The organism is Actinomycetota bacterium (assembly GCA_030650795.1).
In the GTDB taxonomy this organism is placed as follows: domain Bacteria; phylum Actinomycetota; class Actinomycetes; order S36-B12; family S36-B12; genus UBA11398.
This window is the reverse complement of sequence record JAUSDJ010000005.1, coordinates 1-55,671: the sequence shown is the minus strand read 5'-3', so window position 1 is coordinate 55,671 and position 55,671 is coordinate 1. Positions and strand designations below refer to the sequence as shown.

At 59.5% G+C, this 55,671-nt stretch carries 55 protein-coding genes, 3 tRNA genes, 1 other RNA gene and 2 pseudogenes (1 of these 61 only partly in view); 34 read left to right on the top strand and 27 right to left on the bottom strand.

What is annotated here, in order from left to right:
• The 3 genes in view from Q7L55_02300 to Q7L55_02290 are tightly spaced (at most 22 nt apart) and all read left to right on the top strand, a layout consistent with a single transcriptional unit that may run on beyond the window.
• Window positions 1-1,069 carry the 3' portion of an ABC-F family ATP-binding cassette domain-containing protein gene (locus Q7L55_02300; protein MDO8731390.1) on the top strand. The gene continues 701 nt to the left of window position 1, outside the view, so the window shows 1,069 of its 1,770 coding nt (coding positions 702-1,770); its start codon lies beyond the left edge, outside the window; its stop codon occupies window positions 1,067-1,069.
• Window positions 1,070-1,091: 22 nt separating this feature from the next.
• Complete coding sequence (locus tag Q7L55_02295; protein MDO8731389.1) at window positions 1,092-1,988, top strand: aldo/keto reductase; 897 nt, start codon at window positions 1,092-1,094, stop codon at window positions 1,986-1,988.
• Entirely contained in the window at window positions 1,988-3,250 is a 1,263-nt protein-coding gene (locus Q7L55_02290; GenBank protein ID MDO8731388.1) for an NAD(P)/FAD-dependent oxidoreductase, read from the top strand. Before Q7L55_02295 ends, Q7L55_02290 begins: the two co-directional genes overlap by 1 nt.
• A gap of 9 nt (window positions 3,251-3,259) precedes the next feature.
• Here Q7L55_02290 and Q7L55_02285 read toward each other — a convergent pair whose 3' ends face one another.
• The 3 genes from Q7L55_02285 to Q7L55_02275 are packed head-to-tail and all read right to left on the bottom strand — an operon-like array spanning window position 3,260 to window position 6,665.
• A complete protein-coding gene (locus Q7L55_02285; GenBank protein ID MDO8731387.1) occupies window positions 3,260-4,144 on the bottom strand; it encodes a transglutaminase family protein in 885 nt (294 codons plus the stop codon).
• Window positions 4,144-5,049 (bottom strand): alpha-E domain-containing protein, encoded by a 906-nt coding sequence (locus Q7L55_02280; protein ID MDO8731386.1) that lies wholly within the window; start codon window positions 5,047-5,049, stop codon window positions 4,144-4,146. Before Q7L55_02280 ends, Q7L55_02285 begins: the two co-directional genes overlap by 1 nt.
• Entirely contained in the window at window positions 5,043-6,665 is a 1,623-nt protein-coding gene (locus Q7L55_02275; protein ID MDO8731385.1) for a circularly permuted type 2 ATP-grasp protein, read from the bottom strand. Before Q7L55_02275 ends, Q7L55_02280 begins: the two co-directional genes overlap by 7 nt.
• Before the next feature lie 148 nt (window positions 6,666-6,813).
• On the opposite strand from Q7L55_02275, the gene Q7L55_02270 reads away from it, so the two are divergent.
• Window positions 6,814-7,260: a nucleoside deaminase gene (locus tag Q7L55_02270; GenBank protein ID MDO8731384.1), complete on the top strand. Its 447-nt coding sequence runs from the start codon at window positions 6,814-6,816 to the stop codon at window positions 7,258-7,260.
• A complete protein-coding gene (locus Q7L55_02265; GenBank protein MDO8731383.1) occupies window positions 7,257-7,868 on the top strand; it encodes a LytR C-terminal domain-containing protein in 612 nt (203 codons plus the stop codon). Before Q7L55_02270 ends, Q7L55_02265 begins: the two co-directional genes overlap by 4 nt.
• Here the strand turns inward: Q7L55_02265 and Q7L55_02260 are convergent.
• The 4 genes from Q7L55_02260 to Q7L55_02245 all read right to left on the bottom strand — a co-directional run bounded on the left by Q7L55_02260 (window position 7,861) and on the right by Q7L55_02245 (window position 9,805).
• A complete protein-coding gene (locus Q7L55_02260; GenBank protein ID MDO8731382.1) occupies window positions 7,861-8,574 on the bottom strand; it encodes a cupredoxin domain-containing protein in 714 nt (237 codons plus the stop codon). The genes Q7L55_02265 and Q7L55_02260 overlap by 8 nt on opposite strands.
• A 49-nt stretch (window positions 8,575-8,623) precedes the next feature.
• Complete coding sequence (efeU, locus tag Q7L55_02255) at window positions 8,624-9,475, bottom strand: iron uptake transporter permease EfeU (protein MDO8731381.1); 852 nt, start codon at window positions 9,473-9,475, stop codon at window positions 8,624-8,626.
• 99 nt (window positions 9,476-9,574) lie between these two features.
• Window positions 9,575-9,664, bottom strand: a tRNA-Ser gene (locus tag Q7L55_02250).
• 56 nt (window positions 9,665-9,720) lie between these two features.
• Window positions 9,721-9,805 (bottom strand) — tRNA-Ser (locus Q7L55_02245).
• A 58-nt stretch (window positions 9,806-9,863) separates the two neighbouring features.
• On the opposite strand from Q7L55_02245, the gene ffs reads away from it, so the two are divergent.
• The 3 genes from ffs (at window position 9,864) to recR (ending at window position 12,465) form a co-directional block, all read left to right on the top strand.
• Window positions 9,864-9,960: signal recognition particle sRNA small type (gene ffs / locus Q7L55_02240), an RNA gene on the top strand.
• A 28-nt stretch (window positions 9,961-9,988) separates the two neighbouring features.
• A complete protein-coding gene (locus Q7L55_02235) occupies window positions 9,989-11,872 on the top strand; it encodes a DNA polymerase III subunit gamma and tau (protein MDO8731380.1) in 1,884 nt (627 codons plus the stop codon).
• Window positions 11,872-12,465 (top strand): recombination mediator RecR, encoded by a 594-nt coding sequence (gene recR / locus Q7L55_02230; GenBank protein ID MDO8731379.1) that lies wholly within the window; start codon window positions 11,872-11,874, stop codon window positions 12,463-12,465. Before Q7L55_02235 ends, recR begins: the two co-directional genes overlap by 1 nt.
• 12 nt (window positions 12,466-12,477) lie before the next feature.
• Here recR and Q7L55_02225 read toward each other — a convergent pair whose 3' ends face one another.
• The gene (locus Q7L55_02225; GenBank protein ID MDO8731378.1) at window positions 12,478-13,944 is read right to left on the bottom strand and encodes a serine protease; all 1,467 of its coding nucleotides are present in this window, start codon (window positions 13,942-13,944) and stop codon (window positions 12,478-12,480) included.
• Between the two features lie 30 nt (window positions 13,945-13,974).
• On the opposite strand from Q7L55_02225, the pseudogene Q7L55_02220 reads away from it, so the two are divergent.
• The 3 genes and pseudogenes from Q7L55_02220 to Q7L55_02210 all read left to right on the top strand — a co-directional run bounded on the left by Q7L55_02220 (window position 13,975) and on the right by Q7L55_02210 (window position 16,739).
• Window positions 13,975-14,181, top strand: a pseudogene (locus tag Q7L55_02220) (MerR family transcriptional regulator).
• Window positions 14,182-14,412: 231 nt separating this feature from the next.
• Window positions 14,413-15,699 (top strand): aspartate kinase, encoded by a 1,287-nt coding sequence (locus Q7L55_02215; protein MDO8731377.1) that lies wholly within the window; start codon window positions 14,413-14,415, stop codon window positions 15,697-15,699.
• The gene (locus tag Q7L55_02210; GenBank protein ID MDO8731376.1) at window positions 15,696-16,739 is read left to right on the top strand and encodes an aspartate-semialdehyde dehydrogenase; all 1,044 of its coding nucleotides are present in this window, start codon (window positions 15,696-15,698) and stop codon (window positions 16,737-16,739) included. The genes Q7L55_02215 and Q7L55_02210 overlap by 4 nt, the downstream gene beginning before the upstream one ends.
• Window positions 16,740-16,757: 18 nt before the next feature.
• Here Q7L55_02210 and Q7L55_02205 read toward each other — a convergent pair whose 3' ends face one another.
• The 6 genes from Q7L55_02205 to Q7L55_02180 form a co-directional block, all read right to left on the bottom strand.
• Window positions 16,758-17,210, bottom strand: a complete 453-nt coding sequence (locus Q7L55_02205) for a YdeI/OmpD-associated family protein (GenBank protein MDO8731375.1) — start codon at window positions 17,208-17,210, stop codon at window positions 16,758-16,760.
• 123 nt (window positions 17,211-17,333) lie between these two features.
• The gene (locus Q7L55_02200; protein ID MDO8731374.1) at window positions 17,334-17,483 is read right to left on the bottom strand and encodes a hypothetical protein; all 150 of its coding nucleotides are present in this window, start codon (window positions 17,481-17,483) and stop codon (window positions 17,334-17,336) included.
• A 21-nt stretch (window positions 17,484-17,504) separates the two neighbouring features.
• Window positions 17,505-18,191 (bottom strand): DNA alkylation repair protein, encoded by a 687-nt coding sequence (locus tag Q7L55_02195; GenBank protein ID MDO8731373.1) that lies wholly within the window; start codon window positions 18,189-18,191, stop codon window positions 17,505-17,507.
• Window positions 18,169-18,948, bottom strand: coding sequence for a sulfotransferase family protein (locus tag Q7L55_02190; GenBank protein MDO8731372.1), 780 nt, complete (start codon window positions 18,946-18,948; stop codon window positions 18,169-18,171). The genes Q7L55_02195 and Q7L55_02190 overlap by 23 nt, the downstream gene beginning before the upstream one ends.
• Before the next feature lie 58 nt (window positions 18,949-19,006).
• Window positions 19,007-19,080, bottom strand: a tRNA-Pro gene (locus Q7L55_02185).
• 15 nt (window positions 19,081-19,095) lie between these two features.
• Entirely contained in the window at window positions 19,096-20,019 is a 924-nt protein-coding gene (locus tag Q7L55_02180) for a metallophosphoesterase (GenBank protein ID MDO8731371.1), read from the bottom strand.
• A 61-nt stretch (window positions 20,020-20,080) separates the two neighbouring features.
• On the opposite strand from Q7L55_02180, the gene Q7L55_02175 reads away from it, so the two are divergent.
• Window positions 20,081-20,548, top strand: coding sequence for a GatB/YqeY domain-containing protein (locus tag Q7L55_02175; GenBank protein MDO8731370.1), 468 nt, complete (start codon window positions 20,081-20,083; stop codon window positions 20,546-20,548).
• Between the two features lie 167 nt (window positions 20,549-20,715).
• Window positions 20,716-21,021 (top strand): WhiB family transcriptional regulator, encoded by a 306-nt coding sequence (locus tag Q7L55_02170; GenBank protein ID MDO8731369.1) that lies wholly within the window; start codon window positions 20,716-20,718, stop codon window positions 21,019-21,021.
• On the opposite strand, the gene Q7L55_02165 is transcribed toward Q7L55_02170, so the two are convergent.
• On the bottom strand, window positions 21,018-22,178 hold the full coding sequence (locus tag Q7L55_02165; protein MDO8731368.1) for an ArsA-related P-loop ATPase: 1,161 nt from the start codon (window positions 22,176-22,178) through the stop codon (window positions 21,018-21,020). The genes Q7L55_02170 and Q7L55_02165 overlap by 4 nt on opposite strands.
• Window positions 22,175-23,158 carry an ArsA-related P-loop ATPase gene (locus Q7L55_02160; protein ID MDO8731367.1) on the bottom strand — a complete coding sequence of 328 codons (984 nt, stop codon included), beginning with the start codon at window positions 23,156-23,158 and terminating at the stop codon, window positions 22,175-22,177. The genes Q7L55_02165 and Q7L55_02160 overlap by 4 nt, the downstream gene beginning before the upstream one ends.
• Before the next feature lie 61 nt (window positions 23,159-23,219).
• Here Q7L55_02160 and Q7L55_02155 point away from each other — a divergent pair, with 61 nt between their 5' ends.
• The 4 genes from Q7L55_02155 to Q7L55_02140 are packed head-to-tail and all read left to right on the top strand — an operon-like array spanning window position 23,220 to window position 25,495.
• On the top strand, window positions 23,220-23,381 hold the full coding sequence (locus Q7L55_02155; protein ID MDO8731366.1) for a hypothetical protein: 162 nt from the start codon (window positions 23,220-23,222) through the stop codon (window positions 23,379-23,381).
• 1 nt (window position 23,382) lies between these two features.
• Entirely contained in the window at window positions 23,383-23,847 is a 465-nt protein-coding gene (locus tag Q7L55_02150) for a RidA family protein (protein MDO8731365.1), read from the top strand.
• Complete coding sequence (locus Q7L55_02145; GenBank protein MDO8731364.1) at window positions 23,844-24,614, top strand: NUDIX hydrolase; 771 nt, start codon at window positions 23,844-23,846, stop codon at window positions 24,612-24,614. Before Q7L55_02150 ends, Q7L55_02145 begins: the two co-directional genes overlap by 4 nt.
• A complete protein-coding gene (locus Q7L55_02140) occupies window positions 24,611-25,495 on the top strand; it encodes an MBL fold metallo-hydrolase (protein MDO8731363.1) in 885 nt (294 codons plus the stop codon). Before Q7L55_02145 ends, Q7L55_02140 begins: the two co-directional genes overlap by 4 nt.
• Here Q7L55_02140 and Q7L55_02135 read toward each other — a convergent pair.
• Window positions 25,454-26,113, bottom strand: a complete 660-nt coding sequence (locus Q7L55_02135; protein ID MDO8731362.1) for a Crp/Fnr family transcriptional regulator — start codon at window positions 26,111-26,113, stop codon at window positions 25,454-25,456. The two genes, Q7L55_02140 and Q7L55_02135, sit on opposite strands and share 42 nt — an antisense overlap.
• An 87-nt stretch (window positions 26,114-26,200) precedes the next feature.
• Between Q7L55_02135 and nth the strand changes: the two genes are divergently transcribed.
• Window positions 26,201-26,896, top strand: coding sequence for an endonuclease III (gene nth, locus Q7L55_02130; GenBank protein ID MDO8731361.1), 696 nt, complete (start codon window positions 26,201-26,203; stop codon window positions 26,894-26,896).
• Window positions 26,896-28,086, top strand: coding sequence for a MarP family serine protease (locus tag Q7L55_02125; GenBank protein ID MDO8731360.1), 1,191 nt, complete (start codon window positions 26,896-26,898; stop codon window positions 28,084-28,086). The genes nth and Q7L55_02125 overlap by 1 nt, the downstream gene beginning before the upstream one ends.
• A gap of 3 nt (window positions 28,087-28,089) precedes the next feature.
• Here the strand turns inward: Q7L55_02125 and Q7L55_02120 are convergent, their stop codons facing one another.
• Both Q7L55_02120 and Q7L55_02115 read right to left on the bottom strand, forming a co-directional pair.
• Window positions 28,090-29,013: an alpha/beta hydrolase gene (locus tag Q7L55_02120; protein ID MDO8731359.1), complete on the bottom strand. Its 924-nt coding sequence runs from the start codon at window positions 29,011-29,013 to the stop codon at window positions 28,090-28,092.
• A 2-nt stretch (window positions 29,014-29,015) separates the two neighbouring features.
• Window positions 29,016-29,411, bottom strand: coding sequence for a phage holin family protein (locus Q7L55_02115; GenBank protein MDO8731358.1), 396 nt, complete (start codon window positions 29,409-29,411; stop codon window positions 29,016-29,018).
• 222 nt (window positions 29,412-29,633) lie between these two features.
• On the opposite strand from Q7L55_02115, the gene Q7L55_02110 reads away from it, so the two are divergent.
• Window positions 29,634-31,103: a cation:proton antiporter gene (locus Q7L55_02110; protein ID MDO8731357.1), complete on the top strand. Its 1,470-nt coding sequence runs from the start codon at window positions 29,634-29,636 to the stop codon at window positions 31,101-31,103.
• Window positions 31,104-31,122: 19 nt separating this feature from the next.
• Here the strand turns inward: Q7L55_02110 and acs are convergent, their stop codons facing one another.
• Genes acs through Q7L55_02095 form a run of 3 tightly spaced genes read right to left on the bottom strand, consistent with a single transcriptional unit; the run spans window position 31,123 to window position 34,703 of the window.
• Entirely contained in the window at window positions 31,123-33,075 is a 1,953-nt protein-coding gene (gene acs / locus Q7L55_02105; protein ID MDO8731356.1) for an acetate--CoA ligase, read from the bottom strand.
• A gap of 44 nt (window positions 33,076-33,119) precedes the next feature.
• Window positions 33,120-33,890 carry an oxidoreductase gene (locus Q7L55_02100; protein ID MDO8731355.1) on the bottom strand — a complete coding sequence of 257 codons (771 nt, stop codon included), beginning with the start codon at window positions 33,888-33,890 and terminating at the stop codon, window positions 33,120-33,122.
• Window positions 33,891-33,914: 24 nt separating this feature from the next.
• On the bottom strand, window positions 33,915-34,703 hold the full coding sequence (locus tag Q7L55_02095; protein MDO8731354.1) for an HAD-IB family hydrolase: 789 nt from the start codon (window positions 34,701-34,703) through the stop codon (window positions 33,915-33,917).
• A gap of 106 nt (window positions 34,704-34,809) precedes the next feature.
• Here Q7L55_02095 and Q7L55_02090 point away from each other — a divergent pair, with 106 nt between their 5' ends.
• The 7 genes from Q7L55_02090 (at window position 34,810) to Q7L55_02060 (ending at window position 39,513) form a co-directional block, all read left to right on the top strand.
• A complete protein-coding gene (locus tag Q7L55_02090; GenBank protein MDO8731353.1) occupies window positions 34,810-35,862 on the top strand; it encodes a hypothetical protein in 1,053 nt (350 codons plus the stop codon).
• Window positions 35,859-37,034, top strand: a complete 1,176-nt coding sequence (locus Q7L55_02085) for a TadA family conjugal transfer-associated ATPase (GenBank protein ID MDO8731352.1) — start codon at window positions 35,859-35,861, stop codon at window positions 37,032-37,034. Before Q7L55_02090 ends, Q7L55_02085 begins: the two co-directional genes overlap by 4 nt.
• Window positions 37,022-37,711: a type II secretion system F family protein gene (locus tag Q7L55_02080; GenBank protein MDO8731351.1), complete on the top strand. Its 690-nt coding sequence runs from the start codon at window positions 37,022-37,024 to the stop codon at window positions 37,709-37,711. The genes Q7L55_02085 and Q7L55_02080 overlap by 13 nt, the downstream gene beginning before the upstream one ends.
• Before the next feature lie 119 nt (window positions 37,712-37,830).
• The gene (locus Q7L55_02075; protein ID MDO8731350.1) at window positions 37,831-38,421 is read left to right on the top strand and encodes a type II secretion system F family protein; all 591 of its coding nucleotides are present in this window, start codon (window positions 37,831-37,833) and stop codon (window positions 38,419-38,421) included.
• 130 nt (window positions 38,422-38,551) lie between these two features.
• Window positions 38,552-38,731 carry a DUF4244 domain-containing protein gene (locus Q7L55_02070; GenBank protein ID MDO8731349.1) on the top strand — a complete coding sequence of 60 codons (180 nt, stop codon included), beginning with the start codon at window positions 38,552-38,554 and terminating at the stop codon, window positions 38,729-38,731.
• Complete coding sequence (locus Q7L55_02065; protein MDO8731348.1) at window positions 38,732-39,118, top strand: TadE family type IV pilus minor pilin; 387 nt, start codon at window positions 38,732-38,734, stop codon at window positions 39,116-39,118. It abuts the gene before it with no gap.
• Window positions 39,115-39,513 (top strand): flp pilus-assembly TadE/G-like family protein, encoded by a 399-nt coding sequence (locus Q7L55_02060; protein MDO8731347.1) that lies wholly within the window; start codon window positions 39,115-39,117, stop codon window positions 39,511-39,513. Before Q7L55_02065 ends, Q7L55_02060 begins: the two co-directional genes overlap by 4 nt.
• Here the strand turns inward: Q7L55_02060 and Q7L55_02055 are convergent.
• Window positions 39,475-41,133, bottom strand: coding sequence for a hypothetical protein (locus Q7L55_02055; protein ID MDO8731346.1), 1,659 nt, complete (start codon window positions 41,131-41,133; stop codon window positions 39,475-39,477). The genes Q7L55_02060 and Q7L55_02055 overlap by 39 nt on opposite strands.
• A 66-nt stretch (window positions 41,134-41,199) precedes the next feature.
• Window positions 41,200-43,597 (bottom strand): annotated as a pseudogene (locus Q7L55_02050) (DEAD/DEAH box helicase).
• Between Q7L55_02050 and Q7L55_02045 the strand changes: the two are divergent.
• Window positions 43,522-43,857 carry an STAS domain-containing protein gene (locus Q7L55_02045; GenBank protein MDO8731345.1) on the top strand — a complete coding sequence of 112 codons (336 nt, stop codon included), beginning with the start codon at window positions 43,522-43,524 and terminating at the stop codon, window positions 43,855-43,857. The pseudogene Q7L55_02050 and the gene Q7L55_02045 sit on opposite strands and share 76 nt — an antisense overlap.
• A gap of 105 nt (window positions 43,858-43,962) precedes the next feature.
• Window positions 43,963-46,290: a sodium-translocating pyrophosphatase gene (locus Q7L55_02040; GenBank protein ID MDO8731344.1), complete on the top strand. Its 2,328-nt coding sequence runs from the start codon at window positions 43,963-43,965 to the stop codon at window positions 46,288-46,290.
• 54 nt (window positions 46,291-46,344) lie between these two features.
• On the opposite strand, the gene Q7L55_02035 is transcribed toward Q7L55_02040, so the two are convergent.
• Window positions 46,345-46,737, bottom strand: coding sequence for a type II toxin-antitoxin system VapC family toxin (locus tag Q7L55_02035; GenBank protein ID MDO8731343.1), 393 nt, complete (start codon window positions 46,735-46,737; stop codon window positions 46,345-46,347).
• On the bottom strand, window positions 46,737-46,982 hold the full coding sequence (locus Q7L55_02030) for a type II toxin-antitoxin system prevent-host-death family antitoxin (protein MDO8731342.1): 246 nt from the start codon (window positions 46,980-46,982) through the stop codon (window positions 46,737-46,739). The genes Q7L55_02035 and Q7L55_02030 overlap by 1 nt, the downstream gene beginning before the upstream one ends.
• 112 nt (window positions 46,983-47,094) lie before the next feature.
• Here Q7L55_02030 and topA point away from each other — a divergent pair, with 112 nt between their 5' ends.
• From topA to Q7L55_02005, 5 genes are all read left to right on the top strand, one after another.
• Window positions 47,095-49,839, top strand: coding sequence for a type I DNA topoisomerase (gene topA / locus Q7L55_02025; GenBank protein MDO8731341.1), 2,745 nt, complete (start codon window positions 47,095-47,097; stop codon window positions 49,837-49,839).
• Window positions 49,840-49,853: 14 nt separating this feature from the next.
• On the top strand, window positions 49,854-50,468 hold the full coding sequence (gene tmk / locus Q7L55_02020; GenBank protein ID MDO8731340.1) for a dTMP kinase: 615 nt from the start codon (window positions 49,854-49,856) through the stop codon (window positions 50,466-50,468).
• Complete coding sequence (locus Q7L55_02015) at window positions 50,465-51,661, top strand: DNA polymerase III subunit delta' (protein MDO8731339.1); 1,197 nt, start codon at window positions 50,465-50,467, stop codon at window positions 51,659-51,661. Before tmk ends, Q7L55_02015 begins: the two co-directional genes overlap by 4 nt.
• On the top strand, window positions 51,648-53,165 hold the full coding sequence (locus Q7L55_02010; protein MDO8731338.1) for an alpha/beta hydrolase: 1,518 nt from the start codon (window positions 51,648-51,650) through the stop codon (window positions 53,163-53,165). The genes Q7L55_02015 and Q7L55_02010 overlap by 14 nt, the downstream gene beginning before the upstream one ends.
• A gap of 104 nt (window positions 53,166-53,269) precedes the next feature.
• Window positions 53,270-54,697: an MFS transporter gene (locus tag Q7L55_02005; protein ID MDO8731337.1), complete on the top strand. Its 1,428-nt coding sequence runs from the start codon at window positions 53,270-53,272 to the stop codon at window positions 54,695-54,697.
• A gap of 34 nt (window positions 54,698-54,731) precedes the next feature.
• Here Q7L55_02005 and Q7L55_02000 read toward each other — a convergent pair whose 3' ends face one another.
• On the bottom strand, window positions 54,732-55,433 hold the full coding sequence (locus Q7L55_02000) for a YoaK family protein (protein ID MDO8731336.1): 702 nt from the start codon (window positions 55,431-55,433) through the stop codon (window positions 54,732-54,734).
• Window positions 55,434-55,671 lie beyond the last annotated feature (238 nt).

Genomic DNA, 55,671 nt, shown 5'->3' with positions numbered 1-55,671 from the left:
GCTGCGCAAGGAGCTGGCGTGGTTGCGGCGCGGAGCGCCGGCTCGAACGTCAAAGCCCAAGTTCCGCATCGATGCGGCAAATGAATTGATCGAAGGGGAGCCACCACCTCGAAATACGAGCGAGTTGCTCGCCTTCGCTGGGGCTCGCCTTGGCAAGTCGGTTCTTGAGATCCGTGACATCACGATGGACGTTGCCGGTCGCACTTTGCTCGAACATGTGACATGGAATATCGGCCCCGGAGATCGCATCGGTCTGCTTGGAGCCAACGGTGCTGGCAAGACCTCGCTCATCAGACTGCTCCTTGGCGAATTGGCCCCTGCAAAGGGCAAGCTGGTTACCGGCGTGACAGTGAAGCCGGCGTATTTGTCGCAACATTTGGAAGAGCTCAATCCAGCGTGGCGAGTCCTTGAGGCCGTTGAAAAGGTGGCCAACCGCGTTGAGATTGGCAAGGGCCGTGAATTGACTGCCTCGCAATTGTGTGAACGTTTGGGCTTCGGCGCTGATGGCCAATGGACTCCAGTCGGTGACCTCTCAGGTGGCGAGCGTCGTCGCCTTCAGCTCACGCGCCTTCTCATGGGCGGTCCAAATGTGCTGGTGCTCGATGAGCCAACCAACGACTTCGATGTGGAGACCCTCACTGCTCTTGAGGATCTGCTCGACAGCTTTGGCGGGACCTTGATCGTGATCTCGCACGACCGTTACTTCCTCGAACGCGTATGCGATGACACCTACGCCTTGCTGGGTGATGGGAATCTTGCGCATTTGGTGGGAGGCGTAGATGAATTCATTCAGCGCCGCCGAGCTGCTCGCGGTCAAGGCGAGCAAGTGCAGCAGAAGAAGGGTCAGTCGAATGCTGCCGAACGCCGACTGCTGGAGAAGGATCTGGCACGCATCGAGCGGTCACTGGCTCGACTGGACACCGACGAGGCAACCATCCATGGCCAGATGGCTGAGAAGTCTGCCAACCACGAACTCCTGGAAGAATTGAACCGAAAGCTCCAGCAGATGAGCACCAAACGCGATGGCCTTGAAGCCGAATGGATCATTGCGGCCGAGGCGCTCAACTGATGCTCGCCGCTAGACTCCGCGAGTGACTTTGCCTCAGCGCGCTCTCGGTGACCTGCTCATTTCTGCTGTCGGAGTGGGCTGCATGCCGATGTCCTTCCCCGGGATGCTCGACAAGCGTGAGCAGGCCATTGCCACCTTGCATCGTGCACTCGATCTGGGTGTGACGCTGATTGACACGGCAAACATCTACGCTCCCTCGGCGAACGATATTGGCCACAACGAAATGCTGGTGGCCGAGGCGCTGCGCACCTACGCCGGTTCGGCTGACCTCAGCACTGTGCTCGTTGCTTCCAAGGGCGGGATCACTCGAGAGTCCGGCGGAATCTTCGGCTCGGATTCCAATCCAGCCGCCCTTCGCGCGGCCTGCGAAAAGAGTTTGGTGTGCCTTGATGTCTCGCAGATCCAGCTCTACCAGCACCATCGTCCTGATCCTGAGCTCGATTACGCCGATCAGATGCGCACCCTGCTGTCTCTGAAGGAGGCGGGTTTGGTTGCCCGAATCGGACTGTCGAACGCGAGCAAGGAGCAGATCGACATAGCCATTGACATCCTTGGTGGGCCCAAGGACAACGGTGTTGTCTCTGTCCAGAACCAGTACTCACCTCGCTTCCGCAGGCACCGTGACGCTCTTGATCACTGCTCGGATCTCGGTATTGCCTACCTGCCTTGGTCGCCATTGGGTGGCTCCAATGAGGCCAGCGAGGTTGGCTCCAAGTACAAGGACTTCGCTGAAGTCGGCGAACAAGTTGGCGCGACAGCGCAGGAGACCACTTTGGCGTGGCTCTTGGCGATGTCACCTGTGGTCATCCCGATTCCCGGCGCGACCAAGCCGGCAACAGTGGATTCCATCGTGAAGTCCGCAACGGTTGAGCTCTCAGCAGCTCAGCAAGCCCGCCTTGATGCGACTACGCCTGCCTAGTGGCATCACAATCCGCAAGCGTGGGAAATGGCATGAGCGATGGTGGCGGTAGTCCGCGCAAGGTGCTCATCATCGGTTCTGGTTTTGGTGGTCTTCGGTGTGCGCGCGAGCTCAGCAAATCCAAGTCAGTCCATGTCACGCTGATCGACCGCAATCCCTATCAACTATTCGCACCCTTGCTGTATCAAGTTGCTACTGGCGGACTCTCAGAAGACGACATTGCCTACTCAGTACGTGGTGCGATTCCTGGTGTTGATTTTCGCCGAGGCATCGTCGTTCGCATCGACATCGAACGTAAGAACATCCGTCTTGAGGATGGCACCGTTCTTCCCTTCGACGATCTCGTTCTGGCAACCGGGAGCACCGGCGCCACCTTTGGTGTTGTCGGAGTAGCCGAGTACGCGTTGCAGATGAAGACGATGGATCAGGCTCGAGCCATTCGCAATCAACTTCTGTCGATCTATGAAGAAATTGAGAATGGGCATCGGCCGAAAGAACACCTGCGCGTCGTCGTCGTTGGTGGTGGACCAACAGGCGTCGAGGTCAGCGGCGCCGTGGCCGAGCTGCAGCGATCGATCAAGCGTGAGTTCCCTGATCTCGCCGATGCCGCAAGTGTGACTTTGGTCGAAGCCGGTCCGAGGTTGCTGCCGTCGTTCACAGAGAAGTCCAGCGCGCATGCGAAATCAGAACTTGAGGATCTTGGAGCGCGAGTCATGGTTGATGCAGCGGTAGACCGCATGTATCCCAACGACGTTCACCTGAAGTCCGGCGAGGTGCTGGCAGCAGGCACGATCGTGTGGGCTGCCGGCGTTGCAGCACATGAAGAATGGGCATCACTCGGCTTAGCTGACCGCTCCAATCGCCTCCGAGTGAAGCCGACGTTGGAGCTCGTCGATCACGTGTGGATCATCGGAGACGCTGCTTGCCTTGATGGTCCAGATGGCCGACCGCTGCCGATGATCGCGCCAGTGGCGATGCAAATGGGTCGTCATGTTGCGGCCCAGATCAAGGCTCAGATTGCTGATGAGCCGCTGACTGATTTCAAATACAAGGACAAGGGCCAGATGGCGACCATTGGGCGACGCCGTGCAGTAGTTGAAGCTAAAGGCGTTCGCCTACACGGCACGATCGCCTGGATGGCCTGGCTAGGACTGCATGTCTTCTATCTCGCAGGTGGGCGCAATCGCACGAGCGTGGTAGCCAACTGGATGTGGAACTACGTCGTTTGGGGCGTAGGTGCCCGACCAGTCGTGATCGACTGATCGCCGGATCTACTTCGCGATCTGCGTAATTTCAACCGTGACGCCAAGAGCGCCGCTTCGACCACCTGCGTAGATGCCCTTCAGCGGTGGCAGATCGCCGTAGTCGCGTCCACGTGCAACAACAACATGCGCCGCTCCAACGCTGCGGTTGTTCGTTGGGTCCACGGGATGCCAGCCCTGATCCCAATACTCAACCCAAGCGTGAGATTCGCCAACCACCGTCATGCCCATCGCCGCTTCCTCGGTGTGCAGATAGCCGCTGACATAGCGAGCTGGGATTTGAAGTGCGCGCAGTATCGAGAGCATCGCGTGCGTGAAGTCCTGACACACGCCTCGCCCAGCGGCCCATGCCTGCCCAGCCGTGGTCGATACGTTCGTGGCCCCCGGGGTGTAGATGATCTGGTCGCGCACAGCCTCCAAGGCTCCGCGAACTGCAATAGCCGGGCTTCCTGCCTGACGAAGCTCAAGCACGATCGCTAGGCGCGAAGGATCCTCTTCTGGAGAATCCACAAAAGTGGTGTTGGTCAGGAATTCGGCCCAGCGCTCCTGGGTTTCCATGCTGTGCACGCTGTGCCAGGAGCCACCCTCTTTGGGATCCCGCATGGGTGGAATGTCAACGGTGCTCATTGAGGTGATCTGGAGCATGCGGTGGGGTGTGTGCACATCGAAGTTCTCGACGAATGCTCCCCAGTAGTCGGTGTAGGTCTGGATGTTTGCGTACGGCTCGACCAGCAGGCTGTGGCTTAGCAGCACCTGACCGTCTTCACTGATGGGTGTCATCCGCACTTCATTGAAGGATGCCTCCACTGGTGCGGAGTACTGATAACCAGTGTGGTGCGAGATCTGCAAACGACGTCCAACACGGGGATTCTGGATCAGCGGTTCGGCAGTCATTAGTGGCTCCAAACGAGGGTGCCGTGCTGCCGGAAGAAGGCGCGGTTGACTTGATCGGACGCGCGAACCGCAGCCTGTCGTGATTCAGAGATGAGGCGGTCGATTTCCTTCGGATCGTCGCTCGTCGTGTACTCCAAGGCCGAACGCAGCATGCCGACTTCGCGAAGCAGGGTGCCTCCGTCGCCAACTCCGCGGCGTTCCAGTTCGCGCACAGCGAGTTCTGCATCTCCAGCGCAGACGCGCATCGATCGCGGAAAGGTTTCATCGAGCACCAGGAACTTGCGAACGTCAGTGCCTTGCAATGGAGCCCGCGTACGAAGGAAGGCCGACAGGGCTCCTGCGGCGCGCAGCACAGCTACGGGTCCTGAATTGGGCCAGAGCTGCTCGTGACGCATTGCAAGCAAGCGTCCCATCATGTCGATGCGCTCGATCTGTCGACCAAGCATCATGAAGTAGTAGGCCTCGTCGCGAGACATCGTCCAGTCGATGACTCCGTTTACGACAAACAATCGTTCGAGCACTCGGTGCAAACCAACGCCAGGGCTTGAGGAATGCGTCAGCCCGCGCGAGAGGAACAAGTGGGCAGCGTTGAGCGCTTCGAAAGTGTCAGCAGACAGTGAATCGCGAATGGCGCGAGCGTTGTCACGTGCGGCGCTGACTGCTCCTGTGATCGTCGCCGGTAAACCAGTTTCGCCGACCACGCTGCGAACCAGCAGCAGTCCGTCTTCAACGCCGATGTGCGGCATCGACAATGCGTCGAGCAGAATCGCGCAGGCCATCGGCTCAGAGATCGATTGATCTTCAACGATGAGTTGGTAGTGCTCGCTGAGAATACGGGTCGTGCCTTCAGCTCGCTCGATGTAGCGACCCAGCCAAAAGAAGGATTCAGCAATGCGGCTCAACATGATGCATCGCCTTGCTGCTGTTGCTGCCGCTCTTGCTGAAGCATCCGATCATCATGGGTAACCGGCGCATCAATACGGCCGGGGATATCCATGTCAACCATCGCTGCGCGTGGAACTTCGCGGGGTATTGGTCGATCAACAGTCTGCGTGTCTTCCAGGACCCAGGTGTCCTTCGAGCCACCGCCCTGACTGGAGTTCACGACGAGGCTTCCCTCGGGCAGGGCGACGCGGCTCAGGCCACCGGGCAGCACGTAGACGTTGGTGCCGTCGTTCACCGCAAAGGGACGCAGATCAACGTGGCGAGGCTTGATGACGCCGTCTTCAACCACAGTTGGGTAAGTCGAGAAGCGCACGACCGGCTGCGCGATCCACGAACGTGGATCTGCCTTGATCGCTGCGATAGCACCGACGAGTTCCTTCTCAGTTGCTGAAGGTCCCATCACTAAGCCGTAGCCACCTGAGCCATCGGCCGGCTTCACCACCATGCTCTCGATGTTGTGAATCACGTGGTCACGCTGATCGGGATCACTGAGGTCATAGGTGTCGACGTTTGGAAGGATCGGCTCTTCGTTGAGGTAGTAGCGCATCAGCGCGGGCACATATGGATACACGGCCTTGTCATCGGCGACGCCATTGCCAATTGCATTCGCAATACCAACGTGACCAGCACGCGCAACGTTGATGAGACCAGGAACCCCGAGCACTGAATCAGGGCGAAGGTGAACTGGATCGAGGTAGTCGTCATCGATGCGTCGGTATACGACATCAATAACCTGTGGCCCCGCAGTTGTGCGCATCCATACTCGGCCATCCCTGCAGTAGAGATCGCGGCCTTCGACGAGTTCAACGCCCATGTGACGTGCAAGGAAAGCGTGCTCATAGTGAGCGGAGTTGTGCACGCCCGGTGTAAGCACGACGACGGTTGGATCGATCACGTCTTCGGGAGCCGAGGCTCGCAGAGCTTCGAGCAAGCGCTCTGGGTATTCGTTGATGGAGCGCACCCGGTGCTTGGCGAACACCTCAGGGAGCACGTGCGCGAGAGTTCGCCGATTTTCAAGGACGTACGAAACACCGGAAGGATTGCGCAGGTTGTCTTCGAGCACGCGAAAGATCCCATGCTCATCACGGATCAGGTCGATGCCCGAAACGTGAATCCGCACATTATTGGCGGGCTTGACCCCCCAGGCCTGACGATGAAAGTGGTTCGAGCTGGTGACCAAGGTGCGCGGAATGACGTGGTCGTGCAGCACTTGGCCTTCGCCGTAAACGTCAGCGAGAAAGAGCTCAAGAGTGCGCAGACGCTGGATGACACCAGCTTCGATGCTCTGCCATTCGGTCGGGGTGATGATGCGCGGAACCAGATCCATGGGCAGTGGTCGCTCACGCTCGCCCAAAGTGAAAGTTATGCCGTGGCGGTCCAGGTAGGAGTCACGTTGACGAGCGCGCTCGGCAAGTCCCTGTGGTCCCAGTTCTTCCAAGGTGTTGAACAGGGCACGATGTGTGGACCTCGGTATTCCGCCCTCGAGCATCTCATCGAATGGGGCCGAAACTGTTGCCACTGACATCACACCTCCCGCTGCTCGTGCCTCGAGCCCGGACAGGCCGGGTTCTTCCATCACACTAGGTGACGGGTGTTTCAGGAAGGTTGCCTCGATCAATACCAGAATGTTTCGCGAGTGCGGGAATTACTCGGCTCAATGATTCAGCCGGACTGCGCCCTATTCTCGGTGTGTGGACGAGCAAGCCAGCCCTTATCGCGAGGTCATGAAACTGGCCATTGCGGAAGCAAAGCAGACGACGATTTCGGGCGATTTGCCTATTGGCGCGCTTGTTCTCGATGAGTCCGGCGCGGTCATAGCCCGAGCTGGAAATCGTCGGGAGGCAACCCAGGATCCAACTGCTCATGCTGAGGTGCTGGCTCTGCGGGCTGCGGCAGAAGTCCGGGGTGATTGGCATCTTGATGGCTGTACCTTGATCGTGACCCTTGAGCCGTGCCCCATGTGTGCAGGAGCAGCCGTTCTCGCCCGAGTTCAGCGCATCGTCTTCGGCGCCTGGAATGAGGAGTACGGAGCCTGCGGTTCGCATTGGGATCTGCCCAGAGATCGCCGTTTGAACCATCGCCCCGAAGTGGTCAGTGGAGTACTAGCCCTCGAATGTGGCAATCTGGTGCGCGATTTCATGGCGCAGGTTCGAATTCAGGAGGGTTCATGAGCGGAATGCGTGAGGGTGTGGTTCGGATCGCACCTCGCCGACGTCGCCGACGCCCGATTTGGCAGATCGTTGGGATGTTCGTGATCGCGGCGGTCGTAGTGGTCGCCTTGCTGTTGCTCGTAGTCAAGATGTTCAACGGCAACTCCGAACCAGATGCTTCGGCAACTCCGAACCCCTCGCCCTGCGTCACTTTGATGGTGTCGCCCGCCGAGTCGCTTCCGACAGTGGCTCGAGTACGCGTCAATGTCTACAACGCGACCCAGACCCCTGGTCTTGCCGGGGGCACGGCTGAGGTGCTGCGCGCGCGCGGATTCGCGGTGCGCGATGTCGGCAATGCTGTCGGCAAGCGTCAGGTCGCAAGCGTTGGTGAGATTCGCTACGGGCCCAAGGGCAAGCCTTCGGCCGAGTTGCTCGCCTACTATTTCCCGGGCGTAACGCTGATCCCCGATGGCCGCAGCAAACGCGTGGTTGATGTACTGCTCGGGGAACAGTTCACGGCTGTGCTTGATGATGCAACTGTGGCAGCGACCAAGGCCTCGCCCACTCCGAGCCCGTCTGGACCAGGCTGCGCGACCGATCGTGCAACGAGTCCGGCCCTGGCTAGCTGACGACGAAGTCCGCCTCAGTCTCGGTTGCTCCACCCTCAACAATCAGGCTCCAGGTTCCGTCGAAGTTCATATCGAGAGTTAGATCGCCCTTCTTGCCTGCGGCAATCTCAACCTCGCCGGCTACGGATCCATCAGGGCGCTTGACCTCGAAATTGCGCTTGGCACCAGCTGAGTTCGTCACCTCGAATTCAATGCGCTCCTCGACGAGCGCGCTCTGACCTGCAAGACCGGTCAGGGTGTCCGAGGAGTCGATCCCGAGATCGATGGCCCGCACAGGTGAAGCAGTCGCGATCGGAGCCGCGGTCTGGTCCCCGGTCACCGTGAGCACTGTGCGGATGCCATCACCAGTCTGACCCGGCTTGCAGGCGATCTCGTAGGCGCCCGGAGCAAGATTCGCACTCATGTCGCGGGCGACTCCCGGCCCGATGTTCTCGACTTCGGAGACGACTGTCGTGAACGCATCCCCATTCTGTCCGTAGACGTAGACCTCGGTGACCTCGTTGCCGGAGTTGGTGACAGTGAAATCGATCGGTCCGGAAGCCACCGTCGCCTGATCGAGCGAGCACTCGGTATCTGTTGCTGTCACGGCGATGGTCGTCGCACTGGCAGGCGCAGGTCCCTCATCGCTATTGGCACTGCAAGCGGCCAACAGCATCGCAGGTACGACGAGGGCCAGGATCGTGGTGGACTTCAATGAAACAAACATTCTTCCTCCGGGGGTGATAGGGGGCTTGGGCGCAAGATGATCTGAGGGATCAACGCTCAGTAGCAGTTGACGGCATGCTGACTTGCGGTGCGGGCTCTTGCTTGACCCGAGGCTTGCGGAAGAACAGATACATCACAGGGATCACGTAGGCGAACCAGACAAGCAGTTCAAGCACTGAAGGTGCGGCCGAGAGGTTGAAGATGCCCTTGACCAGAGTTCCGTACCAACTGGCTGGTGGAAGGATTCCGGTAGCGTCGAAGGCCAAGTTGTCCAGCCCAGGCACGATGCCGGCCTCTTGGAGATCATGAACCGCGTAGGCAAGAACACCAGCGGCAACAACGACCAAGGCAGCTCCGGTGTACGTGAAGAACTTCGCAAGGTTGATCTTCAATGCCCCACGGTAGAACAGATACCCAAGGACAACAGCCGTGGCCAGGCCCAGGGTCGCGCCCGCGATTGGGGAGAAACCGGATCCGGTCGACTGCACTGCGGCCCAGATGAACAAGGAGGTCTCCAAGCCCTCGCGGGCCACCGCAATGAACGCCACGACTGCGATGGCGTAGGGGCCGATGCCGAGGGCATTGTCCAGACGACCATGGAGTTCACCACGGATATTGCGTGCGGTCTTCTTCATCCAGAAGACCATCCACGTCACGAAACCCACCGCGATGATGCTCATGAAGCCTCCGAAGGCCTCCTGTGTCTGGAATGACATGTTGGCCGAACTGAAGGTGAGCGCGGCTCCAAAGCTGAAGCTCAGCGCAAGCGCCAGTCCGATACCGATCCACACTGGCAGGAGCGCGTCGCGCCGTTCGGTCTTGACGAGGTAGGCGATCAGAATGCTCACCACGAGGGCGGCTTCGATGCCCTCGCGCAATCCGATGAGGTAGTTGGCGAACATGGGACCCTTCGTCGACCGGTTTAGTTAGGTAAGGCGAGCCTAACCTAGACGGCGAATGCAGTTCTGTCCAACCTTAGGCTCCGGCGAGCCGAAAACATATGGCGGTGGCGGTGGGATTTGAACCCACGGTGAGGTTACCCCCACACACGCTTTCGAGGCGTGCTCCTTTGGCCGCTCGGACACGCCACCGCGGACGAGGGTACAAGCACAAAAGAGGGCACAGAAACGTGCCCTCTTCGTCGCGGCGGAGGATAGGGGATTTGAACCCCTGAGGGGTTTCCCCCAACCCGCTTTCCAAGCGAGCGCCATAGGCCACTAGGCGAATCCTCCGCGGGCGAGCGTACTCACCACCAGGTTCGCCGAAGCCGTTGGCTGCCTCTACAGTTGGGGCGACCCCTCGTGCGGCGGTATCCCGCTTAACTCCCCCAGGGCCGGAAGGCAGCAAGGGCAGGCAGGCTCTATCGGGTGTGCGAGGGGTCCCTTCTTTGGCACATTAGGGTGGCCAGCGTGTCCATGGCCTTGTACCGCACCTACCGCCCGGCCAGTCTGGACGAGGTCGTTGGCCAAGAGCATGTGACCGGTCCTTTGCGCCGCGCACTTGAGCACAATCGCACCCATCACGCCTACTTATTTGCTGGTCCTCGCGGCTGTGGCAAGACGTCGACAGCTCGGATCATGGCCCGCTCCTTGAACTGCGAGCAAGGTCCCACTCCTGATCCGTGCGGGGTTTGCAACAGTTGCCTGGATCTGGCTCCCAATGGTCCGGGATCAATCGATGTCATCGAACTCGATGCGGCAAGCCACGGTGGCGTTGAGGACACCCGCGATCTGCGTGAGCGCGCGATGTTCGCGCCAGTCTCCTCCCGCTACAAGGTCTACATCATTGATGAGGCCCACATGGTTACGTCTGCTGGCTTCAACGCACTCCTGAAACTCGTTGAGGAGCCGCCACCGCATGTGCGATTCATCTTTGCCACCACTGAGGTCGACAAGGTGTTGCCGACCATTCGCTCGCGCACGCACAACTACACCTTTCGCTTGGTCTCAACGCGCGAACTGCAGACGCATCTGGCAAAGATCTGCGAAGCCGAAGGTGTGGCCGCTGATGTGAATGCACTCGCACTCATTGCACGCGCTGGTGCGGGAAGTGTTCGCGACAGTCTGTCAATCCTCGGACAGGTCATTGCGGGTGCAGGCGATGAAGGTGTTACCTACGCGGACACCGTGATGCAACTCGGCATGACCGACATGACGCTGCTGGATGAAACGGTCGATGCACTGATCGCTCGCGATGGGGCACGGTTATTCGGCGTGATAGAACGAGTGATGGACGCAGGCCATGAGCCGCGCAGATTCGTCAGCGATCTCCTTGAACGCCTGCGCGATCTGATTGTGCTTCAGCATGTTCCCGATGCGGCGGAAACCGCCTTGATTGATGGGCCTGATCAGCAGATCGCTCGCGAGATCGAGCAGTCGAAGATCATTGGCCCGACTGAGCTTTCCCGTGCTGCTGATGTCGTGAACGAAGCGCTGAGCGAGTTGAAAGGTGCCACTGCACCGCGACTTCAGCTTGAATTGATGTGCGCCCGGCTGCTGCTGCCTGCGATCGATGCCGACGAACGAGGCCTTGCAACGCGACTTGATCAGCTTGAGCGTCGCCTCGCGAGCGCTCCTGCCGACGCGGCTGCGGTGCACATCAAAGAATCAACTGCGCCAAGCGGACTTCCTGCCGCACGCCGACTTTCAGATGTTGCTCCTTCGACAGCTGATGTCATCGAGACTGAAGTCGAAGTACATACGAAGCCCGCACCAGATGTTGTCGCGTCGCCTGAACCAAATGCAGCAGCACTCGAAACACCGGTTGCAGCGCAAGCTCCTTCGCCTGCCGCGAAGGCTCCGCGAAGCGTGCCCAAGCCGACAGCCGCGGCAGCAGCGAAGCCCGCTGCGCCGGTGCAAGCGCAAACAGCGGATTCGGCAAGCGATCTACCTCCCATCGCTGACTTCGCCACGATGTGGCCAGCGGTGCTCGACGCAACAAAGTCCTATTCGCGGGTTGCCTGGATGCTCTTCAGCGCCTCGCAGCCGCTTACCATCAGCGATGGCACTCTGGCGATCGGCGTGACGAATGCTGGTCAGGTCAACAACGCGCGAGCCAGCGGCCACGATGAAAGGATGCGTCAGGCGATTCTTGATGTCATGAAAGTCGATGTCCGCATCGACGTCGTGCTTGATCCCAAGGCGATTGCGCCAACAGTCAAGGGTGCTGCGACTTCTCCGGCACAGAGCGCGGAGCCTGATAGCCCGAGCATGGATGATGAGAATCAGGCAGAGGAAACCGGCGTTGATCTGGCCATCCGCGCCCTGGGTGCCACGCAAATCGGGGAGATCGAGCACTGATGTACGAGGGCATCATTCAAGATCTCATCGACGAGCTCGGTCGCCTTCCCGGGGTCGGGCCCAAGAGTGCTCAACGCATTGCCTTTCATATCTTGGCCGCGGAACCAACTGACGTATACCGGCTGGCTGATGCCTTGCGCGAGGTCAAAGACAAGGTGCGCTTCTGCTCGATATGCGGCAATGTCGCTGAAGAGTCAGAATGCCGTATCTGCCGCGATCCGCGTCGTGATCACACCGCGCTGTGTGTGGTCGAGGAGCCCAAGGATGTGGTCGCAATTGAGAAGACCCGCGAATTCAAGGGTCGCTACCACGTCCTAGGTGGTGCGATCAGTCCGATCGACGGAGTCGGTCCCGATGATCTGCGTATCCGCGAGTTGATGATTCGGCTCGCAGATGGCGCGATCACCGAAGTCATCTTGGCTACCGATCCGAACCTCGAAGGCGAAGCCACCGCTACCTATCTGGCGCGACTCATTGCTCCGATTGGTGTTGCTGTTTCACGGCTGGCCAGTGGTTTGCCCGTCGGCGGCGATCTTGAGTACGCAGACGAAGTAACTCTCGGTCGGGCATTCGAAGGCCGCCGCCGCGTCTAGTTCGGAACTGCATTACTTCACGCTCACCGGCACAGCCAGGGAGGAGCCTGTCCCCACTTGTGTGGTGGCCGACGAAGCACACTTGTAGGAGCCGCGCGGCAAGCCGCTCACCCATGCGTCGCCTCCAACACCTGCCACCTCTACCTCGCCTGTGTGCACCGCACCAGTCGAGGACAGACAGTCCACCACCCACTTTGACACCGCGGATCCATTTCCTGTTGCGGCTGAAACGCGGAAGTAGACCTCATGTGCGTCCACTTGGACGGCCCGCACGACGATTCCCGGATCAGGTACGGCAGCCGGAGATGCCGTGATCGGTGGCGACACCGCTGAGTTTCCGCCGATAGTGCCAGCCAGGGCCGCCACTTTGTAGACGGCGCCGTTGCTGAGACCGTCAACACGGCATTGGAGAGTCGCTAACGGAGCGACACAGTTGAACACTCGTCCCGACGCTGAATTGATGACCGACGCTGTTGCGCCCGTCATCGGAAGGGAGACCGAGCCAGCGGAAAAGGTGAGCAGAAGAGCAGTGTTGAGCGGGGTAGCAACGACCACCGGAGACCCAGTAGGTGGGCCGACAGGTGGGATCGCGCCATGTGAAAGCAGAAAGTCGTAGGTCGCTGACACTCGCGTGTAGACCCCTGAAGTACCAGTCGCGCAGTCAGCACCCCAAGAGACGATCCCGACCAAGCGTGCGGCGGTGCCTGATCCGCCGACGAGCGGTCCACCGGAATCGCCTTGACAGGTGTCCACCTGCACGCCAGCCGAGACTCCGGCAGCGCAGAGCATCACCGCAGGGTCGACGTCCGCACGAGTCCAGCCTTCGAATCTCACGCCCGACAGCATGTAGTCGCGCCCGTTTCCGCAGTTGGAAAGGGGAAAGACCACCATCGCTGCCTGGCGAAGCAAGGGCGGGTACTTGTCTGTAGTTGCCGAGGTGCTTCCCCATCCGGCTGTTGTCACGTGGGCACCACTCAAGGTCAGCGCCGGCGCATCGACCGGGGACACTGCCAGGAGCGGTGGCACATCAGTGACAGGCGTCGCGAGAGTCAGCACGGCGATGTCGGCCGCTGAATCGTTCACCAAGTAGGCGGGATTCGCTGCCACGGCTGAGAGACGCACTAAGCGCATCGGCTGGTTGAGGTCAAAGCCAAAGCCGACGACCAACTCCTTGGGGCTCGAGGCCGTATGAGCCCCGTCTTCCACGACGCAGTGCGCGGCCGTCACGACCGTGGTGGGTGAGGTCAAAGTCCCCGCACAGAATTGAGAGTCATAGGCCGGCCGGCCGGTAAGGACATCAGCACTCAGCAGCGCGACGAGGAATCTGAAGTCGTCAGTAGCCGGAACTCCGTGGATGATTCTCGGTTGACGAGCGATATCCATCGGCGCGGCCGACGCCACTGCAACCGACGCTATTCCGACCGATGCCATGGCGCAGCAGACGAGCCCGACCGTGAAGTGCACGAGACGACTTGGCATCTGCACCTTACAAAGACTCGACATGGTGGCTTGCGAATCTACTCGTGGGAGAACGGGGAAGCCACAGGCTTGACCTTGACCTTGCGGCACTACGACGCAATTGGACTGCTCAAGCCCGTGGGCACATCAATGAATGGCTATCGCTCGTACGCTGACGCCGAATTGCTCCGGTTACAGCAGATCCTTGCGTTCAAAGAGTTGGGTCTTGCGCTCGCCGACATTGGCGCGATCTTGGATTCCAGCGTTGATCCGGAATCTGACGAAGCCCAAGCCAACGCCGAGTATCTGCTTGGGCTAGGCGAGCTCTATGTGGCCGATGAACGATTCGCAGCGAACTATGGTGGCAAGCACGGAGCTGAGTTCGTCTCGACGACCCTGCGCCACTACGTCGATGCCAGCATTCGGAGCGATCAAGGCTGAAATCACCAAGGCCAAAAGGTCACGCGCGCGAAGGTAGACTTTCCCATCGTGTCCTTGATCGTTCAGAAATTCGGCGGTTCGAGCGTTGCTGATGCATCAGGCATCAAGCGCGTGGCTCGTCGCATCGTGCATGCAAAACGGGCCGGCAACGACGTCGTCGTTGTGGTCTCAGCGATGGGCGACACCACGGATGAATTGCTTGCGCTTGCGAATCAGGTCTCTGACGGCCCTCCTGGCCGCGAGCTCGACATGCTGCTGACCGCCGGAGAGCGGATTTCGATGGCTCTCTTGGCCATGGCCATCGCTGATCTTGGAGCCGATGCTCGTTCGTACACCGGCTCGCAGGCTGGCCTGATCACTGACGCCGCTCATGGGTCCGCTCGCATCGTTGGTGTGACCCCAGGCAGGATTCAGGAGGCCATCGCTGACGGGGCCATCCCCATTGTCGCCGGTTTCCAGGGTGTCTCCCAGTCAACCAAGGACGTCACCACTCTTGGCCGCGGTGGTTCTGACACCACGGCTGTGGCTCTCGCCGTCGCCCTGAATGCCTCCGTCTGCGAGATCTATACCGACGTCGACGGAGTGTTCAGCGCCGATCCGCGCATCGTGCCGGCCGCGCGCAAGGTGCCATTCATTACCTACGAGGAAATGCTCGAGTTGGCTGCCGTTGGCGCCAAGGTGCTGCATGTGCGATGTGTGGAGTATGCGCGCCGCGGCAACCTCCCCATTCATGTCCGCTCCTCCTTTTCGACCCATGAAGGCACCTACGTGCTTTCCCCAGAAGCCATCGCGACCGCTATTGCAGAAGGAAGAGCCATGGAACAGCCGATCATTTCCGGAGCCGCCGCCGACGTGAACGACGCGAAGATCACGGTGATCGGTGTGCCGGATAAGCCTGGCGAGGCCGCAGTGATCTTCCGCGCGCTCGCTGACGCAAGTATCAACGTCGACATGATCGTGCAGAACGTCTCTGCTGCAGCCACTGGCCGTACCGATGTGACCTTCACTTGCGCGCAGGGTTCTTCAGTGACGGCGAAGAAAGCTTTGGAAGCACAGCGAGCCTCGATTGGTTACGAGGAATTGCTGGTTGACGATCAGATCGCCAAGGTCTCACTCGTGGGTGCAGGCATGCGTTCGAACCCAGGAGTTTCGGCGACTTTCTTCTCCGCGCTGGCTGATGCGAATATCAACGTGCAGATGATTTCGACTTCTGAAATCCGCATTTCAGTTGTCACGAGCGTTGCCGATGCCAGCCGTGCAGTGCAGGCATTGCACACCGCCTTTGGCCTTGATGTCGACGGCGAAGCTGTTGTGTATGGCGGGACCGGAAGATGAGTCGCGGTCTGCACGTCGCCGTGGTCGGAGCTACCGGCCAGGTGGGCACTGTCATGCGTCGGCTGTTGGAAGAACGCGAATTTCCGATCGAGCGCATTCGATATATGGCCTCTGCTCGTTCAGCGGGCAGCACCCTGCCGTGGCGCGGCCAGGACATCGTCATCGAAGATGCCGAGACGGCTGATCTCAGTGGCATTGACATTGCACTGTTCTCGGCAGGTGGATCAACTTCAAAGGCCCTCGCCCCAAAGTTTGCAGCGGCCGGCGCAGTCGTGATCGACAACTCCTCTGCTTGGCGGATGGATCCCGATGTGCCGTTGGTCGTCAGCGAAGTCAATCCGCAGGCAATCAAGGAGATGCGCAAGGGGATCATCGCCAACCCGAACTGCACCACGATGGCTGCAATGCCAATGCTGCAAGCCCTCCATGCGGCTGCGGGCCTGCATCGTCTCGTGATCAGCACTTACCAAGCAGTTTCTGGCAGCGGGCTTACTGGTGTTGAAGAGCTTGCCTCGCAAGTGCGGGCCGCTGTCGACCAGGACTTTGAAGGCTTGACCCACGATGGTGGAGCTGTGAAGTTCCCGGATCCGCAGAAATACGTTGCGCCTATTGCCTTTGACGTCATTCCGTTCGCCGGAAACTTGGTGGCCGACGGGTCACTTGAGACCGATGAAGAACAGAAGCTGCGCAATGAGAGCCGCAAGATTCTGGGCATCCCTGAGTTGCTCGTTTCCGGAACCTGCGTGCGCGTCCCAGTGTTCACCGGCCACTCATTGTCGATCAATGCTGAGTTCGATCGCGCGATCACTGTTGACGAAGCAACCAGTGTGCTCAGCCATGCCCCTGGCGTGGAACTCGTAGACGTTCCTACTCCTTTGAAAGCAGCAGGCACGGATCCGTCATTGGTTGGGCGCATACGCCAGGATCAATCCGTTGCCGATGATCATGGTCTGGTGTTATTCGTGAGCAATGACAATCTACGCAAGGGAGCCGCATTGAATGCGGTCCAGGTTGCAGAGTTGGTCGCGGCTGATCTCTAGTCGCTCTCTGCGGCTCTGCTAGCGCACTTTCTTTTGCGCTTCCAGTGACTCGATGCTCTTCAGCACTCGAGCTGTTCGAGTCCCTTCCTTCTTTGCGTCCTCGACCCAGCGCACGTACTCACGCTGATTGGTGAAGGACAGTGTCGTGAAGAAGTCTTTCGCCATCTTGTTCTTCTGCAGTGCCTTGGCGAGATCGTCCGGCACTTCCACCTCGCGTGGTTCTGCGTCGACCTTCAGGCCAATAGTGATGCGCTCTCCAGCCTTGACGCCTGCTGCCTCCCGATTCTCGGCACTGACAGGAATCATGTAGCGACCGTTGTACGGCGCGATGGTCGTGCGGTAGGAGTGCTTATTGATCGTCACCACTACGGGAACCCGCTTGCCTGCATTGAGGGATTCGACCACCTCGGCTGGCACGGTGATCCCGGTCGCAGTCTTGCCGGCAAGTTCAAGTTCTGCTTGGAAGTTCATGGCTGAATCCAAGCACTTTTCCGCCACGGAAGAGCCGGGCGGGAGATCGACGGGGGAGACAACCTCCCGCCCTCGTATTGAACAATATGTTGTAAGCGGCCGAAAGCAGAGATGTTTACTTCACTATTTCTCTGGCTTCAGCAATACATCAACGGACTCTCCCGAATCGGGATCGTCGTAGGTGAAGGTGATGTTCTGACCCTTGCGCTTGAAGTTGCGAGCCCCCGGATACTCAGCGGTTATGGCAGCAACGTAGGCCGCAGGAAGTTCCATTGGGCAAGGGTAGATGAATGCTCAGAGTGCGCGATCAATGCCGCGCTGAGCCTCGCGGCGGGCAACTGGTGCGATATTGGGATGCTCGTTCACGAAAGCTTGAACTTCACTGGGCCAGTAGGCGCTCGCATCGCGTAGCGCCCAACCAATTGCCTTAGCAATCCAGAACTCGCGATCAGTGACGTGCACCTCGCACATCGCGAACAGCAGTTCCAGATCAGTGTCCTGCTTATTGCCGCGCTGGTGTTGGATCGCAGCCCTGGCAAGCCAGATATCTGAGGACTCCAACCATTGCCACATGGTGGAGACAAGTTCAGGGTAGGTGTTGACCAGGGGCGTGATGATTGAGGATCCCAGGCTATCCACGGTGTCCCACCAGGGCTTGGTGCTCACCAGATGCCTGACTGGATCTTCGAGAAATTCAGCAGAAAGGGCCCCGCGATGCCAATCGAAGGCGTCAGTTGCCGCGTACTGGAACTCGCGCGCTGGCAGTTCCCACATCGCTTGTACGAATTGCGCGAGCTCGAACTCGTTGAGCGCTGGCAATGACTTCCAAGCCGCCTTGAGAGCAACTCGGCGTGCTGGGGTGCGAATGCCCAGGTAGGGAGCAACATCCTTCATGTAGCGAGTCATGCCCGCGGCGTATTCCACATTTGCCAGCGGAAGCAACGCCTGCTTCGTCGCCTTAACCCAGACTCGGTGTGTCATATCCGAAAGCTGCGTAGTCGCCGGCATAAGCCTTGGACACTTTGTCGAGTAATTCAGACGTGTAGTGCTCGTTCATGTGTGATGCAGCGTTGGTCGCCTTGCGACAGAAGAACTCTTCCTTCAGATCAGGGGTGTCAGTGAGCTTGCCGAGTTGATCCCAAGACTGTTCAAGCTGCTCTAGATGAATCAGCGCATTGAATTTGATCAAGTCGAAGCCGATCTGATCCGTCTGGCGTCGCCAGTGTGGGTCCTGTTGCCGCGAGGGCAGTGTGGTCACGACATCGATGAAGTCAGCAAAGGTGATGTCCTTCGGCTCTGCTGGAGCCCGACCCTGTTCCTTGAGAATTTCAAAGATCGGCTCGCTCTGCTGCAGACCTTGGGTGATTTTCTCCAGCCATCCCGATAGCAATCGCGATGCGGGTTCGCGCACCACGGCAAAGCGCTGAAATTTGCGGCTCGTCAGTACTTCTTCGAGTTCGGCCGGAGGTATTTGATAGGGCTTCACGAAGGGGGTTGCCAGTTTGCGGTTGTGCGGGTTGCCTTGAATTTGCTCTACCAAGGAGTCGCTGAAACGCGAGGCTTCCAAACCACCCAGAGTCGATTTCATGGTGCCGCAGCCGGCTTTGGGCACCTCGAAATAGACGTACTTGTTGACCAGCGAAATATGGGTGTGCAAATTGATCGAGCGCCAGCCCATCGACTGCACGAAACGACCCGTCACCTTGCCCAGGTCATTGGGTGAGGGACGACGGTTCATATCGTCGGCCTCCTCTTGAATATCGGGGGCCGACTCCGCGTCGGCCCCCGATTCAGTGTCGGGGTGGCGGGATTCGAACCCACGACCTCTTCGTCCCGAACGAAGCACGCTACCAAGCTGCGCCACACCCCGAAGAACGAGCGGAGTCTAACGGAGCGCGGACGACCAAGGGGCGGTCAGGGTGAGCAAGGTTGCCTCAGGTCGACAGGCAAATCGGAACGGTGCGTAAGGCGAACAGCCGCATCCGGCGGACACATGCAGCGGCGCGCTCTTCAGTAGGCCGTCGGCGTCTTGGAACGTATAGGTCGATAGTCCGCGAGCTGCCTTGCGATCCAGATCGCAGTTGGTGACGATGGCTCCATATCCCGGTATGCGTAATTGACCGCCATGCGTGTGACCGGCGAGAACGAGGTCAGCGCCGTCACCGACAAATCCATTGAGCACTCGCGTGTAGGGCGCATGAACAACACCGATTGAGAGATCTGCAGCGGGATCAAAAGGCCCGGCCACCTCCTCGTATCGATCGCGACTGATGTGGGGGTCATCAACGCCACGAAGTTCGAGCGCGCGGCCATCGGCCTTCACGGTGGCCGATTGATTTGTGAGGTTATGCCAGCCCATGTCCGTGAGTCCGTCAATGAGGTCCTGCCAAGGCAGCATTGGTCGCCGTGGTTCGCGTTGGGTCGGCTTCTTGAAGTAGAGGAATGGGTTCAGCAGTCGCGGTGCGAAGTAATCGTTGCTGCCCAGTACGAATGCTCCTGGCAGATCCAGCAGCGGATCCAGGCTGTCGAGCACATGCGGGATGGCATCGACATCGGCTAGAAAATCGCCGGTGACCACGACGAGATCGGGCTCGAGATCACGCAAGGACCGCAACCACAGATGCTTCTTGGTCTGGCCAGGCACGAAGTGCATGTCCGACAGATGCAAAATTCGAAGGTCTGGTTGCCCAAGAGGGAGCACGGTTGCTTCGACTCGGCGAACTGTGAAGTTCTGCGTTTCCCAATAGGCATAGCCCAAGCCAGCAGCGCCCAACGCTGCTGTGCCGATCACCGCCTTGCCAATGCCCATGGGTCGATGGTGACACCCCAAGGCCATTCCCAGCAATTGCGCGGTAGGCAACAATGCCAACATGACCGCACTCAAAGCCCAGTTGCAGGCGAATCTCACTATTGCCATGAAGGCAAGGGATCAACTGACCGCCTCCACCCTGCGGATGGCGCTGACCGCCGTCACCAATGAGGAGGTCTCCGGCAAGCAGGCTCGGGTGCTGAGTGACGACGAGGTGTTGACGGTGCTGGGCAAGGAGGCCAAGAAGCGCCGTGAGGCGGTTGAGGCCTACGGCGCGGCGCAGCGTCCCGATCTGGCTGCAAAGGAGCGCGATGAGCTCGGTGTGCTCGAGGCCTATCTGCCCGAGGGGCTCAGCGCAGACGAGGTGCAGGCCATCATCGATACCGCCGTTGCACAGGCCGCTGGCGATGGATTGACCGGTGGCGCGGCGATGGGAGCGGTGATGAAGTTGGTGCAACCCCAGGTCAAAGGCCGGGCTGATGGCGGCGCGGTGGCGGCAGGGGTGAAGGCAGCCCTCGGGCTTGGCTGAGCCAGGCTGATTCCTCCACTTAGCTCTACCGAATAGCTCTTTATAGCTATAAATAAATAGTCCTTATGAACCTATTCTTGGTCTCGTCATCTGCGTAACGTCACCGCCATACCTGAGAGCCCGATCGCTACAAATCAGATGATCAACGAGCAAAAGGGGTTCGACTTATGACCTTCGACACCGACTGGGCAGCACAAGCAGCATGCCGGACAGCAGATCCAGACACATTGTTCGTGCAAGGTGCAGCTCAGAATCGAGCGAAGGCCATTTGCTCCGGATGCATTGTTCGCACCGAATGTCTCGCCGACGCCCTGGATAACCGCGTTGAGTTCGGCGTATGGGGCGGGATGACCGAGCGTGAGCGTCGCGCCCTGCTGCGTCGCCGACCCAATGTTGCCTCCTGGCGTCTGCTCCTGCAGAACGCAAGTGAGGATTTCGCTCGCCAGACGCCGCTTGCGGCGCGCGTCTCTTAATACGCAGCGAGCAATTCGCCGATCTGGCGAAGCCCTTCGAGGTCGTGTACGTCCTGCGCCAATTCCGGAACGGTTGTGATCGGTACCTGCGCGTGCGCTGATGTAAATCTTGCAGCAAGCAATTGCTGACGTTGCATCGTTGCCGCGCGATCCGCATGCAATCGCAGGAGCGATGCCACTAGTCGGCTGCTCGCATCGCCCTCAGACAAACCCTCTGCGGCCGCCAGTGCCTGTTCACGTGACACCTTGGGCAGGCTGAGTTCTTGAACGCGATTGAGCACCAGACCTGCCAACGGCATTGCATCGGCGTGCAGTCGCTCGACGAAATACGAGGCTTCTCGCAAGGCGTCGGCTTCCGGCGCGGCAACCACGACGAACGAAGTCCCCGAATCCTTCAATAGCGCATACGTGGAGTCGGCACGTTCGCGGAAGCCACCGAAGGTCGTATCGATTGCGGCAACGAAAGAACCGACGTCGTTGAGCACTTGAGAGCCGAGAATTTTCGACAGCACACTGGTGAAGAAACCGAATCCGACTGACGCGAGTCTTCCCAGCCCCTTGCCCGCTCCGCGTGCCGGTGCTGACAGCACTCGGATGAATCGTCCGTCCAGAAATGAGCCTAAACGTGCTGGGGCATCAAGGAAATCCAGTGCGGTGCGCGAAGGTGGAGTGTCGACGACGATCAGATCCCAACTTCGATCCGCTTGTGCTTGCGCATGCAGTTGCCCAAGCTTTTCCATCGCCATGTACTCCTGAGTGCCGGCGAATGAAGAGGACAAGGATTGATAGAACGGGTTCTCCAGGATGGCTTGCGCGCGCTCAGCGTCAGCGTGCCTCTCGACAACATCGTCGAAGGTCCGCTTCATGTCCAACATCATCGCGTCCAGACTTCCGCCCGCTGTGGTGTCGACGCCCTCAACTGGTCGAGGGGTGTTGTCCAATTCGGCGATACCCATCGCCTGCGCAAGCCTGCGTGCTGGATCAATCGTGAGTACGCAGACCTTGCGGCCACTTTCGGCTGCGCGTAATGCGATCGCTGCGGCAGTCGTGGTCTTTCCGACTCCCCCAGATCCGGTGCAAACAATGATGTGCACTCTGGGGTCGCGAAGGAGCGCATCGAGATCCAGCACTGGTGCGGCCGGAACGAAGGCACTCATTGGATGCCCTCTTCAAACATGGTTTCGGCCAAGGCGTACAGCTCACCTAGCGCAACGCCTTGGGCAAGGTAGGGGAGCGTGAAGACTGGAAGTTCGAGTTCGACGATGCGCTCCTGTTCGCGGGCCTCCAGATCTGTTCGGCGGACATGGTCAAGTGCCTCTTGCATGAGACCGGATGCGATCTCACTAGCCGGTTGGCGAATGCCGGCGGCAACTGCGAGTTCACCGATCTTGGCTTTGGGCAAAGTGCCCTTGCGCACGCGAGCGCTTTGGCGTTCATCGAGTAACGGAGTTCTCATCATGTTGACGAACACCGCGCCAACGGGCAGCTTCGCCGCCCGAAGTTCGGCGATGCCGTCGATGGTCTCCTGAACTGGCATCTCTTCCAGCAGAGTCACGAGATGCACGGCCGTCTGTGGTGAGCCGATGACTCCCATCACCATCTCGGCGTGACGATGTATTGGTCCGGTCTTGGCCAGTGCCGACACCTGCGAGGTGACGTTGAGGAATTGCGCGATTCGGCCGGTAGGCGGGGCGTCGATCACGACATGGTCGTAGGCATTGGACGCGCGCTTGGTCTTGCGTCGAACGACCTCGCAAGCCTTGCCAGTGAGCAGCACGTCGCGCAGGCCCGGAGCCAGGGTGGTGGCAAAATCGATCGCCCCCATCTTGCGCATCGCCGAACCAGCTCGACCAAGGTTGTAGAAACTCGCGAGGTAATCGACCAAGGCCTCGTCGGCATCCACGGCAAGGGCCCACACCTCACCGTCTCCCGGTGCGATGGCAATCCGACGTTCTTGATAAGGCAGGGGCGCAGTGTCGAAGAGCTGGGCGATGCCCTGACGGCCCTCGACCTCCATCAGCAAGGTGCGCTTGCCGTTGCGCGCCAGACACATGGCCAGCGCAGCTGCCACGGTGGTCTTGCCCGCGCCACCCTTGCCTGACACGACATGCAGCGCCGTGCCAGACCAGTTGACCATCCGGCCAGCGTAATCCGAGACGGCAGTCGCCCACCTCCTCGATGCGGCTAGGGTCTGGAGCATGACCAAATGGGAGTACGTCACTGTGCCGCTTCTCGTTCACGCGACCAAGCAGATCCTCGACAACTGGGGCCTTGATGGCTGGGAACTTGTGCAGGTAGTGCCCGGTCCCAACACCGATCAGTTGGTCGCCTATCTCAAGCGTCCGATTGCTGCAGCCTGAGATGACGGTCGAGAGTCGCCTCGCCGAAATCGGCTTGACTGTCCCGGAGATCGCTGCGCCAGTGGCCTCATATGTGCCAGCCGTGCGTAGTGGGAATCTGGTGTTCACCTCGGGGCAGTTGCCAATGCTCAATGGCGAAATCCCGATGACTGGCAAGGTTGGCGCCGAAGTCACCCCTGACGAAGCCGCCGAGCTCGCAAAGATCTGTGCCCTCAATGCGATTGCTGCGGTAAAGGGTCTGATTGGTGATCTCGAAATGGTCGTCCGCGTGGTCAAGGTGACGGGTTTTGTTGCCAGCGCTCCCGGCTTCACGTCACAGCCCATCGTTGTCAATGGAGCAAGTGCCGTCCTCGGACAGGCCTTCGGCGATGCGGGCGTTCATGCTCGCTCGTCACTTGGAGTCGCTTCGCTGCCGCTGGACGCACCTGTCGAGGTCGAGCTCATTGTTGAGGTTCTTGGCTCGTGAGTGATCTTCCCGATGCCGCCCTTGAGCGTGCTCGAGAACTCGCCACCGGAAAGGCAAATTGGGAACCCGTGACACCGCGCTCGGCCGCCACGGTGCTGTTGCTGCGTGAGACCGATGCTGGTCTGCAGACCTACATGATGAAGCGGGCACGCACGATGGCCTTTGCGGCCAGCGCCTACGTGTTCCCTGGTGGTCGCCTGGATCCTGAGGATCTTGACCAAGGTGCCTTGCTTCCTGACGAGGCCTTTGACTTCCCTGCCCTGGCTGCACGATTGAGCACCGATGAGCGCGAGGCCCGCGGATTGCTGGTCTGCGCCGCCCGGGAACTCCAAGAGGAAGCGGGAGTCGTCGTCGATCCACGCTCACTCGTAGTGATCGACCACTGGGTGACACCGGAGTGGGAGAAGCTGCGTTACGACGTTCGCTTCTTCGTCGCCTATCTGCCCGATGGCGAAGATCCGCAACCGCGAGGCACTGAAGCCGTTGAAGCGAGGTGGTTGGCACCGTCGGAAGCCATTCGTGAAGCCGACGCCGGAGAAATTCTGCTGATGGCACCAACGCGTGCTGCTCTTGAGCATTTGCTCGAGCATTCGCAGATCGCCAATCTCATTGAGGCTGCGCATGCCCGCGAAATCGTCCCGCGCATGGATCGATTGCATGTGCATGAGGATGGTTCAACAAGTTTCGCGATCGTGCACGATCGCACCGGAGAGATTCTGACCAGCAATCGTCCGGCGCCACCACCAGAGACAAGCAGGCCAGCATGAGTGGTCGTCCACTGCCGTTCCTTGGCTCGCGCGCTTCTTGGGAGGGCGGGTCAGTCACTGATAGTGCAGTCTGCGTCCTTGCCCACAATCCGAATGTGATGACTCTGGACGGCACCAACACTTGGCTGCTGCATGTACCTGGCTCGCGCAAGTGCATCGTGATTGATCCAGGTCCTGATGAGAAGGGCCACTTCGAAGCGATCTTGGCTGCGGCTGAACTGCGTGATGCACAGATCGGTGCAGTGCTGCTCACCCATCGCCATTTGGATCATTCAGCAGGCGCGAAATCGCTTGCGGAACGAACAAAGACCTACGTGCGCTCGGCCGATCCAGAATTCCGACTTGGTGCCGAAGGTCTTGAGACTGGCGATGTCATCCTCGTTGATCAAACTGAATTACGCGTGGTCTCCACACCAGGGCATTCCAGTGACAGCGTGAGTTTTCTGATGTCGCATGACAATACGATGCTCACCGGCGACACAGTGCTGGGCCGTGGTACTGCCGTGATCTCCGCGCCAGATGGCAATGTCGCTGCCTATCTCGACAGTCTGCTGCGCATGCGCGAAGCCGTTGCCGAGAACGAGGTTGGCATGCTCTTGCCCGGTCACGGCCCGGCGTTGAATGCTCCTGACGACATTCTCAATGGCTACTACGAACACAGAGTCGCTCGGCTTGAACAGGTTCGCGTTGCGACGACCACTGGGCTGCGCACCTCTGATGAGGTGCTTGACGAGGTGTACTCCAGCACTCCGGAGAAACTCCGCACGGCCGCTCTGCAATCAGTGAAAGCTCAGTTATTGCACTTGCAGAGTCTGGGTCAGTTCACCACTGACGAAGATCTAACGAGCCCGCCGACCAAGCCGCTCGACGTCGAGGATTAGCACCTGACGAGACTCAAGGCGTAACCAACCGCGTTGAGCAAAATCAGCGAGCGCCTTGTTCACGGTTTCGCGCGAGGCACCCACGAGTTGCGCAAGCTCTTCTTGGGTCATGTCGTGAGTGACCATCAAGCCCTCGGGTGTGATGGTGCCGAACTTCTCGCCGAGATCCATCAGCGCTTTGGCAACACGACCGGGTACATCGGAGAAGACGAGATCTGCCATTGCCTCGTTGGTACGACGCAAGCGTCGTGCGAGAGCCTGCAGTAGTGCTGTGGCAACCTCGGGGCGCCCGGCAAGCCATGGACCAAGCTGATCATGGCCGAGACCAAGGACCACAGCATCTGTGAGCGCAGTGGCCGTGGAGGTGCGCTGGCCCGGATCAAACAAGCTGAGTTCACCGAACATCTCAGCGGGCCCGAGCACTGCAAGAAGTGACTCGCGACCATCGACGGAGGTCTGACCGAGCTTGACCTTGCCATCGACGATGACGTACATCCGGTCGCCGAGCTCACCCTCGGCAAAGAGGACTTCTCCCTTGACGACGGTGCGTTCCACGAGTGAGGCACGCAGAGCCGTTGCACCCTCAATATCAAGCGCTGCGAACAGCGGGGCACTCATCACGGTTTTGTCCACCCGCACATTCTGACGCATCGCCCGCCGACCCGGTACACGGCTGGCCAGGAACCGGACGCATACGCTGTCTGGGTGGTGGAGCTGGCAACACAAAAGCGGCGATTTCGTGCTGTTTTCCGTGCCCTTGAGGAGCAATACCCCGATGTGAGGTGTGAATTGGATTTCACGAGCCCACTGGAATTGCTCGCAGCTACTGTGCTGAGTGCCCAGTGCACCGATGTCCGGGTCAACAAGGTGACCCCTGCACTGTTTGCACGGTATTGCTCGGCAGCCGATTTTGCAGCAGCGGATCGAGTTGAAATTGAGGGAATCATCCGCTCAACGGGATTCTTCAGAACCAAGGCGGCAACCTTGCAAGCGCTGGGGCAACAACTCGAAGAGCGTTTCGATGGTGAGGTCCCCAGAACTCTGAAGGAACTTGTCACGCTGCCCGGAGTGGGTCGCAAGACGGCGAATGTGGTGCTCGGGGAAGGTTTTGGTCTACCCGGAATCACCGTTGACACTCACTTGGGACGAATCGCTCGACGGCTTGGATGGACGACCCACGCGGATCCGGTGAAGGTCGAGCGCGACCTGATGGTGCTGTGGCCCAAGAAGGACTGGACCAAGGCCTCGCAGTTGGTGATCTGGCATGGTCGACGTCGCTGTCACGCCATTCGCCCAGCCTGTGGGGCCTGCACCCTTGCCCGCTGGTGCCCTTCATACGGCGAAGGGCCAACTGATCCCAAGATCGCTGCCAAACTCGTGCGCACTGCGGGACGTGGCTAGTGACTCTGGTCGACTGGGTGCTCATCGGTGCAGTCGTCGTCTTTGCCTGGGCTGGATGGCGTCAGGGCTTTGTTGCCGGGATGCTTTCCTTTGCTGGCTTCCTTGGCGGCGGCCTGCTTGCGGCATTCCTGCTGCCAGAAGTGATCTCTGCACGGGTCAGCGAAGGCGTGATGCGTGCCGTCATCCTGATGGGCGCAATCCTGCTTTCCGCACTGCTGGGGCAGGCTTTGACTTCCATATTCGGCCGTTGGCTGCGCGATGCCATCACCTGGCAACCAGCAAGGCTGGTCGACAACATCCTTGGCGCTGCGCTCAATGTGCTTGCGCTCGCAGTGATGATCTGGATCTTGGCGAGCGCCATTGCGATGCTGCCGCGAACTGAGGCGACATCAATGATTCAGCAGTCCAAGGTGGTCACCACCTTGGATGCGATCGTTCCGGATCAGGTGCGTGATGCCTTCATTCACCTGCGTGATGCGGTTGGCGAGGGTGCGCTGCCGCGAGTCTTCTCAACATTGGCTGAAATTGTCGGCCCCGAAGTCTCTGCGCCCGATGACTCACTCGTGAAATCACCGGTCATTCAGCAGTCATCGAGTTCCGTTGCTCGCGTTGTTGGTCTAGCACCGGAGTGCAGAACCAGTCTTTCTGGCTCAGGTTTCTTTGTCGGCGAAGGCTTCGTCCTGACCAATGCCCACGTCGTTGCTGGAGTCACTGAACCTGAAGTGCAAGTGGGTGGGCAGCGATGGCCGGCATCGGTTGTCTACTTCGATCCGAAACTCGATGTGGCAGCCCTGCGTATCGACGCGATCTCCGTGCCCGCATTGGCTTTGCGCACGGCTCCACCTGAATCCGGTTCTGACGCGGTTGCGATTGGCTATCCCGGTGGTGGCGACTTGCAGATACTGCCAGCGCGGATCCGGACACTCGTCAATGCCCGCGGCGATGACATCTATGGCAAGTCCGGAGTGCAACGACAGGTGATCACCTTCAGGGGCAATGTGATCCCTGGAGATTCGGGCGGTCCTCTTCTGGCCCCGGACGGCGCCGTGCTCGGCATGGTGTTTGGTTCTGGCATTGGCGATGCAAGCACGGGCTTCGCCATAGCCTCTAGTGAACTGAAGCCAGCAATCGTGTCTGGCAGCAAGGCGCGGGAAGCCGTGAACACCGGCAGTTGTGTCGTGCGCGAGTAGTACTCAACTCTCGAGTGCCCGATGGCCCGGCAGCGTCGGAAGCCAAGTCAGCAAAAGCTTGTTCACTGCTTCTGGAATTTCCTCGTGCGGGAAATGACCGCTGGGGAGTTCATGCCATTCATAGGTGTTCGTGCACCAGGCATCGCTTCCCCGACTCGTGCGCGCCAGGCACATCGGATCGTGAGCACCTTGGATATGCAGTACCGGGCAAGCGACTGGCTGGTTCATTGCTGAGTAGAAGCGTCGGCCATCTGCTCTAGGAAGCGAGCGGATGGCCCAGCGGTGATACTCGATTGAGGTGTGCGCAGTCGGCCAGCGACTGAACGCAGCGCGATAGACCTCGGATTGCTCGTCAACCCATGAGTCATCCGCCGACCATTTGCGCATCAGCTTCTCGATGCGAGCACCGTTGTGCTTGGCCAACTTGCGCTCTGGTAGCAAGGGGATTTGAAAACCCACTGCGTACATCAGCTGCTTCCATTGTCGGTGTTTCAGCACATTGCCGCGCAAGCTTCGAGGATGCGGCATTGCAATCGGGACGATGGCCTCAACGACTTCGGGATGCATCACTGACATCGCCCACGCAACCAGGCCACCCCAGCCGTGTCCGACGATGACCGCCCGCTCCTCACCCAAGCTGCGCGTCAGCCCGGCAATATCGGCAGCCAGAGTAAATGGGTCATAGCCGTGCGGCGGGTGGTCGGAACCGCCGTAGCCGCGCATGTCCACGGCGATGGCCCGGTAGCCAACAGCTGACAGCGCAGTGAGTTGCTGACGCCAAGTCCACCAGAAGGTTGGAAAGCCGTGCAGGAGAATTACGGCTGGGCCTTCACCCATCTCAACTACGTGAAATCGCGCGCCATTGGCAAAGACATCACGATGCTGCCAAGGTCCGGGCGCGCGGATGACGCGCTCAGCGAGCGCCACCTTTAGGAAGGTGTATCTGTTGGCGCGAACGCCTCTGAAGTTCTTGCCAGTTCACGAATCGCGAGTGCTGGCCCCTTGATCTTGCTTGCCTGATTTCTAGCGAGCAGCGCTGCGAGCACGGTGACGGCGAGCAACAACAGCGTGACAATGCCGAAGGCAGCCCAAGTCTGCAGGCCCAGTTGCACCAGGACGTAGACGATCGTGAAGAGCAGGAAGAGGAATACCAAGGGCGCCGAAATCAGGGCGACCAGCCCGAGGATGGTGGCGCTGGTCATTGCATTGCGCGAGGCCTTCATCTCTGCCTGCGCTAGAGCAAGTTGAGCCTTCGCGAGGCGCTTGGCATCACCTACGGTTTTGGTGACCAGATCCATGATGCTGGGTTGGGGACTGTCAGGCATGAGTTGAGGCTACCGGTCCTCGTCCGGCGCGACCATCTCAGTTGGAGAATCGCCACGAGCTAGTTGGTGATGGGCCAGCCCATGAATGGCCTTGCATGCTGATGAAAACCATCCCGATCACTAGTTCAGTTCAGAACCTGCGCCCAAGAATCGCGACTGTCCTTGCCGAAGGGTGTCAGTACGATCAGCCGAACGGACGAGCCGGAAGCGGAGTACGAGTAAATGACAGACACGGTCTCACTCGGCGCTTTGATCGCCGTGGTCTCTTTCGGGTTAGTCGTCGCGGTCCTGTCCAATCGCATAAGCAATTACACGCGGATTCCTGCACCCGCTCTCTTTCTTATCGCCGCAGCGATTCTGGGAGAGCTGATTCCCCAGCTTTCCCATATCACTATTCCAGTAGTTCAAGGCGCGGTGAGCGTTGCGCTAGTCCTCATCTTGTTCGACGGTGGCATGCACATCGGCTGGCGTCAGTTCCGTCGCAACGGGCGGGCGATCACGTGGCTCGGCGTTGTGGGCACGCTCGTCACGGCTGCCGCTCTCGCCATCCTGGTGCATTACGCGTTTGGCATGGAGTGGTTGCTCGCAATGCTGCTTGCCACAGCGCTAGCTCCAACTGACCCTGCGGTCGTCTTCTCTGTCTTGGGCAAGCGGGCGATCGGCGGACGTTCGGACGTACTCCTCGAAGGTGAGTCCGGGGCGAACGATCCAGTTGGCATTGCCTTGATGGTCGCTCTGCTTGCAGCGAGCACGGCGAGTTCCGGTTTTCAGGCCGTCGCTGAGGGCGCCTTTGAGTTTGTACTCCAGATGGGTGTGGGGTCATTGCTCGGCGTTTTGGGTGGATTGGCGCTGCGTTGGATGACGCAACGTGTGGCGCTGCCAAGTGAGGGCTTGTATTCGATTCGCACGCTGGCCGGTGCTGGGCTGATCTTTGGTGTTACGACCATCGCGCATGGGTCCGGTTTCTTGGCCGTCTTCATCGCCGGGATGGTGATGGCTGACGGCCGCGTGCCATTCAAACGAGAGATCCAGCGATTCCACTCCGCGCTTGCGAGTCTGGGCGAAATTGTCGCCTTTGCATTGCTTGGGCTCACGGTTGATGTCTCTTCACTGTTCAGCGGCAGTGAGTGGCTTGTGGGGCTTGCCATCGCAGTTGCACTGGCATTCGTGATCAGGCCGGTACTTGTCGGCCTCGTTCTCCTGCCGATCAGGCTTGCCAGGAACGAGCGCATCTTTGTGCTCTGGGCTGGGTTGAAGGGCGCGGTTCCGATATTGCTCGGCACCTACATCCTGAGTTCTGGCGTTGAAGATGCGGCATACGCGCGTGACCTGATCATCATCGTCGTCACGTTCTCCGTCATCTTCCAAGGCGGATCGATACCCGCCGTCACGAAATGGCTGAAATTAAGCCTGACGGAAGTGAATCCGCAGCCCTGGACGATGGGCGTGCGGTTTGAGAATGAACCCGGCGGATTGCTGCACTACAGCGTTGACGCTGGATCAATCGCTGACGGCTGCCGGGTTGAGAATCTGCCGATCGCCGACGAAGCCTGGTTGAGCGTTGTCACGCGGGCTGGCAGTCTGGTGCAGATTCGAGGGGAGACCGTGTTGCAGGCCGGTGACGAAGTGACATTGCTGGCGTCAGAGGACTCCACGATTGACCTGAAGTCTGTCTTCAAGTCCGAGGCTTAGAAAGACAGGCTGCGAGGGGTTAGTCCTCGCCCTTGCCCTGTGCAAGACCAGTTGAGATCAGGTTCATCACGGTTGGGTCCGCCAAGGTCGTCGCATCGCCGAGATCACGATGCTCTGCCACATCACGAAGCAGGCGGCGCATGATCTTCCCTGATCGAGTCTTCGGCAATTCAGCGACAATCAGGATTTGTCGAGGCTTGGCAATGGGACCGATCTCATGCGAGACGTGATTGCGCAGTTCCTGTATCAAGTCTGGGCCGTCTTCGGCGTCACCACGCAAAATTACGAAGGCAACAATACCTTGACCAGTGCGTTCATCTTCGGCACCGACGACTGCTGCTTCAGCGACCTTTGGATGAGACACCAGCGCTGACTCCACTTCGGTAGTGGAGATCCGGTGGCCTGAGATGTTCATGACGTCGTCAACTCGACCCAGGATCCAGATGGCGTTGTCGGAATCTAGCTTTGATCCATCACCGGCGAAGTAGACATTGGGCCAACGACTCCAGTAGGTCTCGACGTAGCGCTCGTTGTCGCCCCAGATACCTCGGAGCATTGCGGGCCAAGGCTCAGTCAGCACGAGGTACCCACCAGAGCCGGGTTCAACGGCAGCACCATGGTCATCGACCACTATTGCACTGATACCAGGAATGGGGCCCATTGCGGAGCCTGGCTTGCACACCGTGATGCCGGGCAGTGGAGCGATCATGATGCCGCCAGTTTCGGTTTGCCACCACGTATCAACGATCGGGCAATTGTTGCGTCCAATCACCTCGCGGTACCACATCCACGCTTCTGGATTGATGGGTTCGCCGACTGATCCGAGCACGCGCAGAGACGACAGGTCGTGACTTTGCGGCAATTCATCGCCCCACTTCATGCAGGTGCGGATTGCTGTTGGAGCCGTGTAGAGAATCGAGACTTTGTGGCGTTCAACGATGTCCCACCACCGGTCGCGCGCTGGCGTATCTGGCGTGCCTTCGTAGATGACCTGCGTGACGCGATTTGCGAGAGGTCCGTAGACAACGTACGAATGGCCAGTTACCCAACCAATATCTGCGGTGCACCAGTAGACATCGGTGTCGGGCTTGAGATCGAAGACCACCCGATGCGTGTAGGCGGCCTGCACGAGGTAGCCACCGGAGGTGTGCAAGATGCCCTTTGGGTTGCCGGTGGTACCAGAGGTGTAAAGAATGAAAAGCGGATGCTCGCTGTCGAAGGCCTCGGGTGCATGCACTTCTGGCTGCTCATCGACTACGTCGTGCCACCACAGATCGCGGCCCTGGACCCAATCAACATCGCCGCCCGTGCGCTTCACAACGATGACTTTGGCAACGGGACTAGGCGCGGCGATGGCTTCATCAACTGCGGGCTTGAGCGGCATTGCGGCTCCGCGCCGGTATTGACCGTCGGAGGTGATAACGAGCGAGGCCTGAGCGTCGCCAATGCGATTGCGAAGAGCGGTAGCGGAGAAGCCAGCGAAGACGACCGAGTGCGGTGCACCGATGCGGGCACACGCCAACATCGAGATGACGGCCTCCGGAATCATCGGAAGGTAGATCGCAACCCGATCGCCTGCCTTGATGCCAAGTGAGGTCAGGGCATTTGCTGTCTTGCTGACCTCGCGCAGCAGATCGGCGTAGGTCAGATCGCGACGATCCCCTGGCTCTCCTTCAAATCGCAGCGCGACCTGATCGCCGAAGCCATCTTCAACATGGCGATCAACACAGTTGTAGGAAACGTTGAGATGACCATCGACAAACCAATGCGCGAATGGCGCTTTCGACCAATCCAGCACAGCGCTGTAGGGCTGTTCCCAACTGATGTGTTGTGCCTGCTCGTCCCAGAAGCCCAATCGGTCGGCATCTGCGCTTTCAAAGATGCCTGGTTTGGCGTTGGCTTGTGCTGCAAATTCAGGTGACGGCGGAAAGCGCCGATCCTCGCTGGCCAGATTTGCAATGGTTTCGCTCATCTGAGTACCTAATCACGCTCAACAGGATCATGGGTGCTCCTGGGCTAGACCGTTACGGCGGCAGCACCCATCGCGCACGATGTAGCAAACCACAACAGCGACTCCGCTACACCGTCTGCGGTTCCAGATCCGTAGTTCTTGATCGCCTTCACGTAGGCAGGTCGACCCGCTTCAACGAATCCGTGTTCGGGAATGGTGAACAAGGAGGGATCCAGCCCGCGTTCAGCGAGCACACAGCGCACCAGGGCCCTGCCGATCAGACCAGAACCCCAAGCGAAAGGCCGCAACCACAAGATCTCGTTGTGAACCAGCCCTGCGGTGAGCAGGCCTGGCAGATCAGTCCTTCTGGTCACCAGACTCGCCATCGCCATCAAATGCGGTGCAAGGTCGATCGTTGGCGGAAGGCTTCCAATGCGGAGCGGATCATCGGCTTCATCGCTCGAGCGTGGCCGGCCCAGTGAGTCTGCCGGCTGAAATTCACTTGAAGTAATGGCATGCAGATGAGCGATGACCTGCAATGGCGCCTTGCCCCATGCATCGACCTGTCCGGGAATCGCTGCCGTGAGGCGCAGCGCACTGTCGAGCACCCGGCCCATCGGCGAGGTTTCTGCAACCACTACATCAGCACCGTCAATGGTTGCCGAAGCGTGCGCCCCGCGTTGAGCCGATGCGGCTGCCACTTCAGCAGCTGCAGCGCGAACGTCTCGCCGCCACAACACGGCATCGATGTCCTCGCGGGCTCCCAGCAGTGCTGCCGCGACATCTTTCCGCGCGAGAAGTTGGTCAAGGAACGCTGGTTGAAAGACCTGGCTCACGAGCGGTGACACTATCCCGAAGGATCAGGAGGGGCTTGTTGCGCGTGCGTAGCGACGAATCGCGTACCAGGCCAGGCCCAATGCGACGGCGCCAATGACCAGGCCGGAACTGGTGGCCGCGATTTGCTTTGAGTGAGATTTGAGTCCGACGGGTCGCGCGAAATCCATGATCGGCCACTCAGAATCGATTGCGGCCTCGCGAAGTGCGGCATCTGGGTTCACTGCCACTGGATGTCCGACTGCTCGCAGCATTGGCAGATCAGTCTGTGAATCGCTGTAGGCGTAGCAGTCGGCAAGGTCATAGCCGCGTTCAGCTGCAAGAGCGCGCATCGCTTCGGCTTTCTGCTCGCCATAGGCGTAGAACAGAATCTCGCCGGTATAGCGACCATGCTCGATTGCAACTTGAGTACCGATCGCCACATCGACGCCGAGTCGAGCACCGATGGGCTCCACCAGATCTGTGCCCGATGCAGAGAGAATCACGATCTCGTGACCGGCAGCGCGATGCTCGGCGATGAGATCCACGGCTTCTTGGTAGACCATCGGATCAATCACCGTGTCCAAAGTCTCGGCAACAATCGACCGAACCGTCTCGACGTCCCAGCCAATGACGAGATTGGAGACGTACGAGCGCATCTGAGCCATCAGGTCCTCGTCAGCACCTGAGGTGACGAAGACCAGCTGTGCGTAGGCACTGCGCAGCACTTCGCGCCGACCAATGAGCCCACCGCGGAAGAAGGGACGAGCGAATGCGAAGGCGCTCGACTTGGCCAGAATGGTCTTATCGAGGTCGAAGAAAGCTGCCGTCGACATGTATCCACGGTAACTCAGTCATCCACATCAACCAATTTGCTCCGGTGTGTCCACATGTCGTCCAGGCCATGAATATCTGTGCTTGCCCACCGGCGAGGGTCAGGCCATGGATGCAAGACCACTGCTGATCACCGCGAATCGACAACTCAGCGAGCACGTGCGAAGCCTCGCTGGCGCCGGTGGATTGGGCCTTGAAGTCGCCGAGAATGTGGAACACGCTCGCGCTGAATGGGATCTGCGCGAGCAGCTCCTCATTGGTGATGATCTTTGCGAGGCACTCATCGGTCTGCCCAAACGGCGAGCTGTGAGCATCCTGCGATGGCAGCCACTTCAGCAGGAAGATGCGCCTTCCAGAGCGTGGCAAGCGGCTCTTGCGCTCGGTGCCGAGCAGCTTGTCGAGTTGCCGGCGGCCGATGCATGGTTAGCCGAACTGCTCACTCGGCCGGCAGTTGCCCCTGGTGCTAAGGGTCGAGTGGTGATCGTCACCGGTGCATGTGGTGGCGCGGGTGCGTCAAGCTTGGCTGTTGGCTTGGCGGCTGCTGAACACCGGCTCGGCCGCAAAGCGCTGTTGGTCGATGGTGACTTCGCCGGCGGCGGTCTCGATCTCCTTCTCGGGGCTGAGGCGCAAGCGGGCACTCGTTGGTCTGAACTCACCAACCTCACGGGTCGATTGAACGCTGACAGTCTGCTGCCAAGCCTGCCCTCGCCGAGTGGAATTCCATTGGTATCAGCGAGCCGCGGCCCGTTCTTGCAGGCAACGTCGCAGGCGTGGGAGTCCATCCTGAATCTGGGCCAGCAGAACTTCGATTGCCTCATCGTGGATCTCCCGCGGGCCCAGGCGTTGAGTGTTGATCAGTGGTGGCCGACCCAGATCGCGGCCGAATTGTGGTGCGTGGTGCCCACGCGCATTCGCGCGATCGCAGCCGCTGCAATTTGCATTGAACATTGGGGCCAGACCTGGAGCAGTGTTCGAGTGATCGCGCGGCAGACTGATCGGGGTATCGCGACAAGCGATCTGAGCCGAGCGTTAGGCCAGCCGGTGCTCGGCACCCTTCCGCACGACAGTGCGGTCGCTGCGTCCGGTGAGTTGGGTGAAGTGAGCAGTGGTGCCTTTGCGAGGGCCTGTATGCAATTGGCTACCGAATTGCCAGTGTCATGAGACTGGCTGATCGCGTCCGATCTCGGTTGGTGATCAATCATTCTGAGACCTCACCCGCGGAGGTCTCGGCTGCACTTCTCGACGAAGGCATCGTTCTCGGCGAAGGAGCGCTGATGTCGCTCATTGCCGAGCTACGCCGTGAGTATCTCGGTGCTGGGCCGCTGGAGGCCCTGATCCATCAAGCTGATGTCACCGATGTATTGGTGAACGGACCGAACGAGGTGTGGATCGATCGCGGGCGCGGCATGGAGCGTGCTGCATTGACATTCTCAGGTGAGGAAGAGGTCCGTGCCCTCGCGCAGCGACTTGCCGCAAGTGTGAGTCGACGTCTTGATGAAGCCAGCCCCTTCGTTGATGCACGCTTGGAGTCCGGCATTCGGCTGCACGCCGTGCTCGCTCCCATTTCCCTCGATGGCACGCTGATCTCAATTCGCATCCCACGCGCTCGCGCGTTCACCTTGGACGATCTTGTCAGTTCTGGAAGCGTCGATGAAGAAGGCGCTGCATGGTTGCGAGCGGTCATCGACTCGCGAGTGGCCTTCCTCATCAGTGGCGGAACTGGTTCAGGCAAGACCACGATCCTTGGGGCTTTGCTTGGTCTCATGCCAACTCAGGAACGGCTGGTCATTGTCGAGGATTCTGCTGAGCTCCAACCCGATCATCCGCATGCCATTCGACTGCAGGCGCGCCCGGCGAACTTGGAAGGTGCCGGCGCGATCACTATGCAGAGTCTTGTTCGGCAAACCCTGCGCATGCGCCCCGATCGCATCGTGGTTGGCGAGGTTCGCGGTGCTGAAGTGATCGACTTGCTCACTGCCCTCAACACTGGCCATGAGGGTGGCTGCGGCACGATCCACGCCAACTCGGCTGCCGATGTGCCAGCACGCATCGAAGCCCTTGGCTTACAAGCCGGACTCGGACGCGAAGCCGTGCACGCATTGCTTGCTGCTGGACTGTCCGTCGTGATCCACCTCGCACGAGACTCAACTGGTCTGCGTGTAGTGCAAGGCGTTCATGTGCTTGTACTCGACGAGCACTCGCGTGTTCGCGCTCGCGCTGCGTTGATCAGAGTCGGTACGCGGCTTGAGCCTGGTGAAGGCATGCAGCAACTCTCTGAAGTCCTCGCGTCCAGTTCTCCACCGGCACACATCGCCTTGCAATGTTCAATCTGACCATTGGGGTCCTGGTCATGTTCGCTGTGCTCTTGGCCTGGCCCAGCGAGAGCATCCACCGACTCCACCAACTCAGTCTTCCGCGGGACTCCAGCTCTTCAGCCCCACTTGTGCAGGCCTTGCAGTCGCGCTTTTCCCAGTCTCGCCAGCGAGCAGCGCAATCGCATCGAGTCATCGATGCGCTGGCGAGTTTGGAAGCCGAACTGCAATCGGGCCAGGCGCCGGCCGTGGCACTATCGCGTTCAGCGGGAGTGCCGCCCGCCTGGCCAACTGCATTGGCCGCGTTACGGATTGGCGGGGATGTGGCTACCGCTCTTCACATCGACGCCGAGGTACAGCCGGTGCTGGGGCACTTGGCTGCCTGTTGGGAAGTCGCAGCACATACAGGAAGTGGATTGAGCCAGGCAGTAGCAATGTTGGCTGAGTCGGCTCGCACGCGGGAAGAGTTGGAAGCCACATTGAACGCCGAGCTCGCATCCCCGCGCGCAACCATGCGGGTGCTTTCGCTGCTTCCGGTCGTCGGCATTTTTATGGGTATCAGCCTGGGAGCCGACCCAATGGGTTGGTTGCTGGGTAACCCCATTGGACTGATGTGTGCCACTGGCGGCTTGCTGCTCACCGCCTCGGGATGGTTGTGGTCCAGACAACTCGTGCGCGCGGTGGAGCGGCAGTTGTGATTGCGTTAGCTGCTCTACTTGTGGCCGCTGCCTGTTGGCTGGTCATGTCCAAGCCGAGTCATGCTCGGCTGCGGTCGGTCGTCCGAAGCAATGAAAAGCTGAGGTCGAAGCAGCTCCCGGTGGCCGACCTGGCTGCCATCGCACTGGGCATCGGCATCGCTGTTCTGCTTGCTTCTTTCTGGGGCATTGTCCTGGGACTGCTTGCGGTCATCGTCACACGAAGGTTCACAAGCCGACTTGAGTCACGCCAGGCGCGCGACCGGCGAACGCAGCTCGAACGCCAACTGCCATCGGTGTGCGATCTTCTCGCCGCCACCCTTGCCTCTGGTGCGCCCTTGTTGTCCGCCCTGTCAGCTGTTGCAAGAGCCAGCGCTTATCCAGCTTCCGAAGATCTGCAGCGCGTGGCTGCGGCATTGAAATTTGGGGCTGCTCCTTCAAGTGCCTGGCGGGAGGCCGCACTAGGTCCTGAGTTCGCACGTGTCAGTGCGGCCTTTCAGCGTTCCGCGGTATCGGGGGCACCGATTGCTGAAGTCCTGAAAGCTGTCGCTCGTGATGAACGGCGCCGAAGGCAAACAACGGTTGAGATAGCTGCCCGATCCGCCGGGGTGCGTGCAGTGGCGCCGTTGGCCGCCTGCTTCTTGCCCGCTTTCGTATTGCTCGGGATCGTTCCCGTTGTTGCGTCGATGGCCATTGGCGTCTTTGCGAACTGATTCCTTCCCCAACTCCACGTGCATGTCTGACGACGTCCACAGCGGTAGTTCTCTTGATGCCGATGAAGGGCTGTAAGTCCCAGCCTTGGCCTCAGTCGGGCATGGGGCCTGACCTCGGGGGAGGACACACATGAACCAATTGATCCAGCGCTTGCGAAGTGATGAGCGCGGCATGACGACGGCCGAATACGCCGTCGGAACAGTGGCGGCTGCCGGTTTCGGCGGAATTCTCATCAAGGTGCTCACGAGTCCTGAAGTGCGCAATTTGATTTGGAAGGTCATCAGCAGCGCCTTGTCGGTCTTCTTCTAGATGTTCGCATTGCAAGGGTCGAGTCGGTCTCCTACCGGCTCGACCCAATGTGATCGCGGCAGCGCCATTGTTGAGACCGCACTGATGCTTCCGGTGCTGCTTTCTGTTGCCTCGCTGCTGCTTACTTCGATTGCAGTAGGCAGCACTGCGATCCATTTGGGCGACACCGCGCACGATCTTGCTCGTGCGCTCGCGCGTGGCGTGCCAGAGAATCAAGTGCTCGCCACGGCTGAGCAGCTTGCCCCAAACGCGCACGTTGCCGTAACTGCCGATAGTGGGCTCGTCGAAGTGACGGTGACTCAAGAGATCGACATTCCGGTGCCGCTCCTTGATCGCTTCAGTTTCACCATCGATCGTTCGGCAACTGTGCCGCAGGAGCTCACGTGACTCCGCGTGAACGAGGCAATGGCACGGTGCTCAGCCTTGGATTCATGTTCATGATTGCCGTAGCCGGGTTTCTCGTACTGGCTCAAGTACAAGCCGTGATGAAGACGCACGCCGTGCAAGGTGCAGCAGACTTGTCTGCCATTGCCGCAGCGCAAACTCCAGGTGATTCCTGCGCTGGCGCGCGTGCGATTGCCGCGGCCAATCAGGTGCGGCTAGTCGATTGCCGAACCGAGGGCACGGATTTCATCGTGCGCGTTGAATCCGATCTGCCAAGCCTTGTGATGGCAGTACTCAAATTCGTGCACGTGCAATCTGCGCCTATCCAAGCTTCGGCCAGAGCAGGGCCAGTCGAATCGCTACCTTCTCGGGAGAGTGATGGGGTTGGACTTGACTGAACCAGACGTCGACTGAAGAACGACAGAAATCTTGGTGCCTGGTTTTGAAACAAGCTTTGTCAGATTGGTGAACGTGAAGGCTCCGGCAGCGCTGACTGGGGGTACCAACGAAGTAGCCAGCCATCCCTTGAGGCAATTTGTGAAACTCTTGCCCGACTTCACAACGGTTGTGGTGAAGCACGGAATGAGCTGCTGCCCAGCGAGGCTCGGCGCAGTCCCGGACGCCTGAAAACGCTTGTGACCTCGCACGTAGACGCTCCCTTTGCTGGTGATGGTGATGCTGTCCGACACCGGTCCGGTAGCAACTCCAGCAGTGCCGCCCGCGCCGGCTACTCCCGCCTGCGTGCACAGGCTCTTGTCAGCACCACACAACAACCTCACTGGGCCTATGTCGAGGGAGAGGGTGCCCACTGGTAAGACACCAGTGCCATCCCACTTTTGGGCCCCGAGTGTCGGGCTTCCATTCCAAGCGGCGGGCGATCCCGACTTCGACATTGCGATGATGAAAGGCTCAACGCCGACGAAGAAGCAGCGCACGACGTCACCAGCCACATCGCAGCCGTTCAGCGTTGCGCCAGCGGTCCATTTGCGTACGCGGTTGTAGGCGTCGATGGTCTGAGTGGTGCCGTCGTACATCTGCACACCGATCAAGCCGTACGGCCCGGCGGTCCACAGGTACCAGAAGGTCGCGGAGATGCCCTGTCGCATGGAATCGACATACGTGCGAGCCAAATACATCGCACCGGTTGGGCCATCGAAATCCTGATCCGGGATTGCACCCGGGCCAGCGAGGCCGTAGTTGATCTCGGTGTCCCACACGGCCTTACTCAATGCGGCTGGATCGGCGCCAGTGGAATCGGACAACACTCCGCGCCAGGCATCGATGGCATCGAAGCGATTGACAGGAGTGGCATTGGCAGCTGGGTAGGTGTGAATCGTCCAGCCGTCGATCGGGTATCCCTTGGCCTTCAATGCTGCTGCGTAGGGCCCAAAGAAGGTCTTGACAGAATTGATCAAGCGAGTGGTGGTGGACGCGGCAAACACTGTGGTGCCGGGGCTGATTGCCTTGATCGCCGAGTTTGCGCGCTGAGTGAGATCGGCCATCTGCTCGGGAGTGCCGGTCCAGAAGGTCTTGAGATTCGCTTCATTCCAAGTTTCAATAGCTGCGATGCGACCGCTATAGCGTTGCATCAAGGCAGTGATGAAGTTGCCGTAGGTCGCAGGGTCAGCTGGAGCCGAAGCCGAACCCAGGCCCCATCGAGGGTCACCGTCTGCTGGATTTGCTGCGGCCCAGACAGGGGTCAGCCCAGCTACGTACAAGACCTTCGCACCAGCTGCCTGTGCCTGAGCAATCCGCTGATCAAGCACCGTCCACTGAAAGACGCCCGGTGCTGGATTCACGTCGCGCCAGGCAACGCCCATGTCCCACAGCCGGATGTAGCCAGCGGCAACTCCGGGCGCGGTAGTGACTTCTGGTGCCAAGCCGAGGCTGAACTGGTCAGGGGTGACATTGGTCGCGGCATTCGCGGGTGCCGACAATGGCGCGAGCAGCATGGTTGCTGAGGCCAGGAGGACCAGAGCGGAAATGCGCACGCGTGTACGACCAGTCAGTTTGCTCATGGCGCAGTCCTACCAGAGGCGTGAGGGATCACCGAATTTCCGGATGCATTGCTATCAAGTTGTTATCTAGGCCTCACGCAGGAGTTCCGTCAGGATTCGAATGGCAGCAAGTTTGTCGAGCGGGTGGTTGCCATTGCCGCACTTGGGGGATTGCACGCATGACGGGCAGCCATCACGGCATCGGCATTCGCGGATCAGATCGCGTGTTGCAGTAAGCCATGTTTGCGCAATATCGAAGCCGTGTTGCGCGAAGCCGGCTCCGCCGGGGTATCCGTCGTAGACGAACACCGTCGTCTGACCAGTGTCGATGTGCAGCGCTGTGGAGACTCCGCCAATGTCCCAGCGATCACACGTTGCGAAAAGTGGGAGCAAGGCGATGGATGCATGCTCGGCTGCGTGCACTGCACCGGGAATCTCGGTGACATCCGCTGCCGCGCACTGATCATCAGTCACCGTCCACCACGCCGCAGTCGTGACGAGTTCGCGCTCCGGCAGATCCAAACCCTGCTCGCCAAGATTCTCACCCGTGAGCACCCGACGTTTTTGAAAGCTCAGCACCTGACTTGTCACTTGCACTTGGCCGACGTTCATCGTTGCCGCACCCCAATTGCATGATTGTGTGGTGTGCAGGATGCGAATCTCGCCAATCTCGTGCGCGGTTGTCGTGTAGTCGACAGCCTCTTCGATGACAGACGCGACTGATTCGTCAAGATCTAAAGATGTGACCAGCGAGGTCACACCTTGATGCGCGTAAACCGCACCCGGATGCACGGTGCTGTGCGATGAGGCTTGATCAACCGTGCCGAGCAGTCGACCGGTGTTTTCTTCAACGATTCGAATGGGTGCACCACCTGTGCTGCGCAGATCTGCGAGGTCGCTCGCTCGATCTCTTCGCGTCCAATACCAACCATTGGCGCGCTTGCGCAGGAATCCTTGATCGGCAAGCTCTGCGAGCAAGGGCAGGGAGTTTGCTCCGAACCAGCGTTCGGCATCTTCGTCTGTCAAAGGAAGTTCCGAGGCAGCGGCACACAGATGAGGGCCGAGGATCACTGGATTTGTCGGGTCGAACACTGAGGCCTCTACTGGTGCGTCGAGAATTGATGACGGATGCTCGACGACGAAGGAATCCAAAGGATCTTCGCGGGCAATGAAGATGGCCAGGGCTGGATCATCGCCTCGTCCTGCCCGGCCGAATTGCTGCCACAGCGATGCGCGAGTCCCGGGCCAACCAGCAATCAGCACAGCATCAAGGCCGCTGATATCGATTCCCAGCTCAAGAGCATTGGTGGTCGCGAGCGCTCGAATGCGACCATCGCGCAAGGCTTCCTCAAGGGCGCGACGTTCCTCGGGTAGATAGCCACCTCTGTAGGAGGCGACGGTGTCGACGAGATCGGGATCTATTTCGCGCAAGAGATCGCGCGTCAGGGCGGCTACGCCTTCGGCTGCACGCCGACTGCGCACGAAGGCCAAGGTCTGCCGGCCGTCAGTTACGAGATCTGCTAGCAGATGTGCGGCCTCAGTTGTTGCTGTGCGGTGGGCCGTTTCGGGGCCATTCAAATCCAGCGGTTGCCACAACGCGATCGTTCGCTCGGGGGAAGGCGAAGCATCTTCAATGACCTCACGAACCGAATCACCGATCAGCCGCTTCAGCGCGGTAGCAGGTTCAGCGACTGTCGCTGAAGCAGCGAAGATCACCGGTTGGCTGCCCAGATGAGCGCAAATGCGGCGTAACCGTCGGATGACCGCTGAAACATGCGCTCCGAAAACTCCGCGGTACGCATGCGCTTCGTCGATGACGATGTACTCGAGGCGCTTCAGGAACGGTGCCCAGCGATCGTGATTGCCCAGCATTGAATGGTGGAGCAGGTCGGGATTGGTGAGGACGAGATTGGCATGGGACTGCGCCCAGATCCGCTCTTCGCGCGAGTTGTCCCCGTCGACTGTGGCGGCGCGCAGCCAAGGCAGCTCGCGTTCAGCGAAGGTCCGCAACTGATCATGGGCAAGTGCCTTTGTCGGCGCGATATAGAGGGCAGTGGCTCCTCGGCCATTTGCAGCTGTCAGCCCGGCATGAATCCCCGTGAGTATCGGCATCGAATACGCGAGCGACTTGCCAGAGGCAGTTCCGGTGGCCAGCACGACGTGATCGCCGCCAAAGGCTATTTCTGCCGCCTGCACTTGATGGAGCCAGGGCTGGAAGATGCCTGGATACGAGGCTCGAATCTCTTCGGGAAGCCATATCGGCCAGTCAGCAACAACTGCCTCGCGAGCGGGCCGCACTTCAATATGGCGCAGCCGATCCTCGCGGCCTTGTGCAAGCCGCGCTAGCATTCCGTCGACGCTTCTGCTCATTTTGTTCACCGTAGCGCTCTGGTGTGTCACCCTTTGGCCATGAGTTTCGAGGTCTCCGCCGAGATGCTTGGGAATGCGGCCGTGCTGACCGTCCATGGCGATGTGGATCTTGCAACAGCAGCCATCCTCGATTCGGCAATAGCCGACTCTTGGTCTCCTCCGGGCCGGCTCGTCATCGATGCAACGAGGATCGCATTCATGGATTCCACTGGTCTTGGGGTGCTCGTCAAGGCCGCCATTCAAGCTCGTGATGAGGGTGGCCAAGTCGCTATGGCTGGGGTGGGTTCCCGAGTCCAGAAGGTGCTTGCGATTACTGGGCTCGACGAGCACATTGCGATCTACGACACAGTGGCCGACGCGGTACGCAACACGTAGTTCGAACGAAACGGACAATTTCCCAATTCGGGGGGATTTCCGGCTCTGGCTGCATAGACTCCGCGCGATTCCCAGAACGTTCATGCACGTTTAGTCAGGAGACCCATGATTGAGCTCAGCGGAGGCAACTTGACGACCGTCGTCGTCGTTGCTGTCATCGCATTAGCTGCCCTGGTTGTGGCGGCAGTGCTGGTTCGCGAAGTCCTTGCAGCAGATGCAGGCACCCCGAAGATGCAGGAGATCGCAGCTGCGATTCAAGAGGGCGCATCGGCCTTCCTGAACCGTCAGTTCAAGACCCTGGCCGTCTTTGCTGTGGTCGTCTTCTTCGTTCTGTTCCTGCTTCCGGCAGAGACCACAAGCGAGCGCATCGGCCGAAGCATCTTCTTCCTGGTCGGCGCGACCTTCTCGGGTACCACCGGCTACATGGGCATGTGGCTCGCGGTTCGAGGCAATGTGCGCGTGGCAGCAGCCGCCAAGGATTCCGGTGAGCAGAAGGCAATGCGCATCGCCTTCCGCACTGGTGGTGTGGCTGGCATGTTCACCGTCGGCCTTGGCCTGTTCGGCGCCGCCGTCGTCGTGCTCGTATATAAGGGTGATGCTCCCAAGGTTCTTGAGGGCTTCGGCTTCGGTGCCGCGCTGCTCGCCATGTTCATGCGTGTCGGCGGTGGCATCTTCACCAAGGCAGCTGACGTCGGCGCTGACCTCGTCGGCAAGGTCGAGCAGGGCATCCCAGAAGACGACCCACGAAACGCAGCGACTATCGCGGACAACGTCGGTGACAACGTCGGTGACTGTGCAGGCATGGCCGCGGACCTCTTCGAGTCCTACGCCGTGACCTTGGTTGCCGCGCTGATCCTGGGCAAGGCCGCGTTCGGCTCACTCGGCCTGGTGTTCCCGCTCGTGGTTCCCGCAATCGGTGTGCTGACCGCCGTGGTCGGCATCTTCGCCGTGGCTCCTCGCCAGGGCGATCGCTCGGGCATGTCTGCAATCAACCGCGGATTCTTCATCTCTGCGGCGCTGTCATTGGTGTTGGTCATTGGCGCTGCGTTCGTCTGGATCCCAGCAACGTGGGAGCAACTCCTCACAACCTACGCACCTGCTGGCCTCGCCATTGATGCCATCACCAGCGCAAATGGCTTGAGCACCATTGGTCCGCGCGTTTACGTGGTTACCGCAGTGCTCATTGGCATTGTGCTCGCAGCGGTGATCCAGCAGCTCACGGCCTACTTCACTGAGACCAACCGTCGCCCGGTTGACGATGTCGCCAAGACCTCGCTCACCGGTCCGGCAACGGTCATCTTGTCCGGCATCTCGCTGGGTCTTGAATCAGCGGTGTACTCGGCGCTCATCATCGGTGCAGCGGTCTACGCGGCTTACCTCATTGGTGGCGGCGTTGTGATTCTGTCGCTGTTCGCCATCGCCCTTGCGGGTACTGGTCTGCTCACGACTGTTGGTGTCATCGTCTCGATGGACACCTTCGGCCCGGTCTCCGACAACGCGCAAGGCATCGCTGAGATGTCTGGCGAGATTCACGGCGAAGGCGCTGCAGTGCTGACTCGTCTCGATGCAGTCGGCAACTCCACTAAGGCCATCACCAAGGGGATTGCAATCGCCACTGCTGTGCTTGCCGCAACCGCACTGTTCGGTGCTTTCCGCGACACAGTGCAGGCGGCAACGGCAATTTCGGGGGCAAGCATCACCGACGTGTTCTCCAACTTGGAGTATCTCGGCATCCTCGACGTCGCTAGCCCCGCCAACCTCGTGGGCTTGATCATCGGTGCCTCTGTGGTGTTCTTGTTCTCCGGTCTGGCCATCAGCGCGGTATCTCGCGCTGCTGGCGCTGTGATCTACGAAGTGCGTCGCCAGTTCCGCGATCACCCGGGAATCATGGAAGGCACCGAGAAGCCGGAATACGCCAAGGTGGTCGACATCGTGACCCGCGATTCACAGCGTGAGCTCATCACCCCGGGCCTCCTCGCGGTGCTGACTCCCATTGCCGTGGGCTTCGGCCTCGGCATTGGCCCACTAGGCGCCTACCTTGCGGGAACCATTGCCACGGGCGTGCTCATGGCGGTGTTCCTGTCGAACTCCGGTGGTGCTTGGGACAACGCCAAGAAGTTCGTTGAAGACGGCAACCACGGCGGCAAGGGCTCTGAGGCTCACGCCGCAACGGTCATCGGCGACACCGTCGGCGATCCGTTCAAGGACACAGCTGGCCCAGCGATCAACCCGCTCATCAAGGTGATGAACCTGGTTGCGCTGTTGATTGCTCCGGGCGTTGTTGCCCTGAGCATCGGGTCGTCTGCAAATCCCGGTCTGCGTTGGGGGATCTCGCTCACCGCAGCAGTGATCGTGATCATCGCTGTTGTGATCAGCAAGCGTCGTCCGATCGCGGTCGGCGATGTTGAGGTGGCGTCCCGCCTCAACGCCTAGCTCAAGCGAAGCGACCCCGCACTCATCGCGAGTGCGGGGTCGTTCTTTGTTCAGTCAGGTCAGGACGACGATGCCAAGATCGCGTGCGGCCCGCACAAGTCGACGGTCCAAACTGGCCAGCGGTAACTGATGCTTGAGGCACAGCGCGATGTAACTGGCGTCGTAGACGGTGAGTCCAGTTTGGTGCGACAGCCTCATCAACTGATGCCCATTTGGATTCTCGAATTCAACGTGCAGTTCAGCCAGAGTCGTCAGGACTGATTCGGCCATCTCGCTTGTGAGTCGACTCCGAACCTGCCCCATGCGAAGGGCGGAGGCGATTTCATAGATCCAGATGGTCGGTGCCAGAACAGGCCCTTCTTCGATTCTCACCAGCAATGTGCTGGCTGCGCTGGAATCCTCGTCAGGCATGACGTAGGCGAGAGCAAGTGAGGCATCCAGGACCATCACGGGTAGCGGCGCCCCTCTTCGATCAAGTCCTTGATGGATTCGGGTCCGGGCTTGATGTGCTGTCTCATTTCGCGAAGCGCTGCGAGCGCCGCCACCGTGCGCGCACGTCGATCTTCGATGTTCGACAGGTAGGCCACCGGCACCCCGCGTTTGGTGATGATGACCTCCTCGCCGGCCGCAACTTTGTCCAAAAGCTCGGAAAGTTTGGTCTTGGCTTCGAATACGCCAACGGTGAGTGCCATAGGAACAGACTAGGTTGTTGGTTAAGTCGGATCAAGCCCTCATAGGGGTGGCCGAGATTTGACAGAAGGGTGTGGCTTAACGTCAGACTCCGCTCCGACTGAAGGGACCCGGGTGGCCAAGGACAAGACGCTAGTGATCGTTGAATCACCAGCGAAAGCCAAGAAGATTGCTGGATATCTTGGTGAGGACTACATCGTGATGGCCTCTGTTGGGCATATTCGCGATCTGGCGTCGAAGGCCTCAGACCTTCCCGAGGGTGAGCGCAAGCACTCCTGGTCCAAGCTCGCCGTCAATGTTGATGATGGCTATCGCCCCTATTACATCGTTCATCCGTCCAAGGCTCAGACCATTCGCGACCTCAAGGCCGCGCTGAAAGACGCCAAGGAGTTGCTGCTTGCAACTGATGAGGACCGCGAGGGCGAGGCCATCAGTTGGCACTTGCTCGAGGTGCTCAAGCCCAAGGTTCCGGTCCATCGCATGGTGTTCAACGAGATCACGCCGGAGGCCATCCGCGAGGCAGTCGCCAATCCGCGCGAACTCGACATGCAGTTGGTTGATGCGCAAGAAACGCGACGCATCGTCGATCGTCTCTACGGCTATCCAGTCTCCGAAGTGCTCTGGAAAAAGATCGGCCGCGACGCCAAATCAGCAGGCCGTGTCCAATCAGTTGCTGTCCGTTTGGTGGTTGACCGCGAGCGTGAGCGCATCGCCTTCAGCTCTGCTGGCTACTGGGATATCGACGCCATCTTCTCCCCAGAAGATTTCAAAGCGCGCCTGACCAGCCTTGATGGCACCCGCGTTGCCATTGGCAAGGACTTTGATCAGTCCGGTGCATTGAAAGCACAGGACAAGGTAACTCTGCTCGATGAAGCAAGTGCGGCAGCGTTGGCAAGTGGCTTGAAGAGCGTGAGTTTCACAGTGCGCTCAGTTGAGCAGAAGCCTTCGCAGCGCAAGCCTTCTGCACCATTCACCACTTCCACGATGCAGCAGGAAGCATCCAACCGACTGCGTTGGGGCGGGCAGCGCACCATGCGCATTGCACAGAGCTTGTATGAGAACGGCTACATCACGTACATGCGTACGGACTCGGTCAGTCTGTCGAGTCAGGCACTGAATGCAGCCCGAGTTCAGGTCACCGAGTTGTACGGACCAGAGTACGTCGAAGCCACTCCACGCACCTTCCCGAATAAGTCGAAGAATGCTCAAGAGGCGCACGAAGCCATTCGTCCAGCCGGCGATGCCTTCCAGACTCCTGACCAATTGCGACGCGAGTTGAACGCTGATGAGTTCGCGCTATACGACCTGATCTGGAAGCGCACCATTGCCTCGCAGATGGTCAACGCACGCGTGGCGACCACCACGGCGAAGATCGTTGGCACGGCAATTGATGGCCGCATCGCTGAGTTCACGGCATCGGGCACCGTTGTCGTCTTCCCCGGCTTCTACGCCGCGCTGAAAGATGTTCCTGAAGAAGGCAGCGAGAACGAGAACGAACTGCCTGCGTTGACCGAAGGGCAGATTGTTGATGCTCGCGAGCTGAATGCCATTGGCCACACGACGAGCCCACCAGCGCGCTTCACTGAAGCCAAGCTTGTGCAGCGTCTCGAAGAACTCGGTATTGGCCGTCCTTCAACTTACGCATCGATCATGACCACGATCATTGATCGCGGTTATGTATGGAAGAAGGGCGCAGCCCTTGTGCCGAGTTTCATCGCCTTCGCAGTGGTGCGCCTGCTCGAAGAGCACTTCGCCGAACTCGTCGACTATGACTTCACTGCGAACATGGAGAACCTGCTCGACCTCATCGCCCGTGGCGAGGCCAATCGCGTTGAGCAATTGCAGGCCTTCTGGCTGGGCGGCGATTCACTGGCTGGTCCTTTCCCAGGCATCAAGCCGCTGACTGAAGATCTCGGTGCCATCGATGCCCGCGGCATCGCCACGATGCCGATCAGGGGTACCGACGCGATGATCCGCGTGGGCCGCTACGGCGCTTATGTCGAGCGCGGCGAAGAACGAGCCAATATCCCAGTTGATCTTGCTCCTGACGAACTGACTGCCGAAAAGGCTGAACAGTTGCTGGCTGAGCCAACGGGCGACCGTGAGCTCGGCATTGACCCAGAAACTGGCCTCAACGTGATGGCGAAGTCGGGTCGATATGGCCCCTATGTCACAGAGGTCCTGCCAGAGGGTTCGCCGAAGTCGGCAAAGCCGGGCACTGCCTCACTTTTCAAGGACATGAACCTCAATGAGGTCACCCTGGACGACGCACTTCGTTTGTTGAGCCTGCCGCGCGTTATCGGCGTCGATCCTGAATCCAAGGAAGAGATCACCGTGCAGAACGGCCGCTACGGCCCGTACCTGCTGCGCGGCACAGACTCGCGTTCAATCGGTGGCGAAGAAGAGATCTTCACGATCACCCTCGATCAAGCCATCGCCTTGTATGCGCAGCCCAAACAGCGCCGTGGCCGCGGTCAAGCAGCCGAGCCCCTTCGCATCATTGGTGCCGACCCCACCACCAACTTGAACATCGTCGTTCGTGAGGGCCGATTTGGGCCGTACGTCACCGACGGCGAAACCAATGCTTCGCTGCGCACTGCCGATGATCCGATGACGGTCACTGCCGAACGTGCATCTGACCTGCTCTCTGAGCGTCGGGCCAAGGAAGCCTTGGAAGGCAAGCCGGTCAAGCGCACGGCCAAGAGGGCCGCAAAGAAAGCGCCAGCGAAGAAGACTGCTGCCAAGAAGGCCGCTGCGCGCAAGCCGATTGACCGCAACCTCACTACCCGCACGGTGAAGAAGGCGGCATCCAAGCGGGCTGCTGCCAAGAAGACTGTTGCGAAAAAAGTAGCGGTCTAGGAATACAGTCGGCCATGTTCATCGTTCTGGAAGGGCCCGATGGTTCCGGAAAATCCACCCAGACGCGATTGCTTGTTGAGCACCTGAGAAGTCGCGGCCGTGAAGTGGTGCAAACTCGCGAGCCAGGTGGCACCCCAGCAGCCGAGGCAATTCGTGCGCTCGTGCTGAACCCGGAGTTCGCCGGCCTTGATGACCGCACCGAAGCCTTGTTGTTCGCCGCAGCCAGAGCCGAGCATGCTGCTCAAGTGATTCGCCCAGCCCTGCAGCGCGGGGAGATCGTGGTCTGTGATCGCTACATCGATTCTTCAGTTGCGTATCAAGGCGTAGGTCGATCGCTCGGGATTGATCGCATCCGCGAACTCAGTTCGTGGGCCACCACTGACCTGCTGCCAGATCTGACACTTGTGCTCGACCTTGATGCAGCTGAAGGCATGGCTCGTGTTGGCGAACGCGATCGACTCGAACTCGAACCGCAGGAGTACCACGACCGAGTGCGTCGGGCCTTTGTTGAACTCGCGATTCACGATCCTGAGCGTTACCGCGTGGTCAGCGCTGTCGGCTCTATTCAAGAAGTGGCTCAACGCATTCGGCTGGCTGTCGATGAGTTCATCGCTGGAGTGCCGGCATGAGTGCACCCATCTGGCTAGTGCTGATTGGTCAGGAAGAGGTCGTGACCAAACTTGAACGAGCCGTGCACGACGCGGAGTTGATGACTCGGGGTGAATCAGGGCCCGCGATGACTCACGCTTGGTTGTTCACTGGTCCACCCGGTTCTGGTCGCTCGAACGCGGCAACGAGCTTTGCTGCTGCGCTGGTTTGTATCGAGGGCGGCTGCGGTGAATGCCAGGCGTGCCGCAATGCGTCAACAGGGGGTCATCCCGATGTCGACATCGTGCGCCCTCAAGGTCTGAGCTACGGAGTCGACGAGGCCCGCGATCTGATCAAGCAGGCTGCGATGTCACCGACGATGAGCCAATGGCATGTGGTTGTGGTTGAGGATGCTGACCGGCTGACGGATCAGGCCGTCAACGTCTTGCTCAAGGCAATCGAGGAACCACCGCCGCACACGGTCTGGATTCTGTGTGCACCGAGTGCTGAAGACGTACTGCCGACGATCCTTTCGCGCACCCGTCAGGTGGTGCTGAGAACCCCGCCGACCAAGGTCGTGATGGAAGCGCTGATCGATCGCTATGGCGTGGATGCAGCGGTCGCTTCGTTCGCAGCGCGCGCATCCCAAGGCCACATCGGCCGCGCGAGAGCATTAGCCACAGACGAGCACACCAGATTGCGCCGACACGAAGTGCTGCGCATTCCGATGCAGCTGCACGATCTTCCGGCCTGCTTCACCCACGCAGCGAATCTGCTGGAAGCCGCGAACCTCGATGCCAAGTCGATCACTGACCCGCTCGATGAGCATGAGCAGTCGCAATTGCGCAAGGCGTTCGGTGCAGATTCGGATATGCGACTCAAGGGCCAACTCAAGAGATCACTCGACAGTTCGATGAAGCAACTAGAGGCCCAGCAGAAGCGCCGCCGCACGCGCACGATCCGTGATCAGGTTGATCGCGCTCTCGTTGATCTGCTTGGCCTCTACCGAGACGTATTGCTGATTCAGACTAGTGCTGACATCGCATTGATCAATGAAGAAATGCGGCCGGCTCTTTCGCAACTCGCCTCTCAAACTGAACAGCAGGACACCGGACGTCGATTGCTCGCTGTGAACTACACGCGCAAGCAGATCGATGCCAACGTCACCCCACTCATTGCCCTTGAAGCGCTGATGGTTGAGCTGAAGGATCCTTGGCTTCGTGTCGCTTCATAAGTCACGAGTCGCGATTACAGTTGCGCTCGCACTGGCCCTGCTCGCAGGCTGCAGCAACCCCACCGCAACGGAGCCGATCCCAGCGCCATCAAGCACGAGTGCAATACCCGCTAATCTGAAGCAGTACTACGGCCAAGAAGCAAAGTGGGTCGATTGTGGTGGGGCTCAATGCACCAACGTGAAGGTGCCGCTCAATTACGCCGATCCAGCAGGTGAGACGTTCTCGCTGGCCGTCACCAAGGTCCCAGCTACGGGTCAATCACTCGGATCGCTCTTCGTGAATCCGGGTGGCCCAGGCGGCAGCGGCTTCGACTATGCAAAATCGGCGAGTTTGAGTTTGTCCGACGCAGTCACTAAGCACTACGACATTGTCGGTGTTGATCCACGTGGGGTATCCAAGAGTGACCCGATCTACTGCCTCACCGACCAGCAGCGCGATGAGGTAGCCGCAGTGGATTTCTCAGCGCAGACCCCACAAGACATGGCAGTGCTGATTGCCACCGGCAAGCTTCCGGCTCAGAGCTGCAAGACCTATGCGAACCCTGAATTCACGTTCATGGACACCAAGAACGTTGCGCGGGATTTCGACGTTGTTCGTGAAGTCGTTGGAGACGAGAGTTTCAACTATCTCGGCAAGTCCTACGGCACCGCAATTGGCACCGACTATGCCGCACTCTTCCCGCAGCGAGTTGGTCGAATGGTGCTCGACGGAGTGCTGCCGCTCGACCTCGGGCTCGAAGAGATCACTAGAGGTCAGGCCGCGGGCTTCGAGGATGCCTTCATGAACTTCGCGGAGGATTGCGCCAGCAAAGACGACTGCCCATATAAGGGTGATGGCAAGCAGGTCGCCCAAGAACTGCGCGACTTCCTGACGAGTCTTGATGCCAAGCCCTTGCCCGTTGGCGATCGTATGCTCAACGAGTCCTTGGCCAGCAGTGCAGTGCTCTCGTTTCTCTACTTCCCATCGCGCGACTATCCGCGACTGCGCTCGGCCTTGAACTCTGCAGTCAAGGAGAACAACGGAGCTCCGTTGTTGTCGCTGCTTGATGAGCGCAGTGGACGTCAGGTTGATGGTCGATACGTCGACAACTCTGCAGAGGCGTTCTATGCGGTTACATGCCTTGACCGTCAGTATCAAGCAACGGCTGAACATGTAAGTGATCTCGCCAAGCAATGGGAGCAGTTGTCACCGACATTCGGTGCCGGAATGGCCTGGGGATTATTTCCTTGTGCGAATTGGCCAGCCAAGGGAACAGGGCCAGCCAAGAACGTGAACATTCAGGGAACAGCCCCGATCCTGATTGTCAGCACCACGAACGATCCAGCGACACCGGCAATGTGGGGAACAGAACTGTCGAAACAAATCGCGGGCTCGGGCCAGCTGATGTGGGATGCCTACAACCACACCGCATATGAACAGGGCTCCTTATGCATCGATGAAGCTGTTGATGCGTATCTACTTCAAGGGACTATGCCCTCGGCGAACGCGGTCTGCGGCGGCTAAAAGCTGTAGCAATCTGCTGGTAGCGTGCGTTGGTATTCACGTTCGACGCTGCTGCCCTTGGAGTTTCCGTGTCTCAACCTTCTGCTGTTCTTGCCCCGGACCCGATGCGCTGGAAGGCGCTGATCGTCATCGCAATCTCCCAGTTGATGGTTGTGCTCGATGCGTCCATCGTCAACATCGCACTGCCGTCAATGCAGGCAGACCTCGGCATTACAGACGCGAACCGCCAGTGGGTTATCACGGCCTACACGCTCGCCTTTGGTGGCTTGCTGCTGCTCGGTGGTCGCATTGCTGACTACGCCGGTCGCAAGAGGATGCTCATCGTCGGTCTCATCGGTTTCGCAATTGCATCAGCGCTTGGTGGCGTCGCTCAGAACCAGGGCATGTTGATCTTTGCTCGCGGCCTTCAAGGGGCAATGGCGGCAATTCTTGCGCCCGCGGCGCTTTCGTTGATCACCGTTACCTTCACCGACAGCAAGGAACGCGCCAAGGCTTTCGGCGTCTACGGCGCGCTGTCTGGTGCGGGCGCGGCGATCGGTCTGATCATGGGCGGCATCCTGGTTGAATACACCTCCTGGCACTGGACTCTTCTTGTCAACGTACCTATCTCCATTGCCGCTGTCTTTCTCGCTCTTGCCTACGTGCATGAGTCGCGCGCAACCGGTAACACCACCTACGACATCCCGGGCGCGATCACTGGCACTGCGGGCATGGTGTCCTTGGTCTACGGCATTACCAAAGCCACTTCGGATGGCTGGACAGGTACGACCACTCTCACCTTCATTGGTGTCGGACTGGTGATTCTGGCGATCTTCATTGCAATCGAAGCCAGGACCACCCACCCGCTGCTGCCGCTTTCGATTCTGCTGAACCGCAACCGCGGTGGCGCCTACCTGGCTTCCTTCTTCGTCGGCATCGGGCTGTTCGCGATGTTCTTGTTTCTGTCCTACTTCTTCCAAGGAGTGCTCGGCTACTCTGCTCTCAAGAGCGGTCTGCTCTTCTTGCCGTTCTCCATTGGCATCGTGATCAGCGCTGGCATTGCCAGTCAGCTGCTTCCGAGGTTCGGCCCGCGCTGGGTCACCTTTATAGGTTTCCTCATGGCAGTCTTTGGCATGTTCTTGTTCACGCAGATGCAGCCGACAGCGACTTACTGGCCAAACATTCTGCCGGGCATGATCATCATGAGCCTGGGCATGGGACTGGTCTTCGTGCCACTGTCAGCTGTGGCGCTGTTTGGCGTTGGCAACCATGACGCCGGTGTCGCCTCTGCCGTGCTCAACACGAGCCAGCAGATCGGTGGCTCCATCGGTCTGGCTTTCCTCAACACCATTGCGGCCTCTGCGACAACGGCGTATGTCATCGCTAACAATGTTGCTCCGGGGGATGCCAATGCACTTGTGCACGGCTTCGACACGGCGTTCTGGTGGAGCGTTGGCATCCTGGGATTCGCAGGTCTGATCTGGGTCTTCTTGGTCAATATGTCGAAGGAGGACATGACCGAGCACGACGCCGACGCTGCAACGGTGATGTAGCCGAAGCCTGCAGCACCATCGCATGCATGGCGCACTACAGCAGGTTTGAGGTTCCGTGAATTCGGGAGCCAAGGATCAGCAATGCTGTTGCGACAGCGCTCGTTGCTGCCGCAAGAACCAGTGACGATGGACCGCCCACGTGAATCACGAGCAGTGCGCCAAGTGCGCCGCCGATGCCGATTGCGGCAATCGCAGCAGAGCGACGCATCCAAACGTGGCGAGGCTGGCCGTGACCAGCCAGCCGGCTCTCGCGCGCCAGGTTCGTGATCGTGCTGGTCACGACAACGGTGGTGATGTCGGAGTTGCCGATTGGTCGAACCGAGGCAACCTGAGCACCCATCAATCCAGCGAGCAATGTGGTCAAGATGATCTGTTCGGCGCCGGCCAGACCAGGGGTGAAGTGCCAGTAGATCGAGATAGCCATTGTGATGGCCGATGACGCAACAAGTACCAAGCCGCCAGCTAGTTCAAAGCCAAGTCGCTCCGACCGACGATTCGTGCGCGCTCCGATCACCGCGCCCACGATGAAGCCAGCCAGCGCGAACAGGTTGTTCAAGAACGGAATGCCATCGACTCCGATGAGACTAAAGCCAATGAACAACACATTGCCCGTCATGTTGCCGGTGAACACACGATCAAGGGCGATGTACGAAGCCGCGTCGATCATGCCCGTCGACGCGGTGAGCATCAGCAGACCAATGGTGAAGTAGGTCGCCTGTGGGACACGAGTCACCATGTGAGCACCACCAGAAACAACCAATCCCGACGAAGACAACGACCACGAAGCAAGCGAGCTGAAGTTATCAGCCGACCGCGAAAGGAGCCCAAGACACTCTGAAGCGCCCCAGGTTCTGTGCCGCTCCTATGCGGGTTGCAACTCTCGGTTGAGGGCTGCGTAGTGGGCTTGCTCGAACTCTTCGGGGCTGTTGTAGCTGAGGCTACTGTGCAGGCGACGGGTGTTGTACCACTCGACC

What these genes read in the sequence shown, in the direction of transcription:
- Q7L55_02285 (MDO8731387.1), bottom strand. Translation starts at nt 4,144, where the DNA reads ATGACTGCCGAACCGCTGATCCAGAATCCCCGTGTTGGACGTCGTTTG.
- Q7L55_02280 (MDO8731386.1), bottom strand. Translation starts at nt 5,049, where the DNA reads ATGTTGAGCCGCATTGCTGAATCCTTCTTTTGGCTGGGTCGCTACATC.
- Q7L55_02275 (MDO8731385.1), bottom strand. Translation starts at nt 6,665, where the DNA reads ATGGAAGAACCCGGCCTGTCCGGGCTCGAGGCACGAGCAGCGGGAGGT.
- Q7L55_02270 (MDO8731384.1), top strand. Translation starts at nt 6,814, where the DNA reads ATGAAACTGGCCATTGCGGAAGCAAAGCAGACGACGATTTCGGGCGAT.
- Q7L55_02265 (MDO8731383.1), top strand. Translation starts at nt 7,257, where the DNA reads ATGAGCGGAATGCGTGAGGGTGTGGTTCGGATCGCACCTCGCCGACGT.
- Q7L55_02260 (MDO8731382.1), bottom strand. Translation starts at nt 8,574, where the DNA reads ATGTTTGTTTCATTGAAGTCCACCACGATCCTGGCCCTCGTCGTACCT.
- efeU (MDO8731381.1), bottom strand. Translation starts at nt 9,475, where the DNA reads ATGTTCGCCAACTACCTCATCGGATTGCGCGAGGGCATCGAAGCCGCC.
- Q7L55_02235 (MDO8731380.1), top strand. Translation starts at nt 9,989, where the DNA reads ATGGCCTTGTACCGCACCTACCGCCCGGCCAGTCTGGACGAGGTCGTT.
- recR (MDO8731379.1), top strand. Translation starts at nt 11,872, where the DNA reads ATGTACGAGGGCATCATTCAAGATCTCATCGACGAGCTCGGTCGCCTT.
- Q7L55_02225 (MDO8731378.1), bottom strand. Translation starts at nt 13,944, where the DNA reads ATGCCAAGTCGTCTCGTGCACTTCACGGTCGGGCTCGTCTGCTGCGCC.
- Q7L55_02210 (MDO8731376.1), top strand. Translation starts at nt 15,696, where the DNA reads ATGAGTCGCGGTCTGCACGTCGCCGTGGTCGGAGCTACCGGCCAGGTG.
- Q7L55_02205 (MDO8731375.1), bottom strand. Translation starts at nt 17,210, where the DNA reads ATGAACTTCCAAGCAGAACTTGAACTTGCCGGCAAGACTGCGACCGGG.
- Q7L55_02200 (MDO8731374.1), bottom strand. Translation starts at nt 17,483, where the DNA reads ATGGAACTTCCTGCGGCCTACGTTGCTGCCATAACCGCTGAGTATCCG.
- Q7L55_02195 (MDO8731373.1), bottom strand. Translation starts at nt 18,191, where the DNA reads ATGACACACCGAGTCTGGGTTAAGGCGACGAAGCAGGCGTTGCTTCCG.
- Q7L55_02190 (MDO8731372.1), bottom strand. Translation starts at nt 18,948, where the DNA reads ATGAACCGTCGTCCCTCACCCAATGACCTGGGCAAGGTGACGGGTCGT.
- Q7L55_02180 (MDO8731371.1), bottom strand. Translation starts at nt 20,019, where the DNA reads ATGGGCATTGGCAAGGCGGTGATCGGCACAGCAGCGTTGGGCGCTGCT.
- Q7L55_02175 (MDO8731370.1), top strand. Translation starts at nt 20,081, where the DNA reads ATGACCGCACTCAAAGCCCAGTTGCAGGCGAATCTCACTATTGCCATG.
- Q7L55_02170 (MDO8731369.1), top strand. Translation starts at nt 20,716, where the DNA reads ATGACCTTCGACACCGACTGGGCAGCACAAGCAGCATGCCGGACAGCA.
- Q7L55_02165 (MDO8731368.1), bottom strand. Translation starts at nt 22,178, where the DNA reads ATGAGTGCCTTCGTTCCGGCCGCACCAGTGCTGGATCTCGATGCGCTC.
- Q7L55_02160 (MDO8731367.1), bottom strand. Translation starts at nt 23,158, where the DNA reads ATGGTCAACTGGTCTGGCACGGCGCTGCATGTCGTGTCAGGCAAGGGT.
- Q7L55_02155 (MDO8731366.1), top strand. Translation starts at nt 23,220, where the DNA reads ATGACCAAATGGGAGTACGTCACTGTGCCGCTTCTCGTTCACGCGACC.
- Q7L55_02150 (MDO8731365.1), top strand. Translation starts at nt 23,383, where the DNA reads ATGACGGTCGAGAGTCGCCTCGCCGAAATCGGCTTGACTGTCCCGGAG.
- Q7L55_02140 (MDO8731363.1), top strand. Translation starts at nt 24,611, where the DNA reads ATGAGTGGTCGTCCACTGCCGTTCCTTGGCTCGCGCGCTTCTTGGGAG.
- Q7L55_02135 (MDO8731362.1), bottom strand. Translation starts at nt 26,113, where the DNA reads ATGAGTGCCCCGCTGTTCGCAGCGCTTGATATTGAGGGTGCAACGGCT.
- Q7L55_02115 (MDO8731358.1), bottom strand. Translation starts at nt 29,411, where the DNA reads ATGCCTGACAGTCCCCAACCCAGCATCATGGATCTGGTCACCAAAACC.
- Q7L55_02110 (MDO8731357.1), top strand. Translation starts at nt 29,634, where the DNA reads ATGACAGACACGGTCTCACTCGGCGCTTTGATCGCCGTGGTCTCTTTC.
- acs (MDO8731356.1), bottom strand. Translation starts at nt 33,075, where the DNA reads ATGAGCGAAACCATTGCAAATCTGGCCAGCGAGGATCGGCGCTTTCCG.
- Q7L55_02095 (MDO8731354.1), bottom strand. Translation starts at nt 34,703, where the DNA reads ATGTCGACGGCAGCTTTCTTCGACCTCGATAAGACCATTCTGGCCAAG.
- Q7L55_02090 (MDO8731353.1), top strand. Translation starts at nt 34,810, where the DNA reads ATGGATGCAAGACCACTGCTGATCACCGCGAATCGACAACTCAGCGAG.
- Q7L55_02085 (MDO8731352.1), top strand. Translation starts at nt 35,859, where the DNA reads ATGAGACTGGCTGATCGCGTCCGATCTCGGTTGGTGATCAATCATTCT.
- Q7L55_02080 (MDO8731351.1), top strand. Translation starts at nt 37,022, where the DNA reads ATGTTCAATCTGACCATTGGGGTCCTGGTCATGTTCGCTGTGCTCTTG.
- Q7L55_02070 (MDO8731349.1), top strand. Translation starts at nt 38,552, where the DNA reads ATGAACCAATTGATCCAGCGCTTGCGAAGTGATGAGCGCGGCATGACG.
- Q7L55_02065 (MDO8731348.1), top strand. Translation starts at nt 38,732, where the DNA reads ATGTTCGCATTGCAAGGGTCGAGTCGGTCTCCTACCGGCTCGACCCAA.
- Q7L55_02055 (MDO8731346.1), bottom strand. Translation starts at nt 41,133, where the DNA reads ATGAGCAAACTGACTGGTCGTACACGCGTGCGCATTTCCGCTCTGGTC.
- Q7L55_02045 (MDO8731345.1), top strand. Translation starts at nt 43,522, where the DNA reads ATGAGTTTCGAGGTCTCCGCCGAGATGCTTGGGAATGCGGCCGTGCTG.
- Q7L55_02040 (MDO8731344.1), top strand. Translation starts at nt 43,963, where the DNA reads ATGATTGAGCTCAGCGGAGGCAACTTGACGACCGTCGTCGTCGTTGCT.
- Q7L55_02035 (MDO8731343.1), bottom strand. Translation starts at nt 46,737, where the DNA reads ATGGTCCTGGATGCCTCACTTGCTCTCGCCTACGTCATGCCTGACGAG.
- Q7L55_02030 (MDO8731342.1), bottom strand. Translation starts at nt 46,982, where the DNA reads ATGGCACTCACCGTTGGCGTATTCGAAGCCAAGACCAAACTTTCCGAG.
- tmk (MDO8731340.1), top strand. Translation starts at nt 49,854, where the DNA reads ATGTTCATCGTTCTGGAAGGGCCCGATGGTTCCGGAAAATCCACCCAG.
- Q7L55_02015 (MDO8731339.1), top strand. Translation starts at nt 50,465, where the DNA reads ATGAGTGCACCCATCTGGCTAGTGCTGATTGGTCAGGAAGAGGTCGTG.
- Q7L55_02005 (MDO8731337.1), top strand. Translation starts at nt 53,270, where the DNA reads ATGCGCTGGAAGGCGCTGATCGTCATCGCAATCTCCCAGTTGATGGTT.
- Q7L55_02000 (MDO8731336.1), bottom strand. Translation starts at nt 55,433, where the DNA reads ATGGTGACTCGTGTCCCACAGGCGACCTACTTCACCATTGGTCTGCTG.